The organism is Cyclobacterium lianum (assembly GCF_900143075.1).
Taxonomy (GTDB): Bacteria; Bacteroidota; Bacteroidia; order Cytophagales; family Cyclobacteriaceae; genus Cyclobacterium; species Cyclobacterium lianum.
Window position 1 is genome coordinate 288,357 of the sequence record NZ_FRCY01000002.1, and the last position, 57,671, is coordinate 346,027.

The window sequence follows — 57,671 nt, forward strand, 5'->3', positions numbered from 1 at the left end:
TTCCAGTATTTTGAGGGTTTCGTCCCGCACTTCTATCATCACCTTGTTCAAGCCACATTGTTCCTGGTTTTCGCACTCTTCACAAGGTTCGTAATAATTGAGACTCACACAGGGAAGCAGGGCTATCGGGCCGTCCAGCAGACGGATAATACGGGAAAGGGGGATTTCTTTGGGTTCCTTGATCAGGTAATAGCCTCCACCTTTCCCTTTTTTACTCCCTAAAAAACCGGCCTTTTTCAACTCCAGCAGGATGTTTTCCAAAAATTTATGGGAAATATTGTGTTTTTCAGAAATTTCGGAAATCAATATGGCTCCCTGCTCTTTGTTTTTACCCAGATAAGTCAGGGCATGAAAAGCATATTTGGTTTTTTTTGAAAGCATGCGTCGTGCAAAAATGGTTGTATTGATTAAAGATAAGCACTTTCAATAAAAATGGGCAGAGAATTGCACAATTTATGAAAAAAGAGGAGATCTTATAAATTCAAATTGTTCAGGTAGGGTATAAAACCGGTTGATTGGTAAATTTCAATGCAGGTAAAACGGATAGCCGGTATCGATTCGTTCGCCAAAGGGATGTTTGGAATAGATGGAAAGGTTGATGCTTTCGTCATCCGGATCGGTACCTTCAGGTGCTATCAGATGAAAATGGTACCCTAAGGTCTCAGCTATACGAGGTCCGGATCCATAGGTTTCCACCATGAGTATCAGGTCCGGGTCAATCTCCCGGATGATGTCTATTACCCGGTCAGGCCCATCTGGAAGGTCGTTACCGCCGTGCAAGATGTTCCAGGCCATGACCTTCAGCGTCTTTTTACCGGATTGCGCCAGGACATCGGGTTCCAGGAGAAAAAAGCTAGCAAAGCAGGTGAATAGTATTATTTGTTTCACTGTGTGGTTTCGTTTATAAATTATACCTGCGATGGGCCGCTTATTTTGATAAAAAGCGACCGTCTTTAAATATACAAAGGTTTCAGCAAATCTCCCTGCCCCCTTGGAAGGGGGATTTGGGTGCATACGGATTTACAGTTAAGATATTACCCTGAGACTTTCTCAGCCCGTCTCAAGGACACCAATTCAGCTTTAAGCTGCCATTCAGCAACTCCAATCATTCTAAGATCGACGTGTAAACAAAAAAAGGGAAGGCGAGTTTCAATACCCACCTTCCCTTACTGTATTCCTGTTTGTTTGTTTAGATCAACTCCACGCTTCTTTTCACAAAGGCAGTGAGCTCTTTTCCTTTCAGCAGTCCCTGAGAAAGCAGGGCCAGGTCAAAAGCCTGCTTGGCCAACCTTTCCTGTTCTGCAGCATCTTCTGATTTCAAAATCCGGTCAATTACCGGGTGATTTCCGTTTACGCCCACCTTATAATTGTCCGGCATGGCCCCGTAGAATCCCATGCCTCCGTTTTGCGCCATGTCCTTCATCCTTCGCATAAATTCGTCCATGGTCACCGTCACGGGCAATTCCTCCGGACTGGAACCCTGAACTTCCACCGAATAGGTCTTGCTGTCAATGGCCTTCTCAAATATTTCTTTCACCTTTTTGGATTGCTCCTCAGTCAGCAGGTTCTCATATCCGCCTTCCTTCTCGATCAGCTTGTCCACTACATCGGCATCCACCCGCTTCAGGCTGGCATTTTCCAGTTTACCTTCCAAATGCTGGATAAAATGGCTGTCAATGGGCGAATCCATCAGCAACACATCGTAATCCTTTTTATTGGCCGACTGGATAAAGCTGTCCTGCTTATCAGGATCTGTGGCATACAGATAAACCAGTTTATCGTCTTTGCCGGTTTGGAAAGGTTTCACTTTCTCCCGGTATTCGTCCAGTGTATAATGCTCACCCTTCGTATTGGTAAACAGGGCAAAATCTTTTCCTTTCTCGTAAAACTTGTCTTCAGAGATCATCCCGTATTTCACAAAAAGACCAATGTCAGCCCACTTGCTTTCGTAGACTTTCCTGTCCTTTTTGAACAATTCACCCAGCTTGTCCGCTACCTTTTTGGTGATATAATTGTTGATTTTCTTGACGTTGCTATCTGCCTGCAGAAAGCTTCGGGAAACATTCAAGGGAATGTCGGGTGAGTCAATCACCCCGTGCAGCAGCATTAGGAATTCCGGTACAATATCCTTTACCTCATCGGTGATGAAAACCTGCCGGCTGAACAATTTGATTTTATTGCGCTGCAGTTCAAAGTCTTTCTTTACTTTGGGAAAATACAGGACTCCGGTAAGGTTGAATGGATAATCCACATTCAGATGGATCCAGAAAAGCGGATCTTCGCTCATAGGATACAATTCCTTATAGAATTTAAGGTAATCCTCGTCTTTTAACTCGCTTGGCGCCTGTGTCCAGATGGGGTCGGTGGTATTGACTATATTGTCAACTTCTACCGATTTCCATTTCTTCTCTCCCTTGTCATCTACCCCGTCTTCTACACTTTCGGTTTTGGTTTCAAACCTGATCGGAACCGGAAGGAACTTGGCATACTTGTCAAGAATTTCCTGCAGCTTCCACTTATCCAGAAACTCCTCCGACTCACTATTGATGTGCAGGATCACGTCCGTTCCCCTTTCGGTTTTGTCGCCGGGACTGATTTCAAATTCGGTGCTGCCATCACAGACCCATTTGGCCGGCTCAGCGCCTTCCTCTCGGGATAGGGAATGGATTTCCACCGTGTCGGCCACCATAAAGGCCGAGTAAAAACCCAGACCAAACTTACCAATGATCTCATTGGCATCCTTGGCATCTTTGAACTTCTCTACAAATTCGGATGCTCCGGAAAAGGCAATCTGGTTGATGTATTTTTTGATTTCTTCGGCAGTCATGCCAATACCTTTATCCGATACGGTAATGGTCTTTTTGTCTTTGTCAAAGCTGACATCGATGGTCAGGTCGCCCAGCTCTCCTTTGTACTCACCCAAAGCAGCCAGCCTTTTGATTTTCTGCGTAGCGTCTACTGCGTTGGAAACGAGTTCCCTGAGAAAAATCTCATTATCAGAATAGAGAAACTTCTTGATAATGGGGAAAATATTTTCGGTATGGATCGAAATGGTACCTTTCTCCTGCATGGTATTTTTTATTTTTATGTAAACAAAGTCCTTATTGTAGAAATGGCTGGATCAAGTCTTGTTCCAAATTCATTTTAATGCCAAATTGTCAGTACCTGTTTCCGTTTAAAGATATCCTCTATTCCACATAAGGGAGCGTCAAGCGAGTTTACATGGAAGAATCCTGATTGACGATTCCCTAACTTTATTCAGAATATTTTGGTATTATGCGACACTATCAAAACAAGCCCAACATGCGACAGCTTTTCCTATTTCTCATCACCAGCATGACTCCCTTTGTCGACCACTGCCAAATGTTAGGTAATGAAAATAGTCCCTCATCGGGAATGGAACTTTGGTATACCTCCCCCGCCGACAACTGGCTGGCAGCCCTTCCCATTGGCAATGGGCGACTGGGAGCCATGGTTTATGGAGGCCTGCAGCAGGAACAAATTCAGCTCAATGAGGAAAGCTTATGGGCAGGGATGCCTGAAGACCCATACCCAGAAGATATCCGCAAACATTATGAAGCGTTCCAGCGATTGAACCTGGAAGGAAAATACCAGGAAGCCCTGAACTATGGGATGGAGCATTTGGCCGTGTCCCCTACCTCTATACGTTCCTATGAGCCGCTAGGTAAGCTACACATTTCCTTTGACCAGCAGGGCACGCCGGAAAATTACCGCAGATCCCTGGATATGGAAACAGGATTAGTAACAGTAACCTACAGCATTGAGGGAAAAAGATTTGTCAGGGAAGCTTTTGCTTCCAACAAATACAACGTGGTTTTTTATCGCTTTGAGAGTTTGGATGGAGCCCCGGTAAGCAGCTCGATCCGTTCTGACCGGGAAAAGGACATTGTTCAGCGTGTAGGAGAAAACCAAATTCTTTACGTAGATGGTCAGGTATATGACAATCCGGATGGCTACGATGATAATCCGGGAGGCTCGGGTGAAACAGGGCAGCACATGAAGTTCGCGGCCCAAATAATGGCATCCCTGGACGATGGTACCATCAGTGGAAATGAGAATACCCTCAACATAAAAAATAGTACCGGATACACTATTATTGTCAGTGCAGCAACGGATTATAATTTAGCTGAATTGAACTTTGACAGAAACATTGACGCTAAAGACACTGCCTTGAAATTTTTAGAAGATGCTGCTGAAACAGCTTACGAAACCGCTAAACAGGCGCATATTTCCGAGCACAGCGAGATGTTTAACCGGGTCAAACTTTCTATGGGAGGTACCCTTCAGGATACCATTCCCACAGACAAACGTTTGGCGCTGCTGCGTCAGGGCAGAAACGACAACCACCTTACGGAATTGTTCTTTCAATACGGAAGGTACCTCCTGATGGGTAGCTCGGTCAACAGGGCCATTCTGCCTGCAAACCTTCAGGGCATCTGGAACAAGGAAATGTGGGCTCCCTGGGAATCGGATTTTCACCTAAACATCAATCTACAGATGAACTACTGGCCTGCCGACCTGACCAATCTATCCGAGGCTTTTGTTCCCCTTTCCAATTTTATGGTAAAATTGGCGGAAAACGGTAGCACTACCGCAGAAAATTTCATCGGTTCCTCCGGTTGGATGGCCCATCATGTCTCCAATCCATTTGGACGAACGACTCCCTCCGGGTCGACCAGGGAATCTCAGGTTACCAACGGTTATTCCAACCCCCTGGCAGGTGCCTGGATGTCGCTATCCCTATGGCGGCACTATGAGTTTACCCAAGATCAAGACTATTTAAAAGAAACGTCCTACCCAGTGATTGCCGGCGCTGCCCGGTTTATTTTGGACTTCCTGAAGGAGAATGAAAAAGGCGAATTGGTCACGTCTCCTTCCTACTCACCAGAGAACGCCTATATTGATCCAACTACCGGCAAGCCAACGAGAAACACCACGGCTGCCAGCATGGACATCCAAATCATCAATGACATTTTTACGGCCTGCCTGAAAGCAGAGGAAATCCTTGGAGCGCAGCAATTGACTGCGGAAATAGAAAAAGCAAGGGCTAAATTACCTCCGATTAAAATTGGCAATGACGGCACCCTTCAGGAATGGTACGAGGACTATGAGGAGGCGGAGCCCGGCCACCGGCACATGTCTCACCTTTACGCCTTGTACCCGTCCAATCAAATCACTGCAGCAACACCCGAATTGTTCCAGGCTGCTGAAAAAACCATCGAAAGGCGACTTGCTTATGGTGGCGGCGGACAAACCGGCTGGAGCAGGGCATGGATTATCAATTTTTATGCGCGTTTACAGCAGGGAGACGAGGCCCTGGATCACATCCATCAAATGATGGCCAGCCAACTGGCTCCCAATATGTTTGATTTGCTGGGCGAGATCTTTCAGATTGAAGGCAATTTTGGGGCCACAGCAGGCATTGCCGAAATGCTCCTGCAGTCCCATGAGGATGGAATCATCCGCTTATTACCAGCCCTGCCTGAAGCATGGGCTACGGGCAAGGTAAGCGGACTGAAAGCACGCGGGAATTTTGAGGTAAGTATGGAATGGGAAGCCGGCAACCTTAAAAAAGCGACTATTCTGGCACTGAGCGGTGGAAAAGCCAAGGTGCTTTATAAGGATAAGGAATGGCTTATTGACTTAAAAAAAGGGGAGTCGGAATCGGTCTTTCCCGGATTTGAGGACTAGGAAGAGGTAAGGGTGAAGTTCTGATCCTTTACAATTTATAAGAAAGTTAATCCAATTCTTTTATTTAGTCCTTGTTCAAAAATCCTTATCAAGGTCGATAATTGTATATTCCCTTTTCCATTTTCAAGTTTAGAAATATAGCTTTTCTTCGTCCCTGCCTTTTCTGCCAACTGTTCCTGAGTCAGATTGGCGGCCTTCCTTGCTGCCTTCAACATTTCGCTTACAATAAACATTTGGGCACTTTCTTCATATTTAATTCGGCTTGCACTCCCCACTTTTCCATGCTCAAATTCAATCAGCTCATCAAATGTTTTGAGATCCTTATAATTTTTCATGGTTTTGGTTTTTTTGGACAATTCTGTGAGGGCTTTGACTCCAAATTTTTGTCTTGACGGAAGAACGAAAAAGATTTCAGGGCTAACGCCCCTCATTTTCGCCGACACAGGTTTCTTCTAATAAGATTACAGGGCTACGCCCCTGGTTTTAGTCACAAAATTAATGGGTGGGACTTTTTACTCAAGTTCCACAAGATGTGCTCTATTGAGCAAATAGGACGATTGTAGTTGCTGCTAAAACAGATTTTCACCCCACTTTATTCAAAGTGAGGTGAAAAATTACCAAGAATTTCCCGTTCACAGTCCAACAAATCCGCATTTTTGGCAACTGCATTGCTGTTATGAGGAAAATGAGATATCTACGAATTGGACCCGTATTGGTATAATTCAAAAGAAGGATTAACTGGTTCCAATACTAAATTCCAGTAAATTAAAATGATTCAATTGGCATGTCACAAACGGGCCTGGAGCCTGTGTAGCTATAAAAGGTTTATTTGAAATATATAAATTTCTGTAAACTATTCGAGCAAGAAATTTCTCTTTCAAACCATTGATTTCTCCGACAGTCGGTTTCTTAACAAAACGAGTCCGATTTGCTAATGGATTAACCGTTTGGTTTACCCCATTATTCCTTGGTCAGTGCTTCAAGCCTCTCCTGAAAGTTCGGGAACGAGGGATTGCCCATTCCTATTTTGCGATCATCCTTTAGCAAAAATGAAATAAAGGATACTTCCCCGATACCGTTCGCTTCATAAAATTCCCTATTCGGATCGTGAATTACGGGGTGCGAAAAATTGTTCTCTCTCAATTGCCGTATCAATTTGGAAGGATCTTTTTCCGAGATGTAGAAAAGGAAGGCGACCTCCTTGTTGTTTGATATCGCAGGTTGCCAGTCCAGGGTAGTAATGGACCGGCCGACTTTATTCATATATACTGCCACCTTGTATTTACTGTCAAACCAGCTGGTGTCAAATTTAACGGAATCGTCTGGCTCAATTACAGTTATATCTGTTGGGAAAACCATTTGTTTTCCGTCCCCGCCGGATGAATTACAGCCTACAGAAATGGTCAGAACGAAGCATAAAAAGATGATGTTTTGTATCAGATAGTTGGTTTTCATTGGGATTTGGTTTAAGTACTGAATTGTAGGTCGGAATAAACCAAAATTGGATTGTCATGATTCTTCAGTTCATTTAAGACTTCGGCTACAATTTTATTGCCTTCAAATTTTTCAGCATTCCGGATCAGATTTAAGGGATGGGTTGAAAAAACAATTTTGCCTGAATCTGTTATGGCAACGGAACGCTTAAAAATATCCCCCCAGCCTTCCTCCAGTTTATTTTTTTCAAAGGAAAACCTATTACATCCAGCTGAAGCGTTTCAATGACCTTTTTATCCGCTATAGAAAGCACTACCACCTCTGAATAGGAGCCCTTTCCGACCAGAAGTTCTACTCCCTTTTCGGAAACCGTAAAGTCATAAATCCGGCTGACTTTTCCCGCGCCTTCTCCTGTGCTGATTATTTTGCCCAAATATTGGCCGCTGTGGTCAAATTGGTGCACGGCATCTCTGATTTCTTCATCGAAAACAAAAATAAAATCAGGAGTGAGCTTTACCTTTAGATTGTCGGATAAAAAATTATTTCCTGTTGTCTCCAGCGGAACTATTTTATCCATTTTATAAGAAAAAGTATTTATTTCTACATTTTAAAACAGAATATGCTGGCTTTCCTCACCTTCAATTGTATAAGTGACAGGTCTATCACAAGCGGAGAAAGATATAATCCATATAAATATGCAGTAAAATTTGTTTTTCACATCATGTTAACTTGTAAAACCATAACGTATTGATTAAATATCTTAAAAATCAAAAACCACCACATTCGGATCCTCATCGGATGAAATACCAAAAAAACGCCTATTCTCTTCATCTACAGCCAGAGAAACCAGCGAATAATCCAGGGTATAGGTTTTTACCAACTTGCCATCGTAATCGAAAACAAAGATTTCTTTTGACAATTCGCCATTTTTATAATATAAATCTGCAGATTTCCCAAAATATAGTGCATAAATATATTCATCCCCAGCTATTATATCCATGTAGTAGCTGGAAAGGCTTCTATCTGTAAACTGTGCCATGGGATACCCCGCTGAGTAATCAACCACAAACGCTGGAATAACGTGCTCCGGACCACGGGTAGAAATTATTTCCCCACTTGAGAGATCCAGAATTTCAATAAAATCCCTAAAGCGTCCTCCTAACACATATTTTTTTTGAGCTGGGTTAAAGGACGTTCTCCCTTGGTGAACGGATTTGATTACATTGGGAGGGAGGGAAGGATCCGCAATTAGTTGGCTCCAGGTACCATAAGTGGTAAGCTGATTTCCAAGTGTATCGTAAAGTACATACTTATCGTCCCCATCTGCCAACCGGCATATTAGCTTATCATCCGAAAACCAACGTATATCTGTAGCCAAATACATATTTTGTGGTTGACGAAAAGCCTTTTGATAAAGTTCATCCGGTGATTCCAAATCAAACAATGCTATCAGTTTTTGGGTATGGTCATAGACCCAGATCTCATTTACAGATTTACCTTTCTCCAATTGATACGCTGTCGATATTTCCCCCGGACCAAAAACGTCTTTTCCCATTGTTTTAATTAGCGTTTCGCTTTCAGGATCGATAACATGCAGGTAATAATCTAAGGTTTTGCTCTCGCCGACCACCAGGTATTTTCCAGTCCAGAGAATGGATTCGGGGTCCAACAAGACAGAAAGGTTGAGCTTGTTACCCCGAAGCAAATCCGGTTCTGGAACATCTTCAATTTCTAGTTTATGAATAATATAGTTTTTATCTTGAGTTTCACTGGGTCCTTTCCCACAAGAAAAGAAAAAACCAAAAACCAGGAGTATCCAAATAGGGTATGAAGCGTGCATAGAAATAAAAAAAACACTAACGATAAATTAAATGAGTAGAGAAAAATTGCTTTATCTCTACTCATTTAAAATTTAGAATATTAAAAGCAGTCAGAATAACCACCATACCACAATGATTTTTTGAAAGTATCGCCTATGGGGTGCCCACATACTCCTGTATACCAGTCACAACAAAGTCCTCCATAACCACTCCCCGCAATCGCGTTCTCCAAAGCTACTTCGTTTTCCGAAAACGGTGCTTCCGTACCACTAACACCAAACTGCCAGCAGGCCACCAGCATAACCGCTACAGCCCCAAAGGCTGCCATTAATTTTCTTGCGTTCTGCGTTCAAGTAGAAATGTGAATACACGACATAATTCTAAAATCAACTAATTGCAAGAAGGAAAAACCTGTCAGGTTTGCTGACGACAAGCAATTCATTGATTTAATGACACTTAAATTGATTAAAAAAACCGACGGGTGCAACTATTTTTTTAAAAATATTGAAAAAAATTACAACTCATCTGTTTTAGACTGAGTTCGATCTAAATTCGGTGAAAACCCGTCTATTTCGTCACCGCAAACCCTTTTAGCGGGTTGCTCAGGTGGAAAAGGGTGTGGCAGTATCGCCAAATCGGAGGTTGTTGCGGCCCTCACAGTCTAAACATACCCCTCAGAACATCGATTTTTTAGCAATTTTCCTCTCTTGTCTCGGATTCAAACGCTTTTGTAGTATTGCTGTTTCAACGGCCCATTTTCTGATTGCGTTTTTAAAAAATGTTTCTTGTTAGAAAGACCTGATGGATACAAGGGCCTGCAAGGTCTCCACTGCCGATCTGGGATCGATCGTATGACCCCGTCTCCCGGCGGTTATTGTTACAATCCATGCCATTCAGGTTCAACCCCATCCGGGGTTGGGGAGTTTGGTGGTGGTCCACAATCCGTGGGTTGCACCTACGGTTAATGCTGTTTAGGCCCTTCAGGCCTGCATTTACTGAGAGAATCGTTAATCACCTAAAATGGCATTTTCAAAAACTATTTTCTTTTTCGCCCAATCCTATACGAATGAAGTCCCAAATTGCGTATCGACCAACATCAGCTAATTGACTCCGAAGCCTGAAGGGCTTAAATAAAAATAACCCCGGGCGACAACCGGGGTCGACAAGTATTCTCACCTGGACCCCAACCCCGGAAGTGGGTTGAACTCTAATTTTATATAACAAGGTGCTTTTCGAACAGAGCGCTGCTCGGGAAAAAGTAGCGCATCAGGGACCTTCTGGCTTCGGATTGGTTCGATTTCTTACCAATCGAATTATTTTTACGAACGAAAAAATCCCCCCGCCCCTTATGACCTTAGATTTGATCGGGGTCGATTTTATAGATAAGCGCTTACCTTTTTGTTTCTGTGACCAGTTGTTAGCGTACGCTACCAACCGATATCATAATTCTTTGTGTGCTTTGTGCCTTCTTCGTGTGCTTTGTGACCATTTTCTTCAATCCCTTGTCCAGAATGAAAAGGGGGATTTCGTCAACGGTCGGATTTCTAGTTACATACCTGACAGCCAGATGCCATATACTATAATGGTGCTGACCCTTTCCAATTCAATCCTAAGGAAACCGAAGGCAAACCCGCCTTAAAACCTATCATTTTGCATCCACAATCTCACCAATTGGCTGGCCGCTAGCCCCATTGGGTAGCCGTGTATTCAATAGCATGGATAAAGTAGGGGCAATATCGGTGATGGTGGCATAGCGGCTGCTGCTTCCGGCCGGAACACCCCAGCCATAAAACACGATAGGCACATGCGTATCATAAGTATAACCGGTACCATGGGTGGTACCCCGTACCGAATTGGTCAGCCAGGCGGGCTCCAATATCACCATCACATCTCCCGAAGCCTTGTGATTGAAGCCCATCTGCAGCAAATGCTTCCTGCCATGGTTGTATTCCAATCGTCTCAAGTCTTCTGCGGTATACGTTTCTTTGATTCCATCAAAACGCAACATAAAATCGGCCAATTTCCGTTGCATCTCAACCAGGTCCAGCCCCTTCTCTCTGGCCAGCTCCCGGTTTAAAAACACCTGCTCGTTGGAATAATTGGAAATCCAGTCACCCTCTCCGAATTGCTGATTGGTGAATCCTTTCAATTGGGTCAGCACAAAACGCGTATCCAGACTTCCGGCCGCCACCCTTTCGCTCTGCATGTAACTGACTACATCGGCTACCCCATGATCAGCGGTAAGAAACACCAGATATTCCCCTTCGCCGATCTCCCGGTCCAGGTAATCAAAAAATTCCGCCAATTCCCGGTCCAGGCGTAGGTAATTGTCCTCCACCTCTACCGAAGAGGGGCCAAACCGGTGTCCGATATAGTCGGTAGACGAAAAACTTACCGCCAGAAAGTCTGTCACCCCCCTTTTGCCCAATTGCTCTCCTTCAAGAGCCGCATAGGCCAGGTCCAGGGTAAGTGTATTACCATATGGAGTAGTACTGATCAGGCCCAATCCCCCATTATTATCTTTCAGAGCAGCCAAATCATAGGGGAAGGTAGGTGTATCCATACCAATAAAAGGCGATTCAAAATCATTGTCATCTGCTGCGCCCTGTAGATAGCTCTCCAGGGGGAAAAGCGTCTCCCAGGTCTCTGAAAGGTATTTCTCCGGTAGTTTTCTGGCATTGAACGCTTTTGCCCATTCCGGCAATTCATCGTAATAGTAGCTGGAGGTCATGAATTCACCGGTTTTGGCATCGTACCAGTAGGCATCTCCCAGGTGTCCGGCAGGCAAGGCAGCACCCCGGTCCTTGATGGCAATCCCGACTACTTTCGAGCGTTTTCCCGTAGCAAACATGAGTTCGTCCGTAATGGTACTGCTCAGCAGGTTTCGGGGGGAAATTTCTCCATTGGAAGGACTGCCGGCAACTCCCGTAACGGTACTGTCTTCGGCGCAATAAATGGAACGACTTAATGACCGTACATACCAGTTATTGCCAATGATACCATGGGTGGCAGGCGTGGTCCCCGTATAGACAGAGGCGTGACCAGGGCCGGTATAGGTGGGGATATAGTTATAATGCCCATTTTTCATCATAAACCCCTCGTTCATCAGCCGCTTGAAACCATCTTCCACAAACCTGTCCTGATAGCGGTAAAAATATTCCTGCCGCATCTGGTCTACCACAATGCCCACAACCAGTTTTGGCCTTTCGGGGCTTTTGGGTCCCTGACTCTGAGAAAACCCCACATGGGACAGGGTCACCAGGACCAATACAAATAAATTTTTCATGTTTTCGGATTTCAAATATTGGGCGAATATACCATTTTGTCTTCATCGAAGGAATAAAACGATGACCTTCCCCCTCTGAAAAGTGATAAACGGACAATTTTAACGGGATAGCTGACAGAACCCTTTACTAATCCCGGTTCCTCAGGTCTCCGTTTTTAATGGATTTGATAAACTGCGCCCAGGCGAAGGGATTAAGCAATGGCAAGGGCCTTGGCCCATACCTGTCCAATGTTTGCTGGGTTTGCTGATTGGTGAATTGCCTGAAATTCTCGTTTCCGGAAGCCGGCATCTCTTCGGCCCATTTCAGGAGCAATTGCGGACTCAGGTTGCCCCTGTTGAGGGGTGGTTCGGCGTCTACATTCACAGCCAGAATGGCATTTTTGAACTCTTCCTCCGTGGGGTAGGGCATCACCTGTACTTCCTGAAGGGCGATTTCGTCCTGCACCATGGTGAGGATATAACTGAGCTTGTCTTCTGTGATATCTGCAGGAATTTTAAGGGTTTGCCGTTTTAAGCCTATAAATGAAAACACTACACTGTCGCCTGCCACTACCGGCATGGAAAAATAACCAAAGCGGTTACTGCTTGTCCCTCTCCCTTTCTTCGGCACATAGATATTTACGCCCGGAATGGCAGTGGTACTGTCCGCATTCAGAATTACACCGGAAAGCTGCACTACTTTCTGCTCAGGGGTATCCTGAGCAGAGGCAGACCGGTGAAAGCCTAAAAGCCCCACTACAAAAATGGCTAATATTGCGATAAAATTTTTCACTTCTTTTATTTTTCAGCAGGCTACACTTTTTATTTACGGTAGAAAACCAAGCCTGTATGGTTACAAAGCCAATGATTTCACGATAATAAGTGAAATACAGCTCAATTCATTAACTTCAACACGTTTTATTTGTTAAAGTTAATTAAATGCGCTTAAAAAACATAAGTTTAAACTACGGGATGCGGGTATTTAAGGCCCTTTCAGAGGAAGCGAGGGTCAGAATACTCCATTTGCTGATGCAGAATCAGGAACTCTGCATTTCTGATCTGGAGCATATTCTGGATTTTACACAGACCAAAACCAGCCGCCACGTAACATATTTGAAGCATGCTGGTTTAATAGGCAGTAAAAAGATGGATCAGTGGACCTTTTACTATGTTCTGGAGGAGGCACAGGAGATACTCAGTCAAATCCTGAAGTTTATCCAGAAAGACCAAAACCTGCTGCGTGACCAGGAAATATACGAAATCCTCTACTCAAACAGGGAGCTGGCCAAAAACAAAATACAAAACAACCCCTACAGAAAATAAGTACCGTGAAAAAATACAGACACATCTTTTTTGACCTGGACCATACCCTTTGGGATTACGATAGCAATGTACGAGATTCCCTATCGGATTTGTTCGTGCATTACCGTCTTGAGGATTTCGGTGAGATAAATTTCGATTCTTTTTTTGAGGCCTTTCTGGCTACAAACCATGAGCTTTGGGACCTTTTTAATCAGGGTAAAGTTGATCAATCTGAACTTCGGAAAATCCGCTTCCGGAAAGTTTTTACGCGGGCAAATCTGTCACCTGCACACATTCCGGTGACTTTAGAGCAGGATTTTGTATCCCAGACATCTTCCCGGGCCCGAGTTATGGACCATACATTTGAAATCCTGGACTACCTGAGAGATGCATATGCCCTCCACATCATCACCAATGGATTTAACGAAAGTCAGTATTCCAAATTAAAACATTCGGGACTGGCTCCCTATTTTGAGCTTGTAGTCACTTCAGAAAGCTCAGGGTTCAGAAAACCAGACAAAAGAATCTTTTACCATGCGCTCGAGAAGCTGGGCAGCAAAGCCGAAGATTGCCTGATGATCGGCGACAATCCCAACTCGGACATTCTGGGGGCAAAAAATGCATCCATCGATCAGGTATACTACAATCCCCTGCAGAAAAAGGATCAGGTTCAGTCGACTTTCACCATCAGCCACCTGTCCGAACTCAGGACCATACTGTGAACCCTCCTTTCGGCTAAGCCGTTGTTATTTTGTATATTTGTTACCATTCGTATTAATCCAATAAAAGAATTCGTTCTATGCTTAAAGGCTTTTTTAATGTACCGGAACCAAAAAATGAACCAGTAAGAAGCTACGCTCCCGGGTCCCCGGAGCGGGCTTCCCTGCAAAAAGCCATTGCTGCTGCAAGGTCACAGGAAGTGGACATCCCCATGTATATCGGCAGTGAAGAGGTGCGGACGGGTCATTTATCCTCGCTTCATCCACCTCATGACCACCAACACCTGTTGGGACATTTTCATGAAGGCGATAAGGGTCATGTGACGCAAGCCATCAATGCAGCAATGGGAGCCAAGCCTGCTTGGGAAAACATGCAATGGGAACAAAGAGCTGCCATATTTCTAAAGATAGCAGATCTCCTGTCCGGACCATACAGAGACAAAATCAATGCGGCCACCATGTTGGGCCAGTCCAAAAACGCCTTTCAGGCGGAAATCGATGCTGCCTGCGAATTGATTGATTTTTTGCGGTTCAATGTGAAATTCATGACAGAGATCTATGCCCAGCAGCCTCCCATCAGTGGTGATGGGGTCTGGAACCGGCTGGAGCAGAGGCCACTGGAAGGGTTTATTTTTGCCATTACTCCCTTTAATTTTACCGCAATCGCAGGTAACCTGCCCACAGCACCGGCCCTGATGGGAAATACGGTCATCTGGAAACCCGCCCATACCCAGATTTATGCGGCCCATGTACTGATGCAGGTGTTTAAGGAAGCAGGACTTCCCGATGGGGTAATCAACCTGATCTATGTAGATGGACCGGATGCCGGTGAAGTAATCTTTTCGCATCCCGACTTTGCAGGCCTCCATTTTACAGGGTCTACCGCTGTATTCCAACATTTGTGGAAAACCATAGGCAATAATATTTCGAGGTACAAAAGCTATCCTCGGATAGTCGGCGAAACAGGGGGAAAAGATTTTATTATCGCCCATCAATCGGCCGATGCGAAGGCAGTCGCCACAGCGCTCAGCCGAGGCGCCTTTGAGTACCAGGGACAGAAATGCAGTGCTGCATCCCGCGCCTACATTCCCGCCAATATATGGAAAGAGGTAAAAACATACTTGTTACAGGATCTGGCCTCCATGAGGATGGGAGGGACAGAGGATTTTGGCAATTTTATCAATGCCGTAATCGACGAAAAAGCGTTTGATAAAATCAGCGGATACATAGCCGATGCGAAAAAAGCCCCCAATGTGGAAATCATCGCCGGAGGGAATTGTGATAAATCCAAGGGTTACTTTATCGAACCCACCGTTATCGTTGTAGAGGATCCGTTGTACAAAACCATGGTAGAGGAAATATTCGGACCTGTACTGACCATTTACGTGTATCAGGGAAATCATTTTGAAGAAGCCCTGGAACTGGTCGACCAGACCTCTCCCTATGCGCTCACAGGTGCAGTCTTTTCTACCGATCGGTATGCCATAGAGCTCGCCAGCACCAGGCTGCGCCACGCGGCGGGAAATTTCTACATCAACGACAAACCTACCGGCGCGGTAGTAGGTCAGCAGCCCTTTGGAGGTGCACGGGCTTCAGGTACCAATGACAAAGCCGGCTCTATGATCAATCTGCTGCGATGGGTTTCTCCGAGAACCATCAAGGAGACCTTCGTCAGCGCTAAGGACTACAGGTATCCTTTTCTGGGAGAATCCTGATATTATCCTGAATCAAAGCACTGCCCTGAGCGGCAGTGCTTTGATTTTTTACCAAACGGACTTCAGATAATGTAGGTGATTTTCGTCTTTTAGCCCCTCCAGGTGTAGCCGGGTATACCTTTCTCTGGGAAAAACCAGATCCGTCATCACCAGTTCCCCATTATTGATGAAAATTTCTATGGATGACCTGTCCAGGAAAATGCGGAGTTCGTCTACTTCCAGGCCATTCACAGGTGCGCTGTGCCTGGCTGGAAATCCGTCGTTAAAATCTACCAGACCCGATTCAGCCCTGTCCACAAACAATGTATCTCCCTTCTTTTCAATGATTACCCGCTCTCCGGCAGGGTTGCTGAATTCAATACTGAAATCGGTAGTATTGGTCTGAAACTGTAGTTCTACCAGCTCCTGCTCCAGTGTAATGTTTTGCCCGGAAATTACCTGACTTTCTTCCCTCAGCATTTCCAATTCCTTTACCGGCCGGGAAGCCAGGTGGTATTCGCCTTCCACCGCATACAATTCCAGACTCCTGGGCAAGGTATTGGCAGAACGCCAGACCTCAGTGGGCACCACATTGGCATAGGTCCAATTACTCATCCAACCGATAAACAGCCTGCGTCCGTCCAACTCGGGAATATTAGACCAGGTTACACCTGCATAATTATCTGCTCCGTAATCCAGCCATTTCACCGCATTTTGCGCGCTGGTATATTTCTCCCCATCAAAATCACCGATAAAATACTGTGTCGCCGAACCTCCGTTAGGCCCTCCGGGATTGATGCTGACCAGCAAGACCCACTTTTGTTCCCCTTCTGGTGTTGCCAAAGGAAACAAGTCCGGACATTCCCAAACTCCACCGTAAGCTGCCCAGTCCGGGTTAAAATCACTCAGATGCTTCCAGTCAAGCAGGTTATCCGAAGCATAAAAACTGATTTTATCTTTCACTGCCAGGGACATGATCCATTTCTCCTCCCCATCCGATTTAACTTGAGTTACTTTGGGATCGCGAAAGTCTTTGATACCGGGGTTTTTGAGAACTGGATTTCCTGGGTATTTCTCCCAGGTACGGCCATTGTCCAGACTGTAAGCGAGGCCCTGGGTTTGAAAATCATCCCTACCCGACTCTGCTCCAATCGGGTCATGATAGGTATACAGGGCCACCAGCGGAGGATTTTCGGCAGAACCCAGCCCACTGCTGTTGGTCGCATCAAACAGCGCTGATCCCGAAAATATCCAGCCCAGGCTATCCGGCTCTATGGCCACCGGCAAATGCTCCCAATACAGCAGGTCTTCTGAAACTGCATGTCCCCAATGCATGGGGCCCCACACATTGCTATCCGGATAATATTGGTAAAACAAGTGGTACTCCCCGTCATGATACACCATTCCATTGGGGTCATTCATCCAGTTGGCTTTTGGACTAAAATGGAACTGTGGCCGGTAGGGTTCATCAAAAGCATTTGCTTGTTGTGTGCCTGTGCTTTTTTCGGTTGATCCGGGCTGGCAGGCCAGCATTACCGGGAGCAATAGCGGCAAAAAACAAATAATGGTGTTTTTCATGGTATGGATTTTTTAATCAGGCACTGTCTCTTACCCCGAGCAGTACGATCCTGAAGGTACTGCCTTTCCCCAGTTCTGAGGAGCTCACAAATATTCTCCCCTTATGGTATCCTTCGATGATGCGCTTGGCCAGGGTAAGCCCGAGACCCCATCCGCGTTGCCGGGTGGTAAAGCCCGGATTAAATACTTTGGCAAACATTTTTTTCTCTATCCCTTTGCCGGTATCGTTGATATCTACCAGCACAAACTTTTCACTCTCCTTGACGATATTGATCCTGATGGCTCCCTGCCCCTTCATGGCATCCACTGCATTTTTACAGATATTTTCGATCACCCATTCAAACAATGAGCGGTTCATCTGGGCATAGATGTGTTCTGCGTGGGAATTGAGCTCAATAGACACCTTACTGGAAAGGCGGGGTCGCAGGTAATTGATCGCATCGCCAATTACCTGATGCACATTCTCAGGCCTGATGACCGGGCTGCTTCCAATATTGCTAAACCGCTCAGTGACCATGGTTAGCTTTTTGATGTCTTTCTCTATCTCTACGATCACTTCCTGGTTTTCATCGTACACCGGCGAGTTTTTCAGGTAGTCGATCCAGGCCATCAGCGAAGCCAGCGGTGTTCCCAGTTGGTGTGCAGTTTCCTTGGTCAGTCCGGCCCAGAGTCTGTTTTGCTCGGCCACCTTGCTTTGGTTGAAAAACGCATACGCCAGTATGCCAAAAACCAGAATCACCGAAAGCTGTACATAGGGGTAATACTGGAGCCGGGTCAGCAGGTCCGAGTTTCTGTAAAAAATGAAGGCTTCGTCCGTAAGGCGTATGGGATCATACAAGCCTCTCATAGTCTCCAGTTCGTCCAGCAATTGTTGCCTTTGCTCTGCTTCCGTACTGTTCTTTTTAAAATTGATGTTCTTATATTCTATGGGTTCTCCCTCCGCATTTACCGTGATCACCGGTATGGATTTGTTTTCCTGGATGATCACCTGGAAGATAAAGGTAAGGTTGTCAGAATTGACGGAGGCATATTCCAGCGCTTCCGCGTACAGGTCTACCTGCCGTTTTTCTCTGATTTTCAATTCCTCCACGAGGGTATTGGTGTAGTATATGGACCCAAGTCCAATGATTACCGAGAAAGCGAACACAGCCCATTTCACCTTACCCCTGTTTTGGTACAGGTCCAAAGATGTCAGGTCTTGAAATTTTTTATTCATTGCCAATTGATGATTCCGAACTTAAGGAAGTTCCTAATCAGAAACAATATTAAAAGCCCATTATTGCGTCCGGGAAAATAAAAAATCATTTTTTGAAGTTAAATCAGAGCCGTCCACCTTTTGCAGCGGCTTCAGCCATTGTCTTTCATCCATTTCCACAATACCTTGTATCCCACCTTGGAGCCGTGTACCAGGATACCGATACGGTAGATCTTGCCCGCCAGCCAGGTGGTAAACAAAAATCCCGTCACCAGCAGCCCGATAGAAATGGCGAGGTGGTGCCAGGGTACTCCAAAGCTCACCCTGCCCATCATGGCCACCGGGGATGTAAAGGGGATAATTGACAGCCAGAAAGATACATTGCTATTGGGATCATCCAGCACAAAAATAAACAAACCCATATATGCTATCAACAAGGGAATGGTGACCGGAAACATGAACTGTTGTGCGTCAGAAGGGCTATCTACTGCCGCACCTATGGCGGCAAAAAAAGCTCCGTACAACAAATAGCCTCCGATAAAATAGATCAGGAAGGTAATGGTAAGCTGAATGAAATCAATTCCCTGAACCATTTGGAGTACCTCGACTATGCCTTCCTGGCTGCCGGTGGCAAAAAGCTCTTGTTGCCCGGACATTTCCATCAATTCCTGCTGGGGCATTTTCATCCCAAAATACCCAACCACCAGTGAGGAAACGGCACTGATCAGCAATATCCAGATCAGAAACTGGGTCAGCCCAACGGCACCTATGCCGATGATCTTGCCCATCATCAACTGAAATGGTTTCAAAGAAGAAACCAGAATTTCAATGATCCTGCTGGATTTTTCTTCGATGACACCCTGCATGATCTGATTGCCGTATACAAAGATGAAAGTGTAGATCAGGATTCCGGCCAAAAAGCCTACCGCATAATTGACCACCGAATTTGAAATGCGCTCTCCACCGGCTTCTCCTACGATAACGGAACGGATATTGACATTGGTCTTGAGTGATGAGAGTACATCGGGGTCTATCCCTGAGGCAAAGAGCCGGAATTCTTCAATTTTGCTTTTGAGTGCCGCCTCAAGATTGGCCACCATCGAAATAGGCGCCGTTTCTTCACTGTAGAAGGTGATGCCGGCAGGTTCGTCAAGACTCAATTCGGGAATGTACAAGAGCCCGTACCGGTCTCCTTCCTTTACCAGTTCCCTGGCTTCGTCCAGGTCCAGACCTCCATAGGAAAAGGCCAGTGATTCGTTGCTTTCTAAAAAGTAGGCATTGTTTTCGTCTACTACCTCAATAAATTTTCTGGATTCCGTTGACACATCTGAGAGGGCTATCCACAGAAAAATGCCCAAAATGGTAGGGAAAATCAAAGGTGTAATGATGGTTGCCAGCAAAAAAGACCGCTTTTTAACCCTGGCCAGGTATTCCCTTTTGATGACTAAAAGAATTTTACCCTTCATGCGTCTCGTTTATTTTCTGGATAAAGATTTCTTCTATACTGGGTACAATTTCCTCAAAACCCAGTATTTCGCCATAGCTCATCAAATTTGTCAACAGTACATTCGGCTGCTGCCCGTTCAGTCTGACAATAAACTCTGCCAGCCCTTCGTGGTCTACCACATCCCAGACATCCGGAAGATTACCAATAGCTCTGGGGATCATTTTGACCCTAAACCGGTTCGTTTTTGCTTCATTTTTGATTACCTTCACTGGTCCGTCCAGGATTTTTCTGGCCTGGTTGATCATGGCAATCTGGTCGCAGAGCAATTCTACAGACTCCATCCTGTGGGTAGAAAGAATGATGGTGGTCCCCTGACGCTTCAATTCCAAAATTTCGTTTTTGATAATCTCTGCATTAACCGGATCAAAGCCCGAAAAGGGTTCGTCCAGTATGAGCAGGTCCGGCTGGTGAACCACTGTGGCAATGAACTGTACTTTCTGAGCCATTCCTTTGGACAGGTCCTGTATCTTATTGTCCTTCCACTGGCTAAGGTTTAACTTTTCCAGCCAGTTGCTGATCTTGCTGATCGAATCCTGCCTGCTCAGGCCTTTCAGCCGGGCAAAGTACAGCAATTGATCTTTTACCTTCATGGTCTTATACAGCCCTCTCTCCTCGGGTAGGTAGCCGATGTTGCGGACATGGCGCATTCTCAGCGGCTGCCCCTTGATGAATATTTCGCCCGAATCCTGCTCGATGATCTGGTTGACAATCCGGATAAAAGTTGTTTTTCCTGCTCCATTTGGCCCCAAAAGGCCAAAAACAATACCTTGCTGCACTGAAAGGTCAAAATCTCTCAATGCCAGATGTGTCCCATAGGACTTGTTCAGGGATTTGACGCTTAAAATTTCCAAATAGACATGTTGGTTTGATACAGGCAAACAATTCGCAAATACTTCCTGAAGGATCGTTATTCCAAAGATACTGAACCCACGGAAACATCTATCATAAAGGTCATGAGATTTTCGGCATCTGCCCGATATCCTTTGCTGATGTAGGTTTTTTCGGCAATTTCCCGGAGGTGGCCAGGCACCTTTGTCCTGCACATAGCCGTAGATTTAATTTTGACCACATAGGGCAGGTTTGCAGCGGGCAATTTGATATTTACCGTACCAGCCCCCACCATGGCATTGATGGTGGACGTGGCAGCCATCGCATCTCCGAATGCCAGATTGACTGAGCCATAGTTGACGTCAAACATCAAATGCCTCGCATTGGACATTTGCAGGTCTTCTGCATACAGGGATCCCATATTGATCGCCACGGAAAGGGTGTCCATATTAACCGAATTGGGCACTTGCCGCGAGTAGTTTAAAAAGACATCCGCCGAGGCCGTCTTTACAAAGCAATTCGACACGGGTAAATTGGATAGATCTAGCCGCGCTTTTCCGATACCAAATTGAAGCCGCAGGTCATACAGGTAGTTGGCATCCAGTCCGACTTTCCATTTGTGGTCAAAATCCTCATCGCTGCTGGAAAATAGCCTGTAGGAAAGATTTTTGCTCAGGCTTTCAGATTCTACATTCTTGTGTTCCAACATGGCATATAAAACCCCATCGGAATAGTTGTGTGTAAAAGTGGGCAGGATATTGACTTTTCCAAGTTCCGCATCTGCTATCAGAGGATAGCCGCGGTATTCCCGTTGTATGGTAGACACTCCTTTGTAGCTGGAGAAATTCAGGAGCACAAGATTGATATCTTCCCGTTCTTTTACCTCAAAATGCCTCACTATTTGTGCTTCAGAGGAGATTACCAGACAAAGGAGAAGACAAATGGAGAAATTCAATTCCTTAAACATACCGTTCTATTACGGTTGGGGCATCAAAAGGTTTCTTAAAAAAGAAAAGCCGTAAACCGGCCTTTCTTTTTAAAAGAATTCTTTTACCTTATCAAATATGCTTTTCTCCGATTTGCCCGGATTCGGCTTAAAGTTTTCGGAGTCTCTGAGTGATTCCAGCTTTTCCCTTTCTTCCCTGGTTACTTCTTTAGGCGTCCATACGTTGACATGAATCAACTGGTCACCTCTTCCATATCCGTTGAGCTCTTTGATACCCTTGCCTTTCAACCGCAGTATTTTCCCTGCCTGGGTGCCGGGTTCTATTTTGATTTTCACCTTGCCATCTATAGTGGGTACTTCCAGAGAGGCGCCCAATGCTACATCCACAAAACTCAGGTAAAGATCGTAAACCACATTGTTGCCGTCCCGCACAAGTACATCATCCGGGATTTCTTCTACCAATATCAACAGGTCTCCCGGTACTCCTCCCGGTATCTCGTTACCCTTTCCTGAAAGACTCAATTGCATGCCGTCCGCAACTCCAGCGGGAATGTTTATCGGGATAATCTCCTCTTTCACCACCAGCCCTCTGGCATCTGCATTGGGCGGCCTCTTGTCCACTACCTGACCGCTACCCTCACAGGATGGACATGTGCTGGCAGAAACCATCTGTCCCAACATGGTATTGACAACCTTTTTAACCTGACCACTGCCCTGACAGGTACTACAATTTTTAAAGGTGACACCATCAGCTATCATGTGACGCTTTACCTTGATTTTCTTTTCTACGCCATTCGCCAATTCGCTGAGGTTCAACTTCAGCTTAACCCGGAGATTTGTTCCTTTCTTTGTGCGTCTGGAGCTTCTTCCTCCGCCACCAAAAAAGGAGTCAAAACCTCCGCCACCAAAGATATCACCAAACTGCGAAAAGATGTCATCCATGTTCATGCCACCGCCGCCGAAGCCGCCATTGCCTCCAAGGCCCTGATGACCAAACTGATCGTACCTCTGCTTTTTCTCGGGGTTGCTTAGCACCTCATAGGCTTCTGCAGCTTCCTTAAACCTGTCTTCTGCAGAAGGGTCTCCGGGGTTTTTATCCGGGTGATACTTTAGCGCCAGTTTTCTGTATGCCTTCTTTATTTCGTCCGGGCCGGCATTTTTGTCAATTCCTAATACCTCGTAATAATCTCTTTTTGCCATAAATTCTTATTTTCCAATGACCACTTTAGCAAATCGGACCACTTTCCCAGCCATGGTATAGCCTTTTTCTACCACATCTACGATCTTTCCTTTCAGATCTTCTGATGGGGCCGGAATTTGTGTGATCGCCTCATGGTACTCTGCATCAAATTTTTCACCTATCAGGTCATTCATGGGTTCCAGTCCTTTGGAAGTCAGTACCTTTAATAACTTGTTGTAGATCAGTTTGCTTCCTTCCTGCTTTTGATCCTCTTCTCCGGAATCGGCCTGCGCTTTGAAGGACCTTTCAAAATCGTCCAGTACCGGCAGTATCTCCCTGATAAGCTCCTGAGAAGCTGTGTTGACCAGATCCAGCCGCTCTCTGGCAGTCCTTCTCCGGAAATTCTCAAATTCAGAATATAACCTGACATACTTGTCCTTCAAATCCTGGTTTTCCTTTGACAAATTGTCTTCTGCAGCCTTTTCGTCAGAATCAGCATCCTTTGCAACATCCAAATCGGCTTCATTGTTCACATCCCCCTCGTTTTTAGGGTTTTCCACTGTTTCGGTCTGATCCAGGTCAAGATCCTTTTCGTCTTTCTCTTTATCTGTCATGTTTAAATCCGTTTTTCAAAAATCCTATTCATGAAAACAATTAACTTGCCACAATGCCAATGTATGCCATTCTGACATCATTACTGCAATGCATTCCAAATCAAGTCTTTGAGCCGTGCCAGTTGATAGCCGCTTACAGCGGAAAAAAACAAATGGGGTACTCCCTTCGGAATTTCCGCATCCAATGCTTTCATCAGCTCCGCATCCAGCAGGTCCGCCTTGGAAATGCCCAGTATCCGCTTCTTGTCGAGCAGCTCGGGGTTATACCGCTCCAGTTCGGACAGCAGAATTCGATACTGCTCCCCGATATGGTCTGCGTCTGCCGGTACCAGAAAGAGTAAAATAGCGTTTCTCTCGATATGGCGCAGAAACCTTAATCCCAGCCCTTTGCCTTCTGCGGCTCCCTCGATGATGCCGGGAATGTCGGCCATCACAAAGGATTTATCATCGCGGTAGGCGACCACCCCCAGGTTTGGCACAAGGGTGGTAAACGCATAATCAGCGATTTCTGGCCTGGCGGCAGATATACTGGCGAGCAGGGTTGATTTTCCGGCATTGGGAAAGCCCACGAGGCCAACGTCTGCTAAAAGCTTCAACTCCAGAATGATCCATTCCTCCACCCCTTCCCCTCCCGGCTGGGCATAGTGCGGCGCCTGATTGGTTGCAGTCTTGAAATGGTCATTGCCCAAACCGCCACGTCCACCGGGTGTCAAAACAAATTCCTGTCCGTCCGCCGTAATCTCTAACCTGGTGGCACCGGTATCAGCCTCCCTGGCCACAGTGCCGACAGGTACTTCCAGTACAATATCCTCGCCATCGGCACCCTTTCTTCTGGCTCCTTCTCCGTTTTTGCCACGCCCGGCTATGACATGCTTCTTGTACTTTAGATGCAACAAGGTCCAGAGTTGTGCATTTCCCCTCAGGATGATATGGCCTCCCCTTCCGCCGTCCCCACCGTCCGGGCCGCCTTTCGGCACATGCTTCTCCCTTCTGAAATGCACAGAACCATTCCCTCCGGCTCCCGAACGGGAGCAAAATTTCACGTAATCTATAAAATTGGATGTTGCCACTTGTTCTCTGGTTTTCCGGCCGATACCCCTGCGGCCAATATCAGCCTCAAATTAAAATGGCTAAGCTTTTAAGCTTAGCCACCCTGTTTTACTGCAAAGGTAAACATTAATATTCATCTATTACTGCACAAATCTTGCTGAATATCTCATCTATACCTCCCACACCGTGAATCCTCGCCAATTTCCCCTGCTCCTGGTAGTAACCGGCCACGGGCAAGGTTTCTTCATTGTATACCTTGATCCTGTTCTTGATTTTTTCTTCATCCTGATCATCCGATCTTCCAGACGTCTTTCCTCTCTCTCTGATTCGTTTTTTCAATTCCTCCTCAGGTACTTCCAGAGATATCATCCCGGATATGCTTGTCCCTTTTTTTTGAAGCAATTCGTCCAGGGCTTTTGCCTGCGCCACTGTCCTCGGGAATCCGTCGAAAATGAAGCCCGTCAGATGGGTGGAGGCATTGATCTTGTCGTCTACCATACCTATTACTACCTCATCCGGTACCAGGTTGCCTTCATCCATGTATTTCCGGGCCAGTTTTCCCAGCTCGGTACCCTCTCCCAAATGCTTCCTGAATAAGTCTCCCGTAGATATATGCACCAACTTGTATTTTTCAATCAATTTTTCGCTTTGGGTTCCTTTTCCTGCTCCGGGAGGGCCAAACAAAACAATATTTAACATAGACTAATTTTTATCGTGAATGAATGTTATTTTTCTGTTTTCTGGTACAGCTGTCTGAGGTTTCTGCCTTTGCCGCAGTAATCCAGGCCATAGCCGACCACAAAAAGATCGGGGATATCAAAACCCCGGTACCTGATGTCAATCTCTTCCTGCAGGGCGTCAGGCTTCACCAGCAGACTTGCGATGTGTACGCTGGCGGGTTTTTCAGGCCTGATCAGATCCAGCAGGTGGCGCATGCTTTTGCCGGTATCAATAATATCCTCGATGACGATCACCTCCCTATCCTTCAGGGATTGGCCGATCCCCAGCAGGTTGTTTACATTGCCGGTACTTTTGGTGCCGGAATAGGAGGCCAGCTTTACAAAGGTAATCTCTGCCTCCAGATTGATTTCCTTGCAAATATCAGACATAAACATAAAACTACCGTTTAAAACCGCCAATAAAATCGGACTTTTTCCATAATAGTCCTGATTTATGGCTGCCGCAAGTTCTTTAACCCTCTTCAAAAGTTTTTCTTCCGGAATAAAAAGTTCAAAACTCAAATCCTCAATCTTAATCATGCGGCTATACTTCCTGGACAGAACAGGAGCGTTTCAGATGTATATTTTTTCGAAGAAAAGACTTTTTGCACTCCCTTACAAATTTTGCATTAAATATCGGTACAATTTGATCATGTCTGCCAGATCTGCCAAACTGGCCTTTTCATATGGGGTGTGGGGGTTTTCTTCAGCTATACCTATAAAACACCAGTCGATAGGGTAGGGACTCAACTGTATTTCCCTTCCATCACTTCCCCCATGCGCCTCCACCTCCATCTGGTAGGGCACTCCGGAAGCATCTGCCGTTTCAAGGATGCGCTCCAAAAACTTTTTTCTGGGAATGAAGCTATCCCTGAGCGAAACTACGGGTCCCTTATTAAAATGGATGCCATCGGTAATCCAGGTAACATCGGCAACCAGGCCATTTTTTATGCCCCAATTTTCATAAATAAACCGGACCAGAAAGGGCATGGCTCCACCTCCATGTTCCTCATAGGTACTGAATACAATGATTCCGTCGGTCAGATCTTCACATGCTTTAAGCAAGGCATACATGCCCAGCCTGTTGTCCAGGTAGGCTGCCTGTAGCATTTCATTGTCGCTTATGATGCGCTGTTCAAAGGAAAGTAAGGTACCGCGCTGTATGCCTCTGGGGAAATCATGAAATATATTTCCGTCCTTTTCATAGGCCATACAGCGAATGGGACCTACCTGATCGCTCCCCTGCAGCCAGACGCCATCGCCAATCTCCGGTCCGCCCACGGGTACAAGTTGATTCTCATATCTGGAGGTAAAACCAACGGTATCCATATGTGCAAAGGCAGCAGTTTTGGGTTTACCGAAAACAAGTAGTATATTATCATGAAATTCTTCACCGGAATAAATTTCCGGTGAAACTTTCCAGGAAGATCTTCGTTTCAGAATAAAGTCAAGGAGAAAAGAGGAAATCTTCGATTCGTCTCCGGAAACGCTTTTGATCTCAAGAATTTCTTTTAATAAAACATCCATTGGCATAGTTTATGTTAAATAATTTTATAAATTTCGGCTTCAAATTCGATTTTATTGAAACAATTGAGATAGATGTTTAAAGTTCCCATAAATTAATATACATTTGTATCATATAACCGAGTAAAAACGAATAGCAATCAAAATCAATTAAAACACTGAATGTTGTAAAAAATTTTTTATCATGAAAAAAATAATACTATCAACACTAATGGTTGGTGCTTTAGCTGTAGGTGCTAATGCTCAAGACGATTTCAACAAATGGTCCGTCGAAGTTAATGGAGGGTTCAATAAGGCTATGGCACCAATGACGCCAGGCTACTATTCACCCACTTTGAACTTAGGCCATGCTGACCTGGGCGTCAGGTACATGTTTAATGAGAAATTCGGGACCAAGTTAGATTTTGGTTTTGGTGGCTTCAGCAATGCAAGTGACACGCCTGACTTCTCCTCAAATTACTATCGCCTGAACTTACAGGGGGTTGCTAATCTGGGAAGGATCATGGATTGGCAAACGTTTTCCCAGACTTTCAACCTGTTGGGCCACTTTGGTGGTGGTATCGGAAGGTTGACTCCCCAGGAAAACCAGTGGGCTGACTTCCAGGACAACCAATACAACATTATCACAGGTATGACCCTGCAGGTGAAATTAAGTGATAGGATTGCGTTGAATGGAGATGTGAGCAATATTGTAGCCGGGAGGCAGGATGTTGCGTTTGATGGTGCTTCTTCAATTAATCCTGCATCTGACAATGGTTTTTACGGGGCTAACGCCGTTTGGTGGACAGGTACTTTGGGTCTGAGCTTTTACCTGGGAGGTAGTGATCAGCATGCTGACTGGTATTTGCGGGAAAACAAATATGCTACCAAGGAAGAATTGGCTACTCAGATTGGAGAAATCAAGGACATGCTTAAAGACTCTGATGGAGATGGTGTTCCGGATTATCTGGACAAAGAGCCCAATACTCCTGCCGGTGCAAGGGTAAACTCTCAAGGTACCACCATGGATTCTGATGGTGACGGTATTCCTGACCACTTAGACAAGTGTCCTTTTGTACCAGGACCTGCTTCTCTTGATGGGTGTGCACCTGATGACACTGAGGAAATTGATTATCTGGCCAAGGCAATTAACGATGGTTACGTCAATGTTTACTTTGCCTTTGACAGTGCCAAGCCACTCGGATATTCTGCCTCTTCTGCACACTACGTATCTAACTTTATGAAGAGAAACCCTGGTGTACAAGTTGAGCTTAAGGGATATGCCGATGAGTTAGGTCCTGAAGATTACAACATGAAGCTTTCGGAAAGAAGAGCGAAATCTGTGTACGATCTGCTGGTAGCTTCCGGAATATCTGAATCCAGGTTGAGCTACAAAGGCTACGGCGAGGATACCAGCGTAGATAAATCTTCTGCTGATGCAAGGCAAATGGCCAGAAGGGTTAGCTTCGAGATCAAATAAGATAACAAAGCAATAAATAGTAAAACCCGATCTTAAAAGATCGGGTTTTTTTGTTTTACTTTGCCAAACCATGTTTATTTTAAATCAAAAAAACTCTGTTGCCAATCATTTTTTGGCAGAACTCAGGGATGTGACAGTCCAAAAGGATAGGATGCGTTTTAGAAAGAACCTGGAGCGACTGGGGGAAATCCTCGCCTATGAAATATCAAGATCTCTTCCTTTTTCTGAGAAAACGATTACAAGTCCCCTGGGAGAAGTCAGCACGCCCCTTTTGGAGGCACAGCCGGTGGTGATCTCTGTATTGAGAGCCGCAGTACCGTTTTATCAGGGCATTATTAATTTTTTTGACCGGGCAGACAGTGGCTTTATCGGCGCCTATCGAAACGAAACCCATGAAACAGACCTACCCGTAACCATCAGTTTAAATTACCTCGCTGCTCCGGATATTACAGATAAAACAGTAATTCTGGTAGATCCGATGCTTGCCACGGGAAAGTCGTTTATCAAGAGTGTTCAGCATTTGTTGACAAATGGCGTCCCCCGCCAGATTGAAATTGTCAGTGCTATCGCTGCTCCGGAGGGCGTGGATTATATCAGGAAAAACCTGAATATCCCCTATCGGATCTGGACAGGGGCGCTGGACGAAAAACTTAATGCCCAATCCTACATTATCCCGGGTCTTGGTGATGCCGGAGACCTGGCATTCGGACCCAAACTTTAACCTGCTGTCAGAAAATGAGCTACTTGTTTTTGGTATTGGGACTTGTCGTCCTGCTCCTTGGAGGTAAATTCCTGGTTGATGGAGCATCCTCCATTGCAGCACGGCTGGGTTTGAGTCCAGGCTTAATTGGTCTAACCGTCGTCGCATTTGGCACTTCAGCGCCCGAACTTCTGGTGAGTGTCACCGCTGCCCTGCAAGGCTCGAGTGATATTGCTATCGGCAATGTGGTAGGAAGCAATATTTCCAATATCACATTGGTGCTGGGTATAAGTGTGGTGATTTTCCCCATCTACATTCAAAAGTCTACGCTTAAGCTGGACTATCCCTTTACCGTCATCAGTTCTTTGCTCTTTTACATCTTTGCATTTAACGGACTGATTTCTTTATGGGAGAGTATATTTTTGCTGGTATGTTTTGTTTCCCTGAATATCTATTTTTTCAAAACCATAGAACGGGTAGAATTTTCGGAAGAGGATGCAGCGAAAATGAAAAAACAACCGGTCCTTCTGGCGATAATACAGCTTCTGGGAGGGGCAGCGGGATTGTATTTCGGATCAGATCTGGTGGTAGGCAATGGCACCAGCATTGCCCAGGCACTGGGCGTGAGCGAAAGGGTGATTGGCGTTACCATCATTGCCATTGGTACCAGCCTGCCGGAATTGGTCACCTCTGTCTTGGCTGCATTGAAAAAAGAAACCGAACTGGCCCTGGGCAATATACTGGGAAGTAATATCATGAATGTTTTTTCCATAATAGGCTTTACTGCTCTGATTAAACCTATTGGCGTAGCCTCCGAGTTTATTTCCACTGACTTTATCTGGATGTTGGGGTTTACCGTGCTGCTCTTTCCACTCATGCGGATCAACTTTGTTATCACCAGACTTAATGGGATTACATTATTGCTCGGCTACTTGCTCTACCTTTATTTTCTGGTTTGATGGGTGATTATCTGATTACTTTTCTGGGCATTTATTTCCTCTGCCTCTTCAAGTTTATTGCAGGACCGGTACTGGGATTTGCCGCCGGCTATGCGCTTTGGGAAATTGTGGTGGTGACCGTTTCCGGCATGATGACCTCAGTATTATTTTTCACCTTTCTGGGTGAATGGTTTAAGAAAAATTGGTCCATTATCATCAAAAAAAAGAAACCGAAATTTTCCAAACGAACCAGAAATATCATCAGGATATGGCAAAAATTTGGAGTTTTTGGCATCGCCCTCCTAACACCGGTGATATTAACCCCCATCGGCGGTACCGTGGTACTGACATCATTTGGCATTGCCAAGAAAAAAATCATCGGGAGTATGTTTATTAGTGCTGTGTTCTGGTCGATTGTGATGGGAATAAGTATCGAAAAGCTTTTGCAGATTCCCTTTCTAAGAAATATGTGGACATGAAAAAAGAGCCCCTTGGGGCTCCTGCAATAATAATCCGTGCCGTTTGTTATGCTACTTATTGGATTGCCAGCACTTCTCCTTTAAACCAAATGGGAGTAAAGGGCTTGACCAGGTCGATTTGTTCTCCTTTTTCGACCAGGTCTAATCTGATGTCCTCAGGTACTATCTGTATAGAATTATCATAGGCAGCAAATGAAGTAGCCAGTATTTCTACTTTTTCCTCAGGCAGTACTCCTTTCATCCCCTCATCCAGAAATGTCAATCCGGAGGTACCAACGGAAAAGGTCGTTGGCTGGTTGGATTCATAAGAGTCGAAAGTCGGCTCATCAGCACCAAGTTCAAACAATTCGAAATCGATAGAGACATTGCTGCCCAACTGCGATGCAGATTTGCTGTCATCTCCAGCCTCGACTGTTCTGAAAAATATTCCTTCTTCAATCTCTTCAAATCCCTCCAGGTCATTTTCTTCAATGAAAGCCTGTATCATTTCTATTTCCCGTTGCTGCAGTTCTTCCTCCGTATATTTTTTTACAAACTTTAGTTGAATCACCAAATTAGAAGCTGGCAATATCAGTTGTTCATAACCATAGTTGCCAAAGGCCAGATAGGATGGCGCATACACCATCATTTCTTCTCCCTCGCGGGCCAGGCCAGCCGCATAAGTGATGGCTATAGGCCATAAACCTTCCTGGCTGTATTTAAAATATTTGGGCTCCATGGACTCGTCCAGATAAGAATCGATCAATTGCCCGTCAATGGTCTTCATTTCATAATACATGCCGATGTAGTCTGCATTCTCAAACTGTGCTGCCTCGGGTTGACTAACTGTCTTCTCATAATAAAAGCCAGACTGCGCTTTGGTGGCCTCGATGTTATTGGAAGCAATATATTCTTCCATAATGAGGTTGTCCCGGCTGATCGCCCTATCCAAATCCGTTTCCGTCTCTTCTATACAAGAAGCCATTAAAATAACCAGGCCAAGAAACCAGCCTGTTCTGCTTGATACAATCATGGTAATTATAATTAATAGTGTTTATTTGTTTTTCAGATTAAAATTCATGCGCAGGTTTACTCCGCCGATTGAAAACTGCTGGTCAGCAAATGTCAGCCCGCCCAGCGGTAATTTATAAAAAGGTTCGAATGAAAGGTAAAACTCATTGTTAAGCTGGTATTCGTATCCAAACGAGATATTGAGCAGCCCGGCCAAATCGGAATTCCTCTCCCCGGACTGGGGTGCTATTACATTGCTGAACTTCTGTACGTTCGGAGTATATTCCAGATAGCCGGCGGTACTGTTGGCACTGAAAAGCGACTGGGCCTGAATTGTTTCTACGGTATTTTGTTCCAGGTAGACCATGCTGGACAGGCCTGTAATCAAATAAATGCCGGTTTGATTTTTGTCATAAACCTTGTACTTCAGATTGACCGGTATGTCCAGACTGGCAAAATTCAATTGGTAATCGGCATCAATGATATTGCTGTTTGCTCTCATATCAAAAGCAGGTGATGCCGCTTCTGACATGGTCTGCATGTTTTGCGGAGCAAGGCTTTGGCTGGCATAAGCCAGTCCAAAATCCAATTTAAACTTATTTGAAAGGGAGATTTCAGACATCAGGCCGGCTCCCAGATTCATCCCTGACACCGGGTTTGAACTGGCCTGGGGGCTGAGCATCAGTCCCAATTTAAAAGGCTGTACATTTTTCACCTCAGTTTCCTGCTCGCCCTCACCTTCTTTCCATTGTTCAATAATTTTTGCTGCGTCTTTTTCAGTCAAGGCCAGATCTTCAATTGGTTGCTCATTAGTTTGACCTGCAAATAGCGGCACATTTTCCATTTTTTGTGCCATGGCGGTCTGAAATTTCTCCCAGGATTCAGTAAAGGACTTTAACAGCGAAGGTGTAGGGTATACCTCCGGCAAAATGGTCTCCGACCTGTCAAAATCAGCTTCCTGCACTTTTCCTGGTTCTACATTGGCGCTTGCGGCCTGTGATCCGGCCAGGGCCTTTTCTATATTTTCAATTTTAGGCTGACCTTCATCAGCCCGCGCTTCTTCCTCTATTTCGGTTTCCCGATTGCCTTGAAAAGGCACATCCTCTATGGCGATGGAATCAGAAAATGATCTGACCTGCCTGTCAATTTGCTCCTGTTTCGGAAAATAAATCAGGAACAAGAGCAAGCTGGCGGCAATCCCCGCAGTAAAAAACGGCCAGTAAATCAGCCAGGGCTTTTTCTCTGGCCTGAAATACGCGCGGGAAAACTTTTCCCATGCCTGGGGATCGTAAGGCTCCTCATGATTGCTGAAGGAGGCTTTAATTTTCTCCGCAAGTTTCTTATCGAACTGCTCCTTCATTTTTGATTTGATTTATTGCGATTACTTTTTCTCTCAACTTCTCTTTTGCCCTGGCCAGATAGGTCCTGCAAGTACTGGACGGAATCCCTAGCCGTTCGCTGATCTCATTGTGCCGATAACCTTCGATTTCATACATATTGAAGATCACCCGCAATATTTCCGGCAACTCCGCCAGAGACTGCAGGATATCGGCGCTGGACAATTCATCTATGATACCAGGGTCGTATGTCTCCGTTTCTGCTTTTTCAATATTCATGGCGGAATAATGTTTAAAATTCTTCCTGTAGTAATCCACCGAAGTATTGATAATTATTCTTCTGAACCAACCCTTAAAGGAATTTTCGGGGGAAAACTGCTCCAGTTTGTCAAAGGCTTTCATAAAACTGTCATTCACAATCTCGCAAGCTTCCTCCCTGCTTCCAGAGTATCTCAATGCGATGCTCATAGCATAGCCATAAAAATGCTTGTAAAGCTTTTCCAACGATTTTTTGTCTCGCTTTTTCGCTTCCTGTATGAGATCTTTCTCCAAAAGCCTTTCTTTAATATGGTAGGTTCTCTATCCTGACGATCACCTTGATCAAAATGCTACAAGACATCAGATTTTTTTTACTTTTTTTCCAATCTCCCTTATCCCGGAGCAAACGGACTGGCTTGATCATCGGAAGGCCCTCCTGAAACCTGCTGCGCTGGCAAGCCGGATGAAAAGAAATCGCCTGGCGGCTGAGGCCAGTTTTTTGTTTGTTGGTATAATCTGACTATTTTTAATCTTGCATCGGTAACAATACGCACAAATTTAGCGTTAAAATCATGATCATATATGACAACAAATATGAAATATTACATTTTCCTGGTTTTGGTCTTTGTTGGGATAAATTTCTCATACGGGCAGCGGGGAGACGCAGGTGATTATGATTATGACAAGGAGGTCCTTTTTGGGATCAACAAGAATACCAATGGAGGGCTTATTGGCGGAGTTAGCTTCAAATTGGGCTCCCGAATAAATGATAATTTGTTTCAATTTTTCAATCTGGAACTGGCAAATGTAAAAAACCCCAAGGAGGTAAGGTACCCTACTGTCCTGGGCAACAGCTATATTTTTGGCAAGTCAAATTACCTTTATGCCATCCGGCCCCAATATGGCCGTGAGGTCCTGGTGTTTAAGAAAGCCCCTCACCAGGGTGTCCAAATCTCACTACTGGGCGCCATCGGACCCACCATCGGGCTGGTAGCTCCCTATTATGTAGAATATTCGCTGAACCGTACCGAAACGGTAAGGGAACAATATAACCCGGAAGTCCACCAGAGCCGCTTCAATATATTGGGTCCAGGCAGGCTTTTTGAGGGCATTGGCAATTCTGAAATTGCCTTTGGAGGCAATGCCAAGGCGGCAATGGCCTTCGAATTTGGATTTTTTAAATCTAACGTGACCGGAGTGGAACTCGGATACCAATTGGAAGGTTTTACCAGAGAGATCGTACTAATGCCTACCACCGAAAACAGGCAGGTGTTTCAGTCAGTCTACTTCACCCTATTCTATGGATTCAGAAAATAGTCTCACAGAGGGGTAGACTTCTGAAAAACCACTAATTTTGAAGGAAATTTAAGAACCGATATGATAGAACTACCGGTAATCTCCAAGGAACAGACCAAAGCAAAGAAACCAGACTGGCTAAGGGTAAAACTTCCCATAGGGAAAGAGTATGCGAAGGTGCGTAAGCTGGTGGACGAACATAAACTGCACACCATATGTGAAAGTGGAAACTGTCCGAATATGGGGGAATGTTGGGGAGCGGGCACTGCTACCTTCATGATCCTGGGAAATGTATGCACGCGTAGCTGCTCGTTTTGTGCAGTCGCTACTGGCAGACCCCCGGAATATGATCAGGATGAACCGAGAAGGGTGGCGGAAGCCATCCAATTGATGGAGGTAAAACACGCCGTCATCACCTCTGTCAACAGAGACGAACTAAAAGACCGGGGTGCAGATGTATGGTACAGAACCGTGATTGAAACCAAGAGGCTTTCTCCGGGTACCACCATAGAAACCTTAATCCCGGATGTGAAGGGCAATTGGGAAGCACTTTACAAAATGATCAGCGCAGGGCAGGAAGTCGTGTCACACAATGTAGAGACAGTAGAGCGGCTCTATCGGAGAGTCCGGCCCCAGGCCAAATACAAGCGTTCGCTGGAGCAGATCAAACTAACCAAAGAATACGGAAAACGTACCAAAACCGGCATTATGCTCGGGCTGGGGGAAAAAGAAGACGAAATTTACAAGGCCATGGATGACCTGGTCGCCCACGGTTGCGATATCCTGACATTGGGCCAGTACCTGCAGCCCACAAAGCGACATATCGAGGTAGCCGAGTTTGTCCGTCCGGAGCAATTTGACCGTTACAGAGAAGAAGGATTGAAAAGAGGACTGAAATATGTAGAGTCTGGTCCCCTGGTACGGTCTTCCTACCATGCAGAGCGGCACGTTAACGTATAATCCGGGTAGGGTACTTGCTTTGGCTGACCAAAAAGCAATGATTTTTGGCTGAAAACCAGAAAAACACTTTATTTTTTGTAATTTAAGGATGTCGTTGATAATGTTAACAATAAGATAAATAAAGGGCATCAATATGGCTTTATTCAAGAGATTTTTCGTTCTGGGTCTTGCAGCCCTGCTTTTCAATTGCTCGCCAAAATCTATGGGAGAATTGAGCAGGGACGAATACAGCAATTGGAAGGACAGGAAAAAGAATATGAGTCCTTCTGAATTTAAGGCGTTGGTAGAAAGCCGGGAAGAAATGTCCGGAAAGCTGGAAGATCTGTCTGAGAAAGAGGCCTATCTCCATGAGGTAATCGAGCGGAAAGACAATGAAATCAGCCGGTTAACGGGTCAAATATCAAAAATTAACAATCAAATGGAGGCGGCCATGAGGGATTCGGGAGAGACTGCCTCAGATAAATGGGAGGAAGGTGTCGTGTTTAAAGTCCAACTGGCTGCGTTTGACGATTATGACCTGCGAAACCTTACCGAAAATGGCAGTGACCTGGAAATCATCGATCAGGACGGCTACATCAAATACATCCTGGGCCGGTTCAGAGATTATAAAATGGCAGATATGTTGAAGAAAAAACTTCGTAAAGTAGGTGTGCAGGAAGCCTGGATCGTTCCCTACAAAGATGGAAAGCGGGTACCGCTGAAGGAAGTTTTAACGGAAGTCGTCGAATAACTCCAACCTGCTCATTGCCTGAGATATAAAATTAACCTGTTTTTTTCCCGGAACGAATAAAGAATTTTTTATCCTTTAACTTCTGTTTGTTTTGTAATTTACGCCCTATGGATTTTAGATGGAAGCTTAAGGACAAAGCAAAACCCGAATCAGTCAGCTACCTCAGCCAGGAAATAAATGTGAATGGTACTTTGGCCAACATGCTGGTCAATCGGGGCATTCATGATTTTCAGCAAGCCAAAGAGTTTTTTCGCCCGGATCTGGACAAACTCCACGATCCCATGCTCATGAAAGACATGGATAAGGCGGTGCAAAGGCTTGTAGCTGCCATAGAAAACGAGGAAAGCATTCTGGTCTACGGGGACTACGATGTAGACGGGACCACATCGGTAGCCTTATTCTATGGTTTTATTCGCGCCTTTTACGATAAAGTTGCCTTTTACATACCGGACCGGTACAAGGAAGGCTATGGTATTTCAGACAAAGGAGTGAGATTTGCAGCGGAAAACGGCTTCAGTCTGGTAGTCTCACTGGACTGCGGCATCAAGGCGATTGATAAAATAGATTTGGCCAACGATTTGGGTGTGGATTTTATCATATGTGATCACCACACCCCTGGCGAAGTGCTTCCCAGAGCTGTTGCAGTACTGGATCCAAAGCGAAAAGATTGCGAATATCCCTACAAGGAATTGAGCGGTTGTGGTGTAGGCTTCAAGCTGGTGCAGGCATTTACGGCCTACACCAACAAAAGTACGGCAAATCTGTACACCTACCTGGATCTGGTAGCGATCAGTATCGCTTCGGATATCGTACCTATCACAGGAGAAAACCGCATCCTTGCCTATTATGGCCTGGACCGGCTCAATAATAATCCCAGGCCCGGCATCAAGGCACTCATACTGAAAGGTAAAATTGAGAAAGAGCTCGGAATTACCGACATAGTGTTCAAGATCGGTCCCCGCATCAACGCCTCAGGAAGACTGGAACATGCCAAGGCGTCTGTCGCCCTGTTGCTGTCCAAAGACCTGGATGAGGGGGTAAGGCGTGCGGAACTCGTAGAGGATGTCAATGCAGCGAGAAAAAATTTTGACGAAAACATTACCAGAGAAGCCCTGGAGATGATCCAGACCCGGGAGCATTCGGGTGCTTTCAAAAGCACGGTGTTGTTTAAACAAGACTGGCACAAAGGTGTAATCGGGATCGTAGCATCGCGATGTATAGAAAAATTTTACAGGCCTACGATCATATTAACCGAATCAAACAACAAAGCTACCGGAAGTGCCAGATCGGTATTTGATTTCGATATCTATGAGGCCATTGAGGCCTGCAGCGACCTACTCGAACAATTCGGCGGACACAAATATGCCGCAGGGCTTACCCTATCCGTAGAGAATGTGCCTGCTTTTCAGGAAAGATTTGAGCAGGTAGTCAGTGAGCGGGTCAGGGAAATCCACCTGAAGCCCATTCTTGAAATCGATGATGAACTGATCCTGGATCAAATCAACTATAGATTTTACCATATTTTGAAACAAATGGCTCCCTTCGGGCCGGGTAATCCAGAGCCTGTATTTTGCGCCAATCAGGTATTTGCAGAAAATGTCAGGGTACTGAAAGACAAACACCTTCGTTTTGAAATCGTGCAGGATGGTCAGGAGACCAGACCTGTTTGCATTGGTTTTGGGTTTGCAAAATATTATGAAATGTTAAACAGCAAAATGCGTTTTAACATCGCGTTTGAGATCAGGGAAAATACCTTCAGGAATACAAGCAGCCTGCAGTTGTATGTGAAAGACATCAAATTTGACTAAAATGAATTTAAGGGCAGAAAACCTGGTAAAAATATACAAGAAAAAAAGGGTAGTAAACGATATCTCTGTGTCCCTGGCCCAGGGCGAAATCGTGGGATTGCTGGGACCCAATGGAGCAGGTAAAACCACCTCTTTTTACATGATTGTCGGTTTGATCAAACCCAATGCAGGCACGGTTTACCTGGACAATGAGGACATCACATCCCTACCCATGTACAAAAGGGCCAAACTAGGCATTGGCTACCTGGCACAGGAAGCCTCGGTATTCCGGAAACTGACTGTAGAAGAAAACCTGATGGCTGTACTGGAAATGAGCAAGCTTCCCAAGAAAGCGCAAAAAGAAAAAGTAGACCAACTGCTCGAAGAATTCAGCCTTACCCATGTCAGAAAAAACCTGGGCATGGTACTTTCCGGTGGGGAACGCCGCAGAACAGAGATTGCAAGGGCATTGTCAGTAGATCCAAAATTTGTACTTTTAGATGAACCTTTCGCCGGAGTAGACCCCATCGCAGTAGAGGAAATCCAATACATCGTAGCCAAACTCAAGGACAAAAACATAGGCATTTTGATCACGGATCACAATGTGAATGAAACCCTCTCGATCACAGACCGTGCCTACCTCATGTTTGAAGGAAGGCTGCTAAAAGCAGGCACGGCAGAAGAACTTGCCGCAGATGAACAGGTAAGAAAGGTTTATCTGGGTAAAAATTTCGAACTGAAAAGAAAGATCTAAACAGAAACCCACCCCGATGGAAGTCATCAATACTTTTATGACCTGGATATTCAAAAACAGGATAGGCCAGATCGAAAAATTCAAAAATAACCCCCTGGAGATTCAAAGGGAAATTTTATTCAGACTAATTCACACAGCTAAAGATACCGAATTTGGCAAAAAATACCATTTTCGGCAGATATCCTCCTACAAGGATTTTAACCAATGGGTTCCGGTACACGATTACGAAGGCATCATGCCTTATATACAACAAACCATGAAAGGCCAGCAAAATGTCATATGGCCCACGTCCATTCACTGGTTTTCAAAGTCATCCGGTACTACCTCATCGCGAAGCAAATTTATTCCCGTTTCTCCCGAAAGCCTTGAGGATTGCCATTTTAAGGGAGGGAAAGACATGCTTTCCCTGTATGTCAACCACTATCCGGAAACCAAGCTATTTACCGGGAAAAGCCTTTCCATAGGTGGTAGCCTGCAGACGAACCCCCTGGATGTAAACAAAAACAGTTTTTCCGGCGACATCTCCGCCGTCATCATGCGCAACCTGCCCAAATGGGCGCAACTCGCCAGGACCCCTGGCCTTGACATTGCATTGATGAGCGAATGGGAGGAAAAAATTGAAAAAATGGCGCGGGAGACGATCAAGGAAAATGTGACCAGCCTTACCGGAGTACCCACCTGGACCCTGGTACTGATCAAAAAGGTATTGGAAATCACCCAAAGCAGCAATATCCTTGACGTCTGGCCAAACCTGGAGGTATTTTTCCATGGCGCAGTAGCCTTCGGTCCCTACCGGGAGCTGTTCAGAAACCTCATTCCTTCTGACGGGATGCATTATATGGAAACCTACAATGCCTCCGAAGGCTTTTTCGGGATTCAGGATCAGAAAAACAGTGAAGAACTGTTGCTGATGTTGGATTACGGGATCTTCTACGAGTTTATCCCCCTGGATCAGCATGGGGACCATGAAGAGAAAATCATTCCACTGGATCAGGTGGAGACAGGTAAAAATTATGCGCTATTGATCAGTACCAATGCGGGACTTTGGCGTTATAAAATCGGAGATACCGTAAAATTCACCTCTACCCGCCCTTACCGCTTTAAAATTTCCGGTAGGACCAAGCATTTTATCAATGCGTTCGGAGAGGAGTTGATCGTAGAAAATGCAGAAAATGCCATCGCCAACACCTGCAAAATGACAGGTACCAGCATCAGCAATTTTACTGCGGGGCCCGTTTACTTCGGTGAAAACCAAAATCAGGGAACGCATGAATGGGTCATAGAATTTATCGAAATGCCAGCAGATACCGATGCCTTCACCCGAATCCTGGACGACGAACTCCGGAAACTCAATTCCGATTATGATGCCAAACGCTATCGGGACATGGTGCTGAAACTCCCCATAGTCCACTTCGCCTCTCAGGGGCTATTCGAAAAATGGTTGAAATCAAAGGGAAAGCTGGGAGGCCAGAATAAAGTTCCGCGATTAGCCAACAATAGGGACTACCTGGACGAAATTACGAAATTGCTGTAATGACAGCGATCCCTGCTGGCTGCCCATAACATGTACCGGCAAGCGTTTCGACACAAATCCGGGCAGACTGCATCGATGGGAATAGAAAAGCGCAGATAGCCGCCTGAAATGAGCTTTGATCCTGGCCTGAGAAAAAACATGTGCTTTTATCCACAATTATCCAAACTTATCCACATGGCTTTTCACCAAATAGCTAAATGTCTGATTTTTAACATTTTGTGAAAAATAAAAATAATGCAATTTGTGGACAAAGTAGAAAAATGTTTTGCTAACACCTTATGACACAAGCAAATTCCGCTTTTTGTATTACTGATAAGTATAAGCTACTGATCATTTTCCTTTTTTATCAAAGGGTTCTCTTTTGGCTTTTTCCCAGTAGATATCCATTTCTGAAAGGGTCATTTCTGACAATGATTTGCCGGCGTCTCTGGCAGCTCTCTCAAGAAACTGGAAACGATGAATAAATTTCCTGTTGGTTCGCTCCAACGCTTCCTCCGGATTAATTTCAATAAATCGGGCATAGTTGATCAGTGAAAAAAGTAAATCTCCAAACTCGGCAGCAGCCGCATCCTTGTCCGGTCCGGCACCATTGTCTCCATCAAAAGCCTCTTTAAATTCCCCCATCTCCTCTTCAACTTTACCCCATACCTGCTCTTTTTCTTCCCAGTCAAAACCTACTCCCCTCGCCTTTTCCTGTATCCGCATGGCTTTGATCAGCGCAGGCAGGGAACGGGGTACTCCGCCCAGTACACTGGTATTGCCCTTTTCTTTGAGTTTGATCTTTTCCCAGTTTTGTTTGACAGCTTCTTCATCGTCCGCCCGGCTATCCCCATAAATATGCGGATGCCTTCTGATAAGCTTCTCATTGAGTTGATTGATCACATCGGCTATGTCAAAAGCATTCGTCTCGGATGCTATTCTGGCATAAAAGACGATATGCAATAAGATATCGCCCAACTCCTTGCCTACAGCTTCCAGGTCCTTTTCCAAAATGGCATCAGACAGTTCAAAAGTTTCTTCAATGGTCAGGTGGCGCAGGCTATCGATGGTCTGTTTTTTGTCCCAGGGGCACTGTTCCCTAAGCTCATCCATAATGGTCAGCAGCCGGTCAAAGGCGGCCAGTTGTGATTTCCTCTTTTCAGACTTGTTCATAAATAGGCAGGAAACTTAAAATCGGGTAACAACGTTTTGAAAGATATACGTAAATTTGCAGAAATAATATTGATATGACAACCGTATATTTGACATTGGCATTCCTGGCACTGTTTTTCATTTTGATGTCCGTAAGATTGATTTTCCTCAAGAACGGACAGTTTAAGGGAACATGTGCCTCTCAGAATCCCTATTTGAACAAAGAAGGCGGAACATGTGGCTATTGCGGCAAGAAGGTAGATTCAGCCAGCTCCTGCGGCAATCCAGACAATGAAGTCGACAAAGTAATGGCTAAATTCAAATAAACCCACTCGATCCTGGCCAATTTTTATCTTGTATAACTAATCCTTTTTACGTGGCATTAATCAAATCAATTTCCGGTATCAGGGGTACCATTGGAGGAAAACCCGGTGAGGGCCTCTCCCCTGTAGACATTGTCAAATTTACCGCGGCTTATGGCGCCTGGGTCCTGGAAAACTCTGACAACAACACCATCGTCATTGGAAGGGACGCAAGACTCTCCGGAGAGATGGTGTCGGGACTGGTAGCCCAAACCCTCCGCGGAATGGGCATTCATGTAATCGATCTCGGACTGAGTACCACCCCTACCGTTGAGCTTGCCGTCCCCCGTGAAGCAGCCGGCGGCGGCATTATTGTCACAGCCAGCCACAATCCCATCCAGTGGAATGCCCTGAAGCTGCTAAACGCTGCCGGAGAATTTATTTCCGATCAGGAGGGAAAAGCGGTTCTGGAAAAAGCCGAAGCAGGAGATTTTCGCTTTGCGGAGGTCCGCAAATTAGGCAGCTACACCTTGCGCGAAGATTACCTGGATATACATATACAGCATGTGCTGGATCTGGATCTTGTAGATCGGGAGGCCATAGCAGCCCGAAAGTTCAAGATCGTATTTGACGGCGTCAATTCCTCAGGCGGGCTGTACGTGCCCCGATTGCTTCGTGCGCTGGGCGTAGAAACTATCGAAGAAATGTATTGCGAGCCCAATGGAAATTTCCCCCATAACCCGGAACCTTTGCCGGAGCACCTGAGGGATATCGCTTCAAAATTAGAAAATGGAAGTTTCGACCTGGGTATAGTAGTAGATCCTGATGTAGACCGGCTCGCTTTTCTAAATGAAGACGGCAGCTTCTTTGGAGAAGAATATACCCTGGTGGCCGTGGCCGACTATGTACTCTCCTGCCAACCCGGCAATACGGTGTCGAACCTGAGTTCTACCCGTGCCTTGAGGGATGTTACCGAATTGCGTAAAGGCACTTACCAGGCAGCCGCGGTGGGCGAGGTGAATGTGGTCAACCAAATGAAAGCCGTAAATGCGGTAATAGGAGGTGAGGGCAATGGAGGCGTCATCTACCCGGCCTCGCATTATGGAAGAGATGCCCTGGTGGGGATTGGATTGTTTCTTACCCATCTGGCCAAATTCGGAAAGTCTGCCAGCCGGTTGAGGGCCAGCTATCCCAATTATTTTATTTCCAAAAACAAAATAGAGCTGACGCCGGGAATAGACGTAGACCGAATTCTGCAAAAAATCCAGCTTAAATACGAAAAGTATCCGGTCAATACCATAGACGGTGTCAAAATAGAGTTTGACAAGGAATGGGTTCATCTGAGAAAATCCAATACCGAACCCATCATACGCATTTATTCCGAATCAGAGACCGCTTCGACAGCCGAGCATCTGGCTAATAAAATCATCCTGGATATCAAAGAAATCATTTCTGAAAAAGCCTGATGGCAGAAGTTTCTATGTCCGACCAGCCCTCTATCTACTTAGACAATGCGGCCACTACCCCCATGGATGAGCGTGTGTTGGAGGTCATGTTGCCCTATCTCAGAGGCAATTTCGGCAACCCATCATCCGTACACAGCCACGGCAGAAATACCCGGGTCGCCCTGGAAAAAGCCAGGAAGGAAATTGCCGGCCTGCTTCATGCAAGCCCTGGTGAAATAACTTTCACCTCTGGTGGTACTGAGGCCGACAATACTGCATTGCTGGGGGCCATTGCAGCATATGAAGTCAAACATATCATTACCTCTCCATTGGAACACCATGCTGTACTGCATGTGTTGCAGCAGGCGGCAAATAAAAACAATATCAGGTTATCCCTGCTAAAGGTAGACCGGGACGGTCGAATTGATCTGAATGATCTGGAGACACTTTTGCGGGACAAGGACAGTAAGCTGGTAAGCCTGATGCATGGTAATAATGAGATCGGAAATATTGCTGATCTGGGCGGGATTGCAGCCCTTTGTGAGCAATACCATGCCTACTTCCATTCTGATACCGTCCAGACCATAGGACACTACCCCTTTGACCTGCAAAACCTCAGGATAGATGCGCTGGTCGGGTCTGCCCACAAATTCCACGGGCCAAAGGGCGTGGGATTTCTGTATACAAGAAAAGATAAAAAAATTCCAGCTCTCATCACTGGTGGCTCGCAGGAAAGAAACATGCGCGCCGGCACCGAAAATATAGCTGCAGTCGTAGGCATGGCCAGGGCGCTGGAAATTGCAATAGAAAACCAGGAGCAGCACCAAAAAGAAATACAGGCATTGAAACAATATTTTAAAGACAAACTGCTTTCTGCCATTCCTGAAGTATCCTTCAACGGCTTGTCCGCAGATCTTGAAAACAGTCTGTACACGCTGATAAATGTCAGCTTCCCCCCCTCTGAAAGCAATCAGGGTATGCTCCTGTTTCATCTGGATCTGGCAGGGATTTCCGCTTCAGGCGGGTCTGCATGCAGCAGCGGTGCCAGACTTGGATCACATGTTTTGCAGGAAATCGGCACCGATCCCTCTCGTGAAAATGCCCGTTTTTCTTTTAGCCGCTTCAATTCCCGGGAGGAAATAGATTATACAGTAACAACCTTGAAGGAGCTGTACAACTAAACGGAAGTTGTTAGACAGGCTTTAGCGGAAAGGTAACCTGCTCAGGTCCACATTGCCTCCGGAGAGAATGATTCCTACCTCTTTGTCTTTAAAAAGTGTTTTGTTTATAAGCAAAACAGCCAGAGGAACCGCACAACTGGGTTCTATCACGATTTTCATCCTTTCATAAATCAACCTCATGGCGGCAATTATTTGCCCGTCGTCTGCCGTAAGGATATCGGATACATATCTGCTGATAATGTCAAAATTGAGCTCCCCCAAAGAAGTGAGGAGGCCATCGGCGATGGTATCGGGATTTTCCTGGGGGATCCTTTTTCCGGCCATAAAAGATCTCCTGGCATCGTCAGCACCTGTCGGCTCGGCCCCGATCACTGCTGTTTCCGGGGAAAAAAATTGACTGGAGAGCGCTGTACCTGAGAGCAGCCCACCCCCTCCTACCGGAGCAAGCAGGATATCCGGCTGCAGGCCCTCCTCAAATATCTCATAGGCACAGGTGGCCTGACCCTCAATCACATCGCAGTGATCGTAGGGAGGCACAAAGGTAGCACCATAGCGGTTGACCACTTCCCTGAGGCCTTCTTCCCGGGCACTCAGGTTTGGGGCACACTCAAAAATCTGTCCTCCATACTCCCGTACTGCCTCTTTCTTAATTTGCGGTGCCGTTTCAGGCATGACGATAAACGCCGGTATTCCCGCTTCCGCGGCAGCTCTGGCCAATGCTGCTGCGTGGTTTCCTGAGGAATGGGTAGCCACTCCATTTTCACGCGCCGCTTTGTTCAGCTTCAAAACGGCATTGGCCGCTCCACGCGCCTTGAAAGCACCTACTTTCTGAAAATTCTCACATTTAAAAAATACCCGGCAGCCTGCCAGTTTGTTGATTGCCGAGCATCTGAGTACGGGTGTCCAGTGAATCAACTGATCTATTCTGGACCTGGCTTCCTTTATGCTGTGCCTGCCGATATTTTGCCAATTTTCCATTGACCAAAATTGCATATAAATTGCTTATCCGGCAATAATAAAAGTAAATTCCAAGCCCAAAGAAAAAAGGTATGGCTCCGAATATTCTGATTTAACTATAATTCCTATATTGAAATTTCATTTTCAAATCTCTTCCCTGGCAATATCTAAATATGTTCCAGAATGATCCTTCATTTTTCCCCATCATGGGGGAAATTCTCAATGAATACAATGCAATGAGCCTTGACATGAGCGCGGGCAATACAGCATTGCAGCAGCTTGATTTGATGGATAGCGAAGCTTTTTCCGCCTATATTCAGCAAATTCTGACACAAAAGAAAAGAAAGTATGCGCTCGGTGGATATGGGGAGAACAGGTCTATCTACCAAAGAAGTCCCGTATTTGCCCAGGCAGATGCTGGCTACCGCAATATCCATCTCGGCGTAGACATCTGGTCAGAAGCTGGTACAGCAGTGTACAGCCCCCTCGAAGGCAGGCTGCACAGTTATAATGACAATGAGGGATTTGGGAACTATGGCCCCACCCTGATAATGGAACACCATTTGAAGGATGAGACGATCTACGCGCTCTACGGACACCTTAGCCGAAAAGACCTGAACCAGTTGTATCCAGGCAAGGTTTTTTTGGCAGGTGAAAGAATCGGACATTTGGGCAAGGTAATGGAAAATGGACACTGGCCACCCCATTTGCACTTCCAACTGATCCGCGACCTGGCAAACTGGCAGGGAGATTATCCCGGGGTATGCGAAGAAAAAGACATTGAAAAGTACCTGAACAACTGTCCAGACCCCAATTCCTGGCTGGGACTTCCGGTACTTTCATCCTGAAATCTAAAAATTTTGGATTAATGAAGCATTCTGAATCGTTTAAAAAAATAATTGACCTGAGAAAAAAACTGCATCAAAAGCCGGAAATATCTGGCCATGAAGCAGGCACATCAGCCATGATAAAAGCATTCCTGGAAGATTTGGCTCCGGATGAAATGATCGAAAACCTTGGTCCATACGGGCTGGCGGCGGTCTTTAACGGAACGCAGGATGGTCCGACCACATTGATCCGGGCCGAATTGGATGCATTACCTATCCCGGAAGAGGGGAATGTTGCCCACAAGAGTCTTAATGCGGGAGTCTCCCATACCTGCGGCCACGATGGGCATATGGCGATAGTTTGTGGAGTGGCTGCCCACTTGTCTGAAACCCGCCCAAAGAAAGGCCGTGTAGTCCTTATTTTCCAACCGTCGGAAGAGACCGGCCTTGGTGCTGCTCAGGTAATTGAATCAAAAAATTACAGGAAGATACAGCCTGACTATGTATTCGCCCTGCACAACTTACCAGGTTATGAAAAAAATGAAATTGTTTTAAAAAAGGGCGCCTTCACTGCGGCATCAAAGGGCATGACCATACAGCTCAAAGGGCGGACCAGCCATGCCGCCCATCCCGAAGACGGGCGCAGTCCTGCCGAAGCCATGTGTAAGCTGATAGTCGGTCTTGAAAAGCTACCGGAAATTATTGCTGGTTTTTCACTGGTTACAGTGATTCACGCTCAATTGGGTGAAGTCGCTTTTGGCACCACGCCCGGCAATGCCCGGGTGATGGCTACGTTAAGGACCTATGAAAACGACATCATGAGTAAGCTGACCCAGCATGCAGAAAGGCTGGCAGAATTGGTGGCCAAAGAAAGCGGACTGGATTTTTCAATCAGTTATTGTGAGGAATTTGAGGCAGTAGTCAATGACCCTGCTCCCTGGGAATTGGTAAACGAGTCAGCGAAGGAATTGAAGTTGAAAACCAAACATATCCGAAATCCCTTCCGCTGGTCAGAAGACTTCGGCAAATTCTCTACCCTTACCGATAGCCTACTCTTTGGTATTGGCTCGGGCAAAAAACAGCCTCAACTTCATGAAGGCCACTATGACTTTCCGGATGAAATCATTCCTTCCGGTGTAGCTATTTTTGTACGGGTAATAGAAAAATTAAACCATTGATCAGATGCTGCATACCTCTTATATTGAAATCAGCAAAAGTGCCTATAAAAACAACATCAAATTTATAAAAAGCCAGGTTGGATCCCATGTGACCATATCATCAGTGGTCAAGGGCAATGCCTACGGCCACGGAATAGAAAATGCCGTCAAAATAGCCGAATCGGCCGGTATCCGGCATTTCAGCACTTTCAGCACCGACGAGGCCATCAGGGTAAAAGATTCCTCTTCCAAAGGAAGTGAGATCATGATCATGGGAATGGTAGAAAACGAAAACATGGCCTATCTGATCGGTAATGATATCAGCTTTTATGTTTTCGAAATGGATCGGCTCCAGGCTGCAATTCACACCAGTAAAGTATTGGGAAGAAAAGCAAAAATTCATGTAGAGGTAGAAACCGGATTCCACAGAACTGGATTTGAATGGGAAGAAAGGGCCGAGCTGGCTAAAATCATACTGGAAAACAAAGAAAACATACAACTTTGTGGCCTATGCACCCATTATGCAGGCGCGGAGAGTATTGCCAACTATGTACGGATAAAGGAGCAGATAAAAGTCTACCATGAATTCAAAACCTGGTTCCAGGATAAAGGCCTGTATTTCGACAAATACCATACAGCCTGTTCTGCCGCCTCATTGAGCTATCCCGAGACGATCATGGACATGGTACGTATAGGCATTGCTCAGTATGGATTCTGGCCCAGCCAGGAAACCTACATGCTAAAATTCAAGCAATTGGCCCCCAACATGAAAAACCCACTCAAGAGGCTGATCAGTTGGAAGAGCCATATCATGAGCATCAAAAAAGTAAAAATCGGAGATTTCGTCGGATACGGCAACAGCTACATGGCCTCCCGAAACATGACCATTGCCCTGGTACCTGTAGGTTATTGCCATGGTTTTAGCCGTAACCTGAGCAATTTGGGGAAGGTGCTGATTCAAGGCAAGATCCTTCCCGTAGTAGGGACCGTGACGATGAACGCCATCTCTGTGGATGTTACCGACTTAAAATCTGTCCATAAAGGTGAAGAAGTAGTCATTATCGGAAGGCAAAAGAGAAATGAAATCACCGTAGCCTCGTTTGGCGAATCTGCCCAACAGGTAAATTATGAACTATTGACACGCCTCCCCCATGATATTCCGAGAAAAATCATAGCCTAGCCCATCTTTAGAATGGTATTTGTGGTAGTTAGAAAAATCAAAATGTATTGATCATTTAATTAAAGCATAACGTATCATGAAATACTTACAAATTTCTTCTATACTGTTATTTTCTATAGGATTTTTTCTGGCTTGCGGCTCAGAAACGGTCGAGTTATCGGAACATGACTGGAAAGTCACCGACCTCACAGGATCAGCCGCACCTAAGGAAAAATTAGGAAATCTCTCCCTTGTATTCAAAGAAGGTCAGGAAATCGGAGGCTTTGCCGGATGCAATGATTACCGCGGAGGAGCGACCTACAACAGGGAGCAAATCAAATTTTCCACACTTTATGCCGATAATGAATCCTGTGATGACAGCAACCTGGAAAAAAGGTTTCTTTCCAACCTGGAGTCCAGCGTCTCCTACACCTACAGCGCCGGTAAATTAGTGCTTTATGATGAAGAGGGTAACATATTGGTAGAAATGGAAAAAAGCTAATGAATTGGCAGATCCGGTTCCGGCATCAAAGTAAAAGGGAATGGGTCAACTAAAAATTATGGTTCTATTCCCTACTACTTTGATTTTCTGCGCCAGGTGGTATCTGATTGCCTTTGATAGTACTACTTTTTCTACATCCTGTCCGATCTGAACCAGCTCATCGACGGTATTGTGGTGCCGTACTCTCGCTACTTCCTGCTCTATAATCGGCCCTGCATCCAGCTCCTCCGTAACATAATGGGCCGTTGCACCGATAATTTTCACCCCACGCTTGTATGCCGCATGGTAGGGTTTTGCACCTACAAAAGCCGGTAGAAAGGAGTGGTGTATGTTGATGATCCGGTCGGGGTAGTTTTTGATAAAACTTGCTGAAAGTATCTGCATATAGCGCGCAAGCACAATAAAATCTACCTTGTTTTCCCGGAGCAGTTGAAGCTGCTTTTCTTCCTGAGCTGCCTTGTTGGACTTGTCGATGGGCAGGTAGTGGTAGGGAATTCCAAATGCCCGAACCACAGGCTCCAGGTCGGGATGGTTAGATACCACCAGAGGGATCTCAACGTTAAATTGCCCGGAATAATACCTGCTCAGGATATCAAACAGACAGTGAGACAGCTTGGAAACAAACAGGGCCATTCTGGGTTTGGGCGAATTGAAAAACAACGAATAATCCATACCAAACCGCTTACCAACTTTTTCACCAAATAGGCCAACGATGTCATCTTTTTTGATATCGAAAGAATCGAGCTCCCATTCCGCCCGCATAAAAAAATCCCCCATTTCCTCATCGATGTACTGGTCGATGGCCAGAATATTTCCATTGTTTTCAAAAAGAAATTGCGAGACCGCAGCGACGATACCCTTGTCGTCTTTGCACTGTATGATTAGAATAGCAGTATGCATGTGGTTTTGCCTTCGGTTATATGGTTTTTGTCTGTTTCAGGTCAGGCCAGCAGGGCAGAGATATCTTCCTGGCTGAGGCTTTTGATAAAGCTCTCCTCAGTACTGATAAGTTCCCCGGCCAATGCCATTTTTCGTTCCTGAAGAGCCATGATTTTTTCCTCTACAGTATTCCTTGCAATGAACTTGTAGATAATCACTTTATTTTGCTGTCCGATCCGGTGCGCACGGTCAATGGCCTGAGATTCCACGGCAGGGTTCCACCAGGGATCCAATAGAAAAACATACTCAGCTTTTGTCAGGTTGAGGCCTACTCCACCAGCTTTCAGGGAAATGAGAAAAACCTGTACTTCGGGATCTTCCTGAAAGGCATTTACCTGCGCCTGCCTATCCCTGGTAGCCCCGTCCAGGTAAGCAAAAGGTATATTCTTTTCTTCTAGATAGGATTTTACTATCCCCAGATGCCTGACAAACTGACTAAATATCAACACCTTATGACCCTCACTTACTGTAGCCTGGATCATGTGGGTGATATCTTCCAGCTTTCCGGAATCTCCCGAATAATTCTGGTCCGCCATCTTCGGATGATTGGCTATCTGGCGGAGCTGCATCAAACCCCTTAACAGGGTCAGCGACTTCTGTGACATTCCCGGCATGGCCATCTCACTGATGATCTTTTCCCGATAATAATTTTTCACCTCTTCGTAGGCTTGCTCCTGTGCATCCGTCATGGTAGAATACTGGACATTGACCACTTTTTCGGGAAGGTCGGTAGCTACCTGTGATTTAAGCCGCCTCAGGACAAAAGGCTTGATCATTACATTCAGTTTAATGATTTTATCCTTGTCACTTTTCTTCTCTATCGGCAGTAAAAACTGTTTTTTGAAAGCCGACTGTCCACCCAAGAGACCCCTGTTTATAAAATTCATCTGAGACCAGAGATCCATGGTGCCGTTCTCTACCGGCGTACCGGTAAGTATGAGTTTGTGATTGCTTTTAAGCTGAACCACAGCTTTGGAAATGATACTGTCCGGGTTTTTGATCGCCTGGGACTCATCTAGAATGATGTAATTGAAGTAAAAATCCCTCATGATGTCGATATCCAGACGGGTGATCCCGTAGGAAGTAAGGATAAGGTCATACCGCCCAAACTGGCTGCAATCTTTTATCCTCTGCGTCCCGGTATATATTAAAATCTTAAGGTTTGGCGTAAATTTCCTGGCTTCCAGCTGCCAGTTGTATATCAGCGAAGTCGGCATGACCAGCAACGAAGTGGTCCCCTCGGAGCGCTCTTTCTCCATGGCAAGCAAAGCCAGTGTCTGCACAGTTTTCCCCAGCCCCATGTCGTCTGCCAGACAACCTCCAAAATTGTACTCATTCAAAAACCTCATCCAGTTATAACCTGCCTTCTGATAAGGCCTGAGTTTACCCTTGAAATAATCAGACAGGGGATAGTCATCGATAGTAGCAAAATCCCGCAGCTTTTGCAGCCTTTCACTCAGGGATAGTTGTATCAGATTTCCCTTTTCGAGTTCCTGAGCCAGGGCAATATGGTGCTTTTTCAATTTAAATTTGCCTACCTGCGACTCTCCTTCTTCCATAAATGAAAAAATCTCCCCGTAGTTCGTAAACCAGGATTTGGGGATAATCGCAATTTCATTATTGGGAAGCTCGATTTCTGTTTTGCCTTTTAACAACAACTTGCGGAATTTTGTGAAGGAGATTTCATGGTTGCCAAAGGTCACCGTCGCCTCCACATCAAACCAATCAATTTTTTCCTTGATGCTTAGGTTGATCTTTGCCGATCCAATAAAATACTTTTTACCCTTCTCATTGCTGGTTTGTTGAATCCGAACGCCGAGATCGTCCAATTCAGGCCTGTGGTTGATAATCCAATCATAAGCCTCTCGTTTTTTCATGGAGTGTCGGCCGTGTTTGACTGGCAGTCCTTTGTTCTTAAGGAAATCTCCATAAAATCCCTCTTTGGATAAATCCCTGACTACTTTGAAAAAAGTATAGTCATCACCATCCCTTTCGAGTTCTACGTTACTGGGTTTGGCCTGGTCTGCACGAAAAGTGTAATCGCCATAGCTAAACCTCAGGTCAAAAACCATTTTTTCTTCCTCTTCCTCTGAGATTTTTCTTCCAAACATATCTACCGTGGGGTTGCCTGGCAGGTCTCCCAGGTAGAGTACAGGTTGCGGCTTGGAGTGTTCTACCTTAATTTCAAAACCCTTGGCAAACACGTCAAAGGAGGCTACGAGCTGGGTGACAAACTTTTTGTAATAGGACTCTTCTACTTTCTTTGGAATGACGATAAATTTCTTATTCAGAAAAGGCATTAATTTTTTGCCATCCACATCCTTTTCAAAACTAAATAGACGGGAGTCTACCACCAGCCAGGCAGGTTGATGACAGATCAGGTAGCTGCCCTTATACTGCCAGTCTAATTTCTCATTCTGGTATTTTATGGTCGGAAAATAATGGGTATTGTCTTCATTTCTGCGAAAATGAAACAGCACGCTGGCTTTTTCAGGCATGATGGAAATCTCCTTCCAAACCGGGTTGCCATCGTTTCCCATTTCAAAAAGTCTTTTCTGCTTGATTTTCTCCAAAATCCTCGACCTGGTAATCTCCAGTCTTCCTTCAATTAGCTTCTGGACTTCCTTGTTTGATTGGGTAGGATTCGCTGTATCGAATACCTTTCTTAAAAATTCCTTTGGCTTTTGATTTTTTGCGTTAAACTTTTTTACTACCGCCTCCTGCTGCATGCTGTCCATCAGCCGGATCAATTCCAGGTCGGTGTCGTCTATCTTTTCCCCAAATTCGTTGGCATTTTGGTAAGAAATGTTTTGGTAGGCAAAAGACAACCTGCCTTTCTCATCCAGTTGTATGGCAAAAGACTCAAAAAGAATTCCCAGAAACTCATGGTTAAACAGGGAATATACGATTTCAAACGGCTTATCAGAAGCTACTTTCATTTACTTATTATTTGAACAAAGTCTAACTGACCGGTTGCTGTTTCTGAATTTGGCAGTTTGCAAATTACAGAAATATTTAAAAAAAATAAATAAATCCTACACTTATTCCCCTACAAATGCGAGGTTGTATTAACCTTTGAGGCGATCAAGGCAGGCCTATAGGATGCGAGCAGGGTGATCAGCACCACACTCAGACTGGTATACAAAAAATCTGTCCACTTCATCCGCACCGGATAGGCATCTACAATTGAGGATGTCACGCCAAGGGAAACCAGACCAAAACTATCCTGAGCCCAACAGATAAGAAATCCTAAAAGCAGGCCGATCAATGCCCCTGAAAAGGCAATGATGGCTCCTTCTTTCAGATATATGGATTTGATTAAGCTACGTTTGCCACCCATAGCCAGCAATACGGCGATATCCTTTTTCTTTTCAATCGCCAGCATACTTAAAGAGAAAAATATATTGAAAGAAGCAACTGCCAGAATAAAGGTAAGGGTGAGGAATACAAACAATTTCTCTAACCTGATGGTCATCAACAAACTTGCGTGCTGTTCATTGCTGTCGTTGACAATAAACTCCTCTCCGAGCTGGTCCCGAAGCCGATATTTCACCTCCTCAATCGAATATCCATCCGCAACCTTAATCTCCAGTGCCGATCGCCGGTTGCCATATTCCAAAAGGTCGGCAGCAAAGCCGAGCGGAACGATGAGATATTCGTCATCGTATTGCTTTTCAATACTGAAGATACCTGCAGGGCGAATGACGCTTCTGTTGTACATACTGGCAGGATCTATACTGCCAGCTCTGGGTTCCTTCGGATAAAAAACCTGCATGAGCTCAAATTCATCATCCAAATCCAGCAACAGGAAATAAGAAAGCCCCCGCCCCAGGATGGCCTGTGGGCGGCCTTCTTCTCCCAGGCTCTTGTTTCCTGAAAAATATCCCTTTTCGAATCGATTCTGCTGTAGAAAATTTTCTGAAACGCCTTTCAAGGTAGCTACTACCTGGTGCTCCCCATACCGCACAAGCGCATTGTCTTCGATCACTTCTGTCAATATCTCCACACCCGCTGTCTCCCTCATCTCCGACAGGAATTCTTCATCCACCTCAAATGATTTTCCCAAACGAGGCATTACTTTCAAATCCGCATCAAAAGACGCATACAGGTCCTTGATCAGCCCTTCCAGTCCGTTGAAAACGGACAAGACCACCACCAGAGCCATGGTACCAACCGCTACCCCGATCATGGATATTCTGGACAATACTGTAATGAAGTTTTTCTTCTCTTTACTCCTGAAGTATCTGGTCGCTATAAAGTAGGAAAGATTCAAGTATTTTCGGGTTAATCATCAGAAGTATCCTCGTTTTCTTCATCGGATGGATCCGGAATATCGAGCTTCGAAATCACCTCATCCATGTGCTGGGCATAAGCGGCCGATTCATCCAGGTAAAAAACCAATTCGGGAATAATTCTCACCGACTTGCCTATCCTGTTTCCCAAAAACTTTCTGATCTGTCCTTTGTTTTCATTGATCCGCGTAAAGAGCGCCTCGTTGTCGGCCAATAGAAAACTTAAATTGATTTTCGCAACTCCCAGATCCGGACTCATCAACACTCTTGTCACCGTGACCATGGCCCGGCCGACAAGGGGTTTGCCCTCCCGTTGAAATATTTCTCCCAATTCCTTCTGGATCAGCTTGGAATATTTCTGCTGTCGTTTACTCTCCATTTTTACATTTTTATTCTTGACAAATTTAGTGAAATATAACGGTAACCTTTAATTTCGTAAATTGAGTTTTAAACAAAGAAGAATCTTGCTGGAATTTTTCAAAATAAATGATCCTTTTCGGATGATCGGGATTTTTTTCCTTCTCATACTGCTACGTATCCCCTACTACCTGATGGATATTCCTATCACCCAACCGGAGTTGCTCTGGCAATTGCTGGGTGAAAGAATGACGGCCGGCAACCTGCATTTTGCGGATACGATAGACAGCACGGGCCCCTTGTCTGCGCTGGTATACGGCATAAACCAGTTGCTGTTTGAAAATTCCCTCCTCTCCTTTTCCCTCATCTCTTTCTTACTCATATTGTTTCAGATTTTTTATACAAACGAATTACTGATCCGTGTCAATGCCTACGAGGAGAGCAATTACCTTCCGGCCTTTATAATGGTCATTCTCTATCAGCTATCCTTTGATTTTATGACCTTATCCCCGGCATTGATGGGAAATACCTTTCTCCTGCTGGCCATGGGACAGCTACTCCGGCTCACGTCTGTAAATGCCAACACTGTCCCGGCCGTATTGCTGATGGGCTTTTGGGCAGGAATTGCGTTCTGTTTCCATTTTTCCTACCTCGCGCTGCTTCCTTTCTTCATTCTAACCGGTTTACTGGTAAATGGCTTTACTTTTCAACAATTAAATCTACTGGTCACCTCCTACCTGTTGCCATTTGCTGCCTGTGCCGTGTTTTATTTCTGGCAAGACGCGTTGTCCGAATTTTTTCGCCTCTATGTGGTCCTGGGAGTAAAAATACAGGCGCTCTACCATGTAGCTATCAAAGACCTGCTCTATATTTTCTCCCTGCCACTACTATTGACTTTGTTTGGTTATTTCCTAAACAATACCATGCATCGCATGAACGTAAACCAACAGAAACAAAACCAACTTCTGTTCCTGTATTTACTTTTCAATATAGCTACATTTTTTCTGATGGAAAGGATAAGCCCCTATCAGTTCGTCAGTATTTTTCCCCCGATCGCATATTTTACCACTCACCTGTTTACGATCAGCAGTAAACGCATGATGCAACAGTCTATGGCGTACGGATTGCTGCTTATTATTCCATTTATCGGCTATAGCTGGGTATTCTACCAAAAAAACGAACCATCCTTCGAAAGATACAAAGTAAATATTGATGCCGGAAGGGATATACCCAAAGACAGCAGCGTAATGGTGCTTGATGACAACCTGGACAGCTATAATCAGGCCAAAGCTGCCAGCCCCTATCTGAATTTCAGGTTGACCCGGCTGTATTTTGAAGGCATGGATGAGAGGGAACGAAAGGTGAGGATATATCGGGACCTGAAAAGAGAGTCTCCCGACCTGATCATTGATGAAACGCAGGTTTTCCACCTTTGGACCAAAGATATCCCACACTACCGGTTTCTGTATGAAAATGAGGGCGCGGGAAGGTATAGAAAAATCAGGTAAACTTATTTTTCGACTTAGACGAAAATGCCGTTGATCAGCAGGGAATTTTTTTGACCCTTCTGGCATGCCGGCCACCCTCGAAGGAAGTATTGAGAAAGACTTCCACCATTTTTTCAGCCAACTCAAATGATACAAATCGGGCTGGGACAGCAATGAGGTTTGCATCATTGTGTTGCCTGGCAAGAGCTGCCAGGTCCTCATTCCAGCAGATAGCAGCCCGGATATCCTGGTGTTTATTGGCCGTGATGGCCACCCCGTTGCCACTCCCGCAAATGATAATTCCCTGTGCAAATTCGCCGGATTCTATGGCATTACATAGTGGGTGTACATAATCCGGATAATCTACAGACTCATCGGTATAGGGACCGAAATCTTTGACTTCGTACCCCTTGCCTTTAAGTATATCGATCAAATCCTGTTTGTATTCGAACCCTGCATGATCTCCCCCAATAGCTATTTTCTTTGACATTTTTATCTGTTTACTATTTGATTTTTAATGGTCAGATGCCCGCCCGGCTAACGCCGGGCGGAAAGTGGAATCCTGCTAACCTATAGGCAGGTCGCATGTTGGATAATCCTCCCACTGCATGACGGCTACGTCATCCTCGATTTCTTAACATTAAAATCCGTTTTCCAATTCTTCTTTTCTTCTTTTCTTCTCCAACCGCTTGGCAATGATGATTCCAGCTTCATAGAGCACCAGAATAGGCATGGCGATAAGTATCTGGCTGATCACATCCGGTGGCGTAATCAGAGCTGACAATACCAGGATCACAACTATAGCATGTCGCCGGTAGGTTTTCAGCATTGCGGAAGACACCAGGCCGGCCTGCGTCAGAAAATAGATTACAATTGGAAGCTGAAACATGACGGCAGAGGCCAACACCAACATGGCCAGTGTAGACACATACGAGGTAATGTCAAATTCATTGGCGATGGAGGGGTCCAGTTGGTAATTCGCCAGAAAGTTGATGGAAAGAGGGGATAGTATATAGTAGCCAAAACCTGCTCCGAGAAAGAATAACAAGCTGACAAAGAATACGGCACCACGTGCTGCACTTTTCTCCCTATCATACAGACCCGGACTTATAAAGCGCCAAACCTCCCAGAAAACATAAGGGAAGGCGGCTATCAAGCCTACTACCAGGCTGGATGTAATGTGCATGGAAAACTGCCCCGTCATCTGCCGGCTCTGGATGATGAACGGTAGCTTGTCAATACAAAGTGCGGGCAATGAGAAAAAGTCGGACATTTGACACAACACCCGGTAGGTGATGAAGTCAATTCTGGAAGGACCCAGAATTACCTCTCCAAAAACAAAGCTTTTGGCCAGAAATGCCAAAACCATAAATACCAATATGGCAGATATGGAGCGCAGCAAGTGCCAACGCAGTTGCTCCAAATGGTCCAAAAAGGACATGCCGTTATCTTCTTCCTCTTCTTCTCTGTACTGATCCAGTGCCACCTAATTCTAGTTTTAATATAAAGGAAATTGAACCATCCATTCGTTGACCCTTGCCTTGATATCCTTCAAAGCGGCTTCATCTTCATAATGCGTCAGGGATTGGTCTATCAGTCCCACAATTTGATCCATATCTGCTTCCT

General features: G+C 45.4%; 55 protein-coding genes (2 of these 55 cut by a window edge). 22 read left to right on the forward strand and 33 right to left on the reverse strand.

What is annotated here, in order from left to right; translation table 11 throughout:
* The 3 genes from BUB19_RS03880 to htpG all read right to left on the reverse strand — a co-directional run.
* Positions 1 to 381, reverse strand: the 5' portion of a protein-coding gene (locus BUB19_RS03880; protein ID WP_073092343.1) for an RrF2 family transcriptional regulator. The gene continues 36 nt to the left of window position 1, outside the view; 381 of the gene's 417 nt are visible here — the first part of the coding sequence; its start codon is at positions 379 to 381; the stop codon falls past the left edge of the window.
* Between the two features lie 144 nt (positions 382 to 525).
* On the reverse strand, positions 526 to 888 hold the full coding sequence (locus tag BUB19_RS03885) for an endonuclease/exonuclease/phosphatase family protein (RefSeq protein WP_143155903.1): 363 nt from the start codon (positions 886 to 888) through the stop codon (positions 526 to 528).
* Between the two features lie 301 nt (positions 889 to 1,189).
* Complete coding sequence (htpG, locus tag BUB19_RS03890) at positions 1,190 to 3,070, reverse strand: molecular chaperone HtpG (RefSeq protein ID WP_073092349.1); 1,881 nt, start codon at positions 3,068 to 3,070, stop codon at positions 1,190 to 1,192.
* Positions 3,071 to 3,303: 233 nt separating this feature from the next.
* On the opposite strand from htpG, the gene BUB19_RS03895 reads away from it, so the two are divergent.
* The gene (locus BUB19_RS03895; protein WP_245802767.1) at positions 3,304 to 5,712 is read left to right on the forward strand and encodes a glycoside hydrolase family 95 protein; all 2,409 of its coding nucleotides are present in this window, start codon (positions 3,304 to 3,306) and stop codon (positions 5,710 to 5,712) included.
* A 35-nt stretch (positions 5,713 to 5,747) separates the two neighbouring features.
* Here BUB19_RS03895 and BUB19_RS03900 read toward each other — a convergent pair whose 3' ends face one another.
* The 7 genes from BUB19_RS03900 to BUB19_RS03930 form a co-directional block, all read right to left on the reverse strand.
* The gene (locus BUB19_RS03900) at positions 5,748 to 6,047 is read right to left on the reverse strand and encodes a helix-turn-helix domain-containing protein (protein WP_073093161.1); all 300 of its coding nucleotides are present in this window, start codon (positions 6,045 to 6,047) and stop codon (positions 5,748 to 5,750) included.
* 625 nt (positions 6,048 to 6,672) lie between these two features.
* Positions 6,673 to 7,167 (reverse strand): hypothetical protein, encoded by a 495-nt coding sequence (locus BUB19_RS03905; protein WP_073092352.1) that lies wholly within the window; start codon positions 7,165 to 7,167, stop codon positions 6,673 to 6,675.
* Positions 7,168 to 7,336: 169 nt separating this feature from the next.
* Positions 7,337 to 7,744: a 6-bladed beta-propeller gene (locus tag BUB19_RS03910; RefSeq protein ID WP_317041574.1), complete on the reverse strand. Its 408-nt coding sequence runs from the start codon at positions 7,742 to 7,744 to the stop codon at positions 7,337 to 7,339.
* A 162-nt stretch (positions 7,745 to 7,906) separates the two neighbouring features.
* Positions 7,907 to 8,818, reverse strand: coding sequence for a BF3164 family lipoprotein (locus tag BUB19_RS03915; RefSeq protein ID WP_178371431.1), 912 nt, complete (start codon positions 8,816 to 8,818; stop codon positions 7,907 to 7,909).
* Positions 8,819 to 9,066: 248 nt separating this feature from the next.
* Positions 9,067 to 9,294, reverse strand: a complete 228-nt coding sequence (locus BUB19_RS03920; protein WP_073092361.1) for a hypothetical protein — start codon at positions 9,292 to 9,294, stop codon at positions 9,067 to 9,069.
* 1,317 nt (positions 9,295 to 10,611) lie between these two features.
* Positions 10,612 to 12,252, reverse strand: coding sequence for an alkaline phosphatase PafA (pafA, locus tag BUB19_RS03925; RefSeq protein ID WP_073092364.1), 1,641 nt, complete (start codon positions 12,250 to 12,252; stop codon positions 10,612 to 10,614).
* Positions 12,253 to 12,379: 127 nt separating this feature from the next.
* On the reverse strand, positions 12,380 to 13,024 hold the full coding sequence (locus BUB19_RS03930) for a carboxypeptidase-like regulatory domain-containing protein (RefSeq protein ID WP_073092367.1): 645 nt from the start codon (positions 13,022 to 13,024) through the stop codon (positions 12,380 to 12,382).
* A 146-nt stretch (positions 13,025 to 13,170) separates the two neighbouring features.
* Between BUB19_RS03930 and BUB19_RS03935 the strand changes: the two genes are divergently transcribed.
* The 3 genes from BUB19_RS03935 (at position 13,171) to pruA (ending at position 15,967) form a co-directional block, all read left to right on the forward strand.
* Complete coding sequence (locus tag BUB19_RS03935; RefSeq protein WP_073092370.1) at positions 13,171 to 13,554, forward strand: ArsR/SmtB family transcription factor; 384 nt, start codon at positions 13,171 to 13,173, stop codon at positions 13,552 to 13,554.
* A 5-nt stretch (positions 13,555 to 13,559) separates the two neighbouring features.
* A complete protein-coding gene (locus tag BUB19_RS03940) occupies positions 13,560 to 14,255 on the forward strand; it encodes a YjjG family noncanonical pyrimidine nucleotidase (RefSeq protein WP_073092373.1) in 696 nt (231 codons plus the stop codon).
* 77 nt (positions 14,256 to 14,332) lie between these two features.
* Positions 14,333 to 15,967, forward strand: a complete 1,635-nt coding sequence (gene pruA, locus BUB19_RS03945; RefSeq protein WP_073092376.1) for an L-glutamate gamma-semialdehyde dehydrogenase — start codon at positions 14,333 to 14,335, stop codon at positions 15,965 to 15,967.
* Between the two features lie 48 nt (positions 15,968 to 16,015).
* Here the strand turns inward: pruA and BUB19_RS03950 are convergent, their stop codons facing one another.
* From BUB19_RS03950 to BUB19_RS04000, 11 genes are all read right to left on the reverse strand, one after another.
* Positions 16,016 to 17,524 carry a glycoside hydrolase family 32 protein gene (locus tag BUB19_RS03950; RefSeq protein WP_073092379.1) on the reverse strand — a complete coding sequence of 503 codons (1,509 nt, stop codon included), beginning with the start codon at positions 17,522 to 17,524 and terminating at the stop codon, positions 16,016 to 16,018.
* A 16-nt stretch (positions 17,525 to 17,540) separates the two neighbouring features.
* On the reverse strand, positions 17,541 to 18,740 hold the full coding sequence (locus tag BUB19_RS03955; RefSeq protein ID WP_073092382.1) for a sensor histidine kinase: 1,200 nt from the start codon (positions 18,738 to 18,740) through the stop codon (positions 17,541 to 17,543).
* Between the two features lie 131 nt (positions 18,741 to 18,871).
* A complete protein-coding gene (locus BUB19_RS03960) occupies positions 18,872 to 20,185 on the reverse strand; it encodes an ABC transporter permease (RefSeq protein WP_073092388.1) in 1,314 nt (437 codons plus the stop codon).
* Positions 20,175 to 21,077 (reverse strand): ABC transporter ATP-binding protein, encoded by a 903-nt coding sequence (locus tag BUB19_RS03965; protein ID WP_073092394.1) that lies wholly within the window; start codon positions 21,075 to 21,077, stop codon positions 20,175 to 20,177. Before BUB19_RS03965 ends, BUB19_RS03960 begins: the two co-directional genes overlap by 11 nt.
* Before the next feature lie 56 nt (positions 21,078 to 21,133).
* Positions 21,134 to 22,021, reverse strand: coding sequence for a hypothetical protein (locus BUB19_RS03970; RefSeq protein ID WP_073092398.1), 888 nt, complete (start codon positions 22,019 to 22,021; stop codon positions 21,134 to 21,136).
* 69 nt (positions 22,022 to 22,090) lie between these two features.
* Positions 22,091 to 23,200, reverse strand: coding sequence for a molecular chaperone DnaJ (gene dnaJ / locus BUB19_RS03975; RefSeq protein ID WP_073092404.1), 1,110 nt, complete (start codon positions 23,198 to 23,200; stop codon positions 22,091 to 22,093).
* A gap of 6 nt (positions 23,201 to 23,206) precedes the next feature.
* On the reverse strand, positions 23,207 to 23,794 hold the full coding sequence (locus BUB19_RS03980; protein WP_073092407.1) for a nucleotide exchange factor GrpE: 588 nt from the start codon (positions 23,792 to 23,794) through the stop codon (positions 23,207 to 23,209).
* Positions 23,795 to 23,874: 80 nt separating this feature from the next.
* Positions 23,875 to 24,864, reverse strand: coding sequence for a GTPase ObgE (obgE, locus tag BUB19_RS03985; protein ID WP_073092410.1), 990 nt, complete (start codon positions 24,862 to 24,864; stop codon positions 23,875 to 23,877).
* A 106-nt stretch (positions 24,865 to 24,970) separates the two neighbouring features.
* Positions 24,971 to 25,543: an adenylate kinase gene (locus BUB19_RS03990; protein ID WP_073092413.1), complete on the reverse strand. Its 573-nt coding sequence runs from the start codon at positions 25,541 to 25,543 to the stop codon at positions 24,971 to 24,973.
* A 26-nt stretch (positions 25,544 to 25,569) separates the two neighbouring features.
* The gene (gene hpt, locus BUB19_RS03995; RefSeq protein ID WP_073092416.1) at positions 25,570 to 26,103 is read right to left on the reverse strand and encodes a hypoxanthine phosphoribosyltransferase; all 534 of its coding nucleotides are present in this window, start codon (positions 26,101 to 26,103) and stop codon (positions 25,570 to 25,572) included.
* A 75-nt stretch (positions 26,104 to 26,178) separates the two neighbouring features.
* On the reverse strand, positions 26,179 to 27,090 hold the full coding sequence (locus tag BUB19_RS04000) for an aminopeptidase (RefSeq protein ID WP_178371432.1): 912 nt from the start codon (positions 27,088 to 27,090) through the stop codon (positions 26,179 to 26,181).
* Between the two features lie 181 nt (positions 27,091 to 27,271).
* On the opposite strand from BUB19_RS04000, the gene BUB19_RS04005 reads away from it, so the two are divergent.
* The 4 genes from BUB19_RS04005 (at position 27,272) to BUB19_RS04020 (ending at position 30,663) form a co-directional block, all read left to right on the forward strand.
* Entirely contained in the window at positions 27,272 to 28,546 is a 1,275-nt protein-coding gene (locus BUB19_RS04005) for an OmpA family protein (protein ID WP_073092422.1), read from the forward strand.
* 70 nt (positions 28,547 to 28,616) lie between these two features.
* Positions 28,617 to 29,267, forward strand: a complete 651-nt coding sequence (upp, locus tag BUB19_RS04010) for a uracil phosphoribosyltransferase (RefSeq protein ID WP_073092425.1) — start codon at positions 28,617 to 28,619, stop codon at positions 29,265 to 29,267.
* Positions 29,268 to 29,281: 14 nt separating this feature from the next.
* Positions 29,282 to 30,205, forward strand: a complete 924-nt coding sequence (locus BUB19_RS04015; RefSeq protein WP_073092428.1) for a calcium/sodium antiporter — start codon at positions 29,282 to 29,284, stop codon at positions 30,203 to 30,205.
* A complete protein-coding gene (locus BUB19_RS04020) occupies positions 30,205 to 30,663 on the forward strand; it encodes a hypothetical protein (RefSeq protein ID WP_073092431.1) in 459 nt (152 codons plus the stop codon). The genes BUB19_RS04015 and BUB19_RS04020 overlap by 1 nt, the downstream gene beginning before the upstream one ends.
* 55 nt (positions 30,664 to 30,718) lie before the next feature.
* On the opposite strand, the gene BUB19_RS04025 is transcribed toward BUB19_RS04020, so the two are convergent.
* From BUB19_RS04025 to BUB19_RS04035, 3 genes are read right to left on the reverse strand one after another with little or no spacing between them, the layout of a single operon-like run.
* The gene (locus BUB19_RS04025; protein WP_073092434.1) at positions 30,719 to 31,675 is read right to left on the reverse strand and encodes an FKBP-type peptidyl-prolyl cis-trans isomerase; all 957 of its coding nucleotides are present in this window, start codon (positions 31,673 to 31,675) and stop codon (positions 30,719 to 30,721) included.
* Positions 31,676 to 31,696: 21 nt separating this feature from the next.
* Entirely contained in the window at positions 31,697 to 33,013 is a 1,317-nt protein-coding gene (locus tag BUB19_RS04030) for an outer membrane beta-barrel protein (protein WP_073092437.1), read from the reverse strand.
* Positions 32,994 to 33,542 (reverse strand): RNA polymerase sigma factor, encoded by a 549-nt coding sequence (locus BUB19_RS04035; protein WP_073092440.1) that lies wholly within the window; start codon positions 33,540 to 33,542, stop codon positions 32,994 to 32,996. The genes BUB19_RS04030 and BUB19_RS04035 overlap by 20 nt, the downstream gene beginning before the upstream one ends.
* 300 nt (positions 33,543 to 33,842) lie before the next feature.
* Between BUB19_RS04035 and BUB19_RS04040 the strand changes: the two genes are divergently transcribed.
* The 6 genes from BUB19_RS04040 to BUB19_RS04065 all read left to right on the forward strand — a co-directional run bounded on the left by BUB19_RS04040 (position 33,843) and on the right by BUB19_RS04065 (position 40,309).
* Entirely contained in the window at positions 33,843 to 34,565 is a 723-nt protein-coding gene (locus BUB19_RS04040; RefSeq protein WP_073092443.1) for a hypothetical protein, read from the forward strand.
* Between the two features lie 60 nt (positions 34,566 to 34,625).
* Complete coding sequence (gene lipA, locus BUB19_RS04045) at positions 34,626 to 35,504, forward strand: lipoyl synthase (protein ID WP_073092446.1); 879 nt, start codon at positions 34,626 to 34,628, stop codon at positions 35,502 to 35,504.
* Positions 35,505 to 35,637: 133 nt separating this feature from the next.
* Positions 35,638 to 36,234: an SPOR domain-containing protein gene (locus BUB19_RS04050; protein WP_143155905.1), complete on the forward strand. Its 597-nt coding sequence runs from the start codon at positions 35,638 to 35,640 to the stop codon at positions 36,232 to 36,234.
* 107 nt (positions 36,235 to 36,341) lie between these two features.
* Positions 36,342 to 38,042, forward strand: coding sequence for a single-stranded-DNA-specific exonuclease RecJ (gene recJ / locus BUB19_RS04055; RefSeq protein ID WP_073092452.1), 1,701 nt, complete (start codon positions 36,342 to 36,344; stop codon positions 38,040 to 38,042).
* 1 nt (position 38,043) lies between these two features.
* Complete coding sequence (gene lptB, locus BUB19_RS04060) at positions 38,044 to 38,775, forward strand: LPS export ABC transporter ATP-binding protein (protein ID WP_073092455.1); 732 nt, start codon at positions 38,044 to 38,046, stop codon at positions 38,773 to 38,775.
* Between the two features lie 16 nt (positions 38,776 to 38,791).
* Entirely contained in the window at positions 38,792 to 40,309 is a 1,518-nt protein-coding gene (locus tag BUB19_RS04065) for a GH3 auxin-responsive promoter family protein (protein ID WP_073092458.1), read from the forward strand.
* Between the two features lie 330 nt (positions 40,310 to 40,639).
* On the opposite strand, the gene mazG is transcribed toward BUB19_RS04065, so the two are convergent.
* Positions 40,640 to 41,461, reverse strand: coding sequence for a nucleoside triphosphate pyrophosphohydrolase (gene mazG, locus BUB19_RS04070; RefSeq protein ID WP_073092461.1), 822 nt, complete (start codon positions 41,459 to 41,461; stop codon positions 40,640 to 40,642).
* A 74-nt stretch (positions 41,462 to 41,535) separates the two neighbouring features.
* Between mazG and BUB19_RS04075 the strand changes: the two genes are divergently transcribed.
* Genes BUB19_RS04075 through BUB19_RS04085 form a run of 3 tightly spaced genes read left to right on the forward strand, consistent with a single transcriptional unit; the run spans position 41,536 to position 44,368 of the window.
* On the forward strand, positions 41,536 to 41,766 hold the full coding sequence (locus BUB19_RS04075; protein WP_073092464.1) for a hypothetical protein: 231 nt from the start codon (positions 41,536 to 41,538) through the stop codon (positions 41,764 to 41,766).
* Positions 41,767 to 41,816: 50 nt separating this feature from the next.
* Entirely contained in the window at positions 41,817 to 43,208 is a 1,392-nt protein-coding gene (gene glmM, locus BUB19_RS04080; RefSeq protein WP_073092467.1) for a phosphoglucosamine mutase, read from the forward strand.
* Positions 43,208 to 44,368, forward strand: a complete 1,161-nt coding sequence (locus tag BUB19_RS04085; protein WP_245802768.1) for a cysteine desulfurase family protein — start codon at positions 43,208 to 43,210, stop codon at positions 44,366 to 44,368. The genes glmM and BUB19_RS04085 overlap by 1 nt, the downstream gene beginning before the upstream one ends.
* Positions 44,369 to 44,389: 21 nt before the next feature.
* On the opposite strand, the gene BUB19_RS04090 is transcribed toward BUB19_RS04085, so the two are convergent.
* Entirely contained in the window at positions 44,390 to 45,346 is a 957-nt protein-coding gene (locus tag BUB19_RS04090) for a pyridoxal-phosphate dependent enzyme (protein WP_073092470.1), read from the reverse strand.
* 152 nt (positions 45,347 to 45,498) lie between these two features.
* Here BUB19_RS04090 and BUB19_RS04095 point away from each other — a divergent pair, with 152 nt between their 5' ends.
* From BUB19_RS04095 to BUB19_RS04110, 4 genes are all read left to right on the forward strand, one after another.
* On the forward strand, positions 45,499 to 46,173 hold the full coding sequence (locus tag BUB19_RS04095; RefSeq protein ID WP_073092473.1) for a peptidoglycan DD-metalloendopeptidase family protein: 675 nt from the start codon (positions 45,499 to 45,501) through the stop codon (positions 46,171 to 46,173).
* Between the two features lie 20 nt (positions 46,174 to 46,193).
* The gene (locus BUB19_RS04100) at positions 46,194 to 47,330 is read left to right on the forward strand and encodes an amidohydrolase (protein ID WP_073092476.1); all 1,137 of its coding nucleotides are present in this window, start codon (positions 46,194 to 46,196) and stop codon (positions 47,328 to 47,330) included.
* A gap of 4 nt (positions 47,331 to 47,334) precedes the next feature.
* Positions 47,335 to 48,489, forward strand: coding sequence for an alanine racemase (alr, locus tag BUB19_RS04105; RefSeq protein ID WP_073092479.1), 1,155 nt, complete (start codon positions 47,335 to 47,337; stop codon positions 48,487 to 48,489).
* Between the two features lie 76 nt (positions 48,490 to 48,565).
* Positions 48,566 to 48,970, forward strand: coding sequence for an META domain-containing protein (locus tag BUB19_RS04110; RefSeq protein ID WP_073092482.1), 405 nt, complete (start codon positions 48,566 to 48,568; stop codon positions 48,968 to 48,970).
* 45 nt (positions 48,971 to 49,015) lie between these two features.
* Here the strand turns inward: BUB19_RS04110 and purU are convergent, their stop codons facing one another.
* The 4 genes from purU to rbfA all read right to left on the reverse strand — a co-directional run bounded on the left by purU (position 49,016) and on the right by rbfA (position 54,580).
* On the reverse strand, positions 49,016 to 49,870 hold the full coding sequence (gene purU / locus BUB19_RS04115) for a formyltetrahydrofolate deformylase (protein ID WP_073092485.1): 855 nt from the start codon (positions 49,868 to 49,870) through the stop codon (positions 49,016 to 49,018).
* 41 nt (positions 49,871 to 49,911) lie between these two features.
* Positions 49,912 to 52,848, reverse strand: a complete 2,937-nt coding sequence (locus tag BUB19_RS04120) for a DEAD/DEAH box helicase (RefSeq protein WP_073092488.1) — start codon at positions 52,846 to 52,848, stop codon at positions 49,912 to 49,914.
* A gap of 110 nt (positions 52,849 to 52,958) precedes the next feature.
* Positions 52,959 to 54,182 carry an FtsX-like permease family protein gene (locus tag BUB19_RS04125; protein WP_073092491.1) on the reverse strand — a complete coding sequence of 408 codons (1,224 nt, stop codon included), beginning with the start codon at positions 54,180 to 54,182 and terminating at the stop codon, positions 52,959 to 52,961.
* Positions 54,183 to 54,193: 11 nt separating this feature from the next.
* The gene (rbfA, locus tag BUB19_RS04130; protein ID WP_073092494.1) at positions 54,194 to 54,580 is read right to left on the reverse strand and encodes a 30S ribosome-binding factor RbfA; all 387 of its coding nucleotides are present in this window, start codon (positions 54,578 to 54,580) and stop codon (positions 54,194 to 54,196) included.
* A gap of 85 nt (positions 54,581 to 54,665) precedes the next feature.
* On the opposite strand from rbfA, the gene BUB19_RS04135 reads away from it, so the two are divergent.
* Positions 54,666 to 56,066, forward strand: coding sequence for a hypothetical protein (locus BUB19_RS04135; protein WP_073093165.1), 1,401 nt, complete (start codon positions 54,666 to 54,668; stop codon positions 56,064 to 56,066).
* A 34-nt stretch (positions 56,067 to 56,100) separates the two neighbouring features.
* Here BUB19_RS04135 and rpiB read toward each other — a convergent pair whose 3' ends face one another.
* The 3 genes from rpiB to BUB19_RS04150 form a co-directional block, all read right to left on the reverse strand.
* Positions 56,101 to 56,535: a ribose 5-phosphate isomerase B gene (gene rpiB, locus BUB19_RS04140; RefSeq protein ID WP_073092497.1), complete on the reverse strand. Its 435-nt coding sequence runs from the start codon at positions 56,533 to 56,535 to the stop codon at positions 56,101 to 56,103.
* A 150-nt stretch (positions 56,536 to 56,685) separates the two neighbouring features.
* Positions 56,686 to 57,531, reverse strand: coding sequence for a twin-arginine translocase subunit TatC (tatC, locus tag BUB19_RS04145; RefSeq protein ID WP_073092500.1), 846 nt, complete (start codon positions 57,529 to 57,531; stop codon positions 56,686 to 56,688).
* Positions 57,532 to 57,543: 12 nt separating this feature from the next.
* Positions 57,544 to 57,671: the 3' portion of a serine hydroxymethyltransferase gene (locus tag BUB19_RS04150; RefSeq protein ID WP_073092503.1), read on the reverse strand. The gene runs 1,141 nt beyond the window's last position; 128 of the gene's 1,269 nt are visible here — the last part of the coding sequence; the start codon falls outside the window, past its right edge; the stop codon is at positions 57,544 to 57,546.

Coding starts and splice junctions, on each gene's coding strand:
- htpG (WP_073092349.1), bottom strand. CDS start 3,070: ATGCAGGAGAAAGGTACCATTTCGATCCATACCGAAAATATTTTCCCC.
- BUB19_RS03895 (WP_245802767.1), top strand. CDS start 3,304: ATGCGACAGCTTTTCCTATTTCTCATCACCAGCATGACTCCCTTTGTC.
- BUB19_RS03900 (WP_073093161.1), bottom strand. CDS start 6,047: ATGAAAAATTATAAGGATCTCAAAACATTTGATGAGCTGATTGAATTT.
- BUB19_RS03905 (WP_073092352.1), bottom strand. CDS start 7,167: ATGAAAACCAACTATCTGATACAAAACATCATCTTTTTATGCTTCGTT.
- BUB19_RS03920 (WP_073092361.1), bottom strand. CDS start 9,294: ATGGCAGCCTTTGGGGCTGTAGCGGTTATGCTGGTGGCCTGCTGGCAG.
- pafA (WP_073092364.1), bottom strand. CDS start 12,252: ATGAAAAATTTATTTGTATTGGTCCTGGTGACCCTGTCCCATGTGGGG.
- BUB19_RS03935 (WP_073092370.1), top strand. CDS start 13,171: ATGCGCTTAAAAAACATAAGTTTAAACTACGGGATGCGGGTATTTAAG.
- pruA (WP_073092376.1), top strand. CDS start 14,333: ATGCTTAAAGGCTTTTTTAATGTACCGGAACCAAAAAATGAACCAGTA.
- BUB19_RS03950 (WP_073092379.1), bottom strand. CDS start 17,524: ATGAAAAACACCATTATTTGTTTTTTGCCGCTATTGCTCCCGGTAATG.
- BUB19_RS03955 (WP_073092382.1), bottom strand. CDS start 18,740: ATGAATAAAAAATTTCAAGACCTGACATCTTTGGACCTGTACCAAAAC.
- BUB19_RS03960 (WP_073092388.1), bottom strand. CDS start 20,185: ATGAAGGGTAAAATTCTTTTAGTCATCAAAAGGGAATACCTGGCCAGG.
- BUB19_RS03970 (WP_073092398.1), bottom strand. CDS start 22,021: ATGTTTAAGGAATTGAATTTCTCCATTTGTCTTCTCCTTTGTCTGGTA.
- dnaJ (WP_073092404.1), bottom strand. CDS start 23,200: ATGGCAAAAAGAGATTATTACGAGGTATTAGGAATTGACAAAAATGCC.
- BUB19_RS03980 (WP_073092407.1), bottom strand. CDS start 23,794: ATGACAGATAAAGAGAAAGACGAAAAGGATCTTGACCTGGATCAGACC.
- BUB19_RS03990 (WP_073092413.1), bottom strand. CDS start 25,543: ATGTTAAATATTGTTTTGTTTGGCCCTCCCGGAGCAGGAAAAGGAACC.
- hpt (WP_073092416.1), bottom strand. CDS start 26,103: ATGATTAAGATTGAGGATTTGAGTTTTGAACTTTTTATTCCGGAAGAA.
- BUB19_RS04000 (WP_178371432.1), bottom strand. CDS start 27,090: ATGGATGTTTTATTAAAAGAAATTCTTGAGATCAAAAGCGTTTCCGGA.
- BUB19_RS04005 (WP_073092422.1), top strand. CDS start 27,272: ATGAAAAAAATAATACTATCAACACTAATGGTTGGTGCTTTAGCTGTA.
- upp (WP_073092425.1), top strand. CDS start 28,617: ATGTTTATTTTAAATCAAAAAAACTCTGTTGCCAATCATTTTTTGGCA.
- BUB19_RS04015 (WP_073092428.1), top strand. CDS start 29,282: ATGAGCTACTTGTTTTTGGTATTGGGACTTGTCGTCCTGCTCCTTGGA.
- BUB19_RS04020 (WP_073092431.1), top strand. CDS start 30,205: ATGGGTGATTATCTGATTACTTTTCTGGGCATTTATTTCCTCTGCCTC.
- BUB19_RS04025 (WP_073092434.1), bottom strand. CDS start 31,675: ATGATTGTATCAAGCAGAACAGGCTGGTTTCTTGGCCTGGTTATTTTA.
- BUB19_RS04030 (WP_073092437.1), bottom strand. CDS start 33,013: ATGAAGGAGCAGTTCGATAAGAAACTTGCGGAGAAAATTAAAGCCTCC.
- BUB19_RS04040 (WP_073092443.1), top strand. CDS start 33,843: ATGAAATATTACATTTTCCTGGTTTTGGTCTTTGTTGGGATAAATTTC.
- lipA (WP_073092446.1), top strand. CDS start 34,626: ATGATAGAACTACCGGTAATCTCCAAGGAACAGACCAAAGCAAAGAAA.
- BUB19_RS04050 (WP_143155905.1), top strand. CDS start 35,638: ATGGCTTTATTCAAGAGATTTTTCGTTCTGGGTCTTGCAGCCCTGCTT.
- recJ (WP_073092452.1), top strand. CDS start 36,342: ATGGATTTTAGATGGAAGCTTAAGGACAAAGCAAAACCCGAATCAGTC.
- lptB (WP_073092455.1), top strand. CDS start 38,044: ATGAATTTAAGGGCAGAAAACCTGGTAAAAATATACAAGAAAAAAAGG.
- BUB19_RS04065 (WP_073092458.1), top strand. CDS start 38,792: ATGGAAGTCATCAATACTTTTATGACCTGGATATTCAAAAACAGGATA.
- mazG (WP_073092461.1), bottom strand. CDS start 41,461: ATGAACAAGTCTGAAAAGAGGAAATCACAACTGGCCGCCTTTGACCGG.
- BUB19_RS04075 (WP_073092464.1), top strand. CDS start 41,536: ATGACAACCGTATATTTGACATTGGCATTCCTGGCACTGTTTTTCATT.
- BUB19_RS04085 (WP_245802768.1), top strand. CDS start 43,208: ATGGCAGAAGTTTCTATGTCCGACCAGCCCTCTATCTACTTAGACAAT.
- BUB19_RS04090 (WP_073092470.1), bottom strand. CDS start 45,346: ATGGAAAATTGGCAAAATATCGGCAGGCACAGCATAAAGGAAGCCAGG.
- BUB19_RS04095 (WP_073092473.1), top strand. CDS start 45,499: ATGTTCCAGAATGATCCTTCATTTTTCCCCATCATGGGGGAAATTCTC.
- BUB19_RS04100 (WP_073092476.1), top strand. CDS start 46,194: ATGAAGCATTCTGAATCGTTTAAAAAAATAATTGACCTGAGAAAAAAA.
- alr (WP_073092479.1), top strand. CDS start 47,335: ATGCTGCATACCTCTTATATTGAAATCAGCAAAAGTGCCTATAAAAAC.
- BUB19_RS04110 (WP_073092482.1), top strand. CDS start 48,566: ATGAAATACTTACAAATTTCTTCTATACTGTTATTTTCTATAGGATTT.
- purU (WP_073092485.1), bottom strand. CDS start 49,870: ATGCATACTGCTATTCTAATCATACAGTGCAAAGACGACAAGGGTATC.
- BUB19_RS04120 (WP_073092488.1), bottom strand. CDS start 52,848: ATGAAAGTAGCTTCTGATAAGCCGTTTGAAATCGTATATTCCCTGTTT.
- rbfA (WP_073092494.1), bottom strand. CDS start 54,580: ATGGAGAGTAAACGACAGCAGAAATATTCCAAGCTGATCCAGAAGGAA.
- rpiB (WP_073092497.1), bottom strand. CDS start 56,535: ATGTCAAAGAAAATAGCTATTGGGGGAGATCATGCAGGGTTCGAATAC.